The organism is Cedecea sp., assembly GCF_036500665.1.
Taxonomy (GTDB): Bacteria; Pseudomonadota; Gammaproteobacteria; order Enterobacterales; family Enterobacteriaceae; genus Cedecea.
Genome location: NZ_DASYBS010000135.1, coordinates 1 through 57,671, shown reverse-complemented (window position 1 = coordinate 57,671; position 57,671 = coordinate 1). Strand labels below are relative to the sequence as shown.

At 55.5% G+C, this 57,671-nt stretch carries 54 protein-coding genes (1 of these 54 running past the window's edge); 23 read left to right on the top strand and 31 right to left on the bottom strand.

Going from position 1 to position 57,671, the window contains the following annotated elements; genetic code table 11:
- Positions 1-723, top strand: the 3' portion of a protein-coding gene (rdgC, locus tag VGM55_RS21580; protein ID WP_154185381.1) for a recombination-associated protein RdgC. Its footprint begins 189 nt before the window's first position; 723 of the gene's 912 nt are visible here — the last part of the coding sequence; its start codon lies off the left edge, out of view; the stop codon is at positions 721-723.
- A 58-nt stretch (positions 724-781) separates the two neighbouring features.
- Here rdgC and ppnP read toward each other — a convergent pair whose 3' ends face one another.
- The 4 genes from ppnP to aroL form a co-directional block, all read right to left on the bottom strand.
- The gene (gene ppnP, locus VGM55_RS21575; protein ID WP_126357348.1) at positions 782-1,075 is read right to left on the bottom strand and encodes a pyrimidine/purine nucleoside phosphorylase; all 294 of its coding nucleotides are present in this window, start codon (positions 1,073-1,075) and stop codon (positions 782-784) included.
- 82 nt (positions 1,076-1,157) lie between these two features.
- Positions 1,158-1,835, bottom strand: a complete 678-nt coding sequence (locus VGM55_RS21570) for an AroM family protein (protein ID WP_154185382.1) — start codon at positions 1,833-1,835, stop codon at positions 1,158-1,160.
- Between the two features lie 256 nt (positions 1,836-2,091).
- Positions 2,092-2,283 (bottom strand): YaiA family protein, encoded by a 192-nt coding sequence (locus VGM55_RS21565; RefSeq protein ID WP_154185383.1) that lies wholly within the window; start codon positions 2,281-2,283, stop codon positions 2,092-2,094.
- A gap of 40 nt (positions 2,284-2,323) precedes the next feature.
- The gene (gene aroL / locus VGM55_RS21560) at positions 2,324-2,848 is read right to left on the bottom strand and encodes a shikimate kinase AroL (protein ID WP_331636645.1); all 525 of its coding nucleotides are present in this window, start codon (positions 2,846-2,848) and stop codon (positions 2,324-2,326) included.
- Between the two features lie 349 nt (positions 2,849-3,197).
- Between aroL and VGM55_RS21555 the strand changes: the two genes are divergently transcribed.
- On the top strand, positions 3,198-3,923 hold the full coding sequence (locus VGM55_RS21555) for a DUF2076 domain-containing protein (protein ID WP_154185385.1): 726 nt from the start codon (positions 3,198-3,200) through the stop codon (positions 3,921-3,923).
- Here the strand turns inward: VGM55_RS21555 and VGM55_RS21550 are convergent.
- Positions 3,920-4,381 carry a YaiI/YqxD family protein gene (locus tag VGM55_RS21550; RefSeq protein ID WP_154185386.1) on the bottom strand — a complete coding sequence of 154 codons (462 nt, stop codon included), beginning with the start codon at positions 4,379-4,381 and terminating at the stop codon, positions 3,920-3,922. The genes VGM55_RS21555 and VGM55_RS21550 overlap by 4 nt on opposite strands.
- Positions 4,382-4,552: 171 nt before the next feature.
- Between VGM55_RS21550 and proC the strand changes: the two genes are divergently transcribed.
- Complete coding sequence (gene proC, locus VGM55_RS21545) at positions 4,553-5,362, top strand: pyrroline-5-carboxylate reductase (protein ID WP_154185387.1); 810 nt, start codon at positions 4,553-4,555, stop codon at positions 5,360-5,362.
- Positions 5,363-5,482: 120 nt separating this feature from the next.
- Here the strand turns inward: proC and VGM55_RS21540 are convergent, their stop codons facing one another.
- The 4 genes from VGM55_RS21540 to VGM55_RS21525 all read right to left on the bottom strand — a co-directional run bounded on the left by VGM55_RS21540 (position 5,483) and on the right by VGM55_RS21525 (position 9,161).
- Positions 5,483-5,794 (bottom strand): PsiF family protein, encoded by a 312-nt coding sequence (locus tag VGM55_RS21540; protein ID WP_331636644.1) that lies wholly within the window; start codon positions 5,792-5,794, stop codon positions 5,483-5,485.
- Between the two features lie 102 nt (positions 5,795-5,896).
- Complete coding sequence (phoA, locus tag VGM55_RS21535; protein WP_331636643.1) at positions 5,897-7,312, bottom strand: alkaline phosphatase; 1,416 nt, start codon at positions 7,310-7,312, stop codon at positions 5,897-5,899.
- A 93-nt stretch (positions 7,313-7,405) separates the two neighbouring features.
- Entirely contained in the window at positions 7,406-7,666 is a 261-nt protein-coding gene (iraP, locus tag VGM55_RS21530; protein WP_154185389.1) for an anti-adapter protein IraP, read from the bottom strand.
- 283 nt (positions 7,667-7,949) lie between these two features.
- On the bottom strand, positions 7,950-9,161 hold the full coding sequence (locus VGM55_RS21525; protein WP_154185473.1) for a multidrug efflux MFS transporter: 1,212 nt from the start codon (positions 9,159-9,161) through the stop codon (positions 7,950-7,952).
- A gap of 231 nt (positions 9,162-9,392) precedes the next feature.
- On the opposite strand from VGM55_RS21525, the gene ddlA reads away from it, so the two are divergent.
- Positions 9,393-10,493, top strand: coding sequence for a D-alanine--D-alanine ligase (gene ddlA, locus VGM55_RS21520; RefSeq protein WP_154185390.1), 1,101 nt, complete (start codon positions 9,393-9,395; stop codon positions 10,491-10,493).
- A gap of 3 nt (positions 10,494-10,496) precedes the next feature.
- On the opposite strand, the gene VGM55_RS21515 is transcribed toward ddlA, so the two are convergent.
- Positions 10,497-10,709, bottom strand: a complete 213-nt coding sequence (locus tag VGM55_RS21515) for a DUF2754 family protein (protein ID WP_154185391.1) — start codon at positions 10,707-10,709, stop codon at positions 10,497-10,499.
- 272 nt (positions 10,710-10,981) lie between these two features.
- Here VGM55_RS21515 and VGM55_RS21510 point away from each other — a divergent pair, with 272 nt between their 5' ends.
- Positions 10,982-11,317 carry a DUF2755 family protein gene (locus tag VGM55_RS21510; protein ID WP_154185474.1) on the top strand — a complete coding sequence of 112 codons (336 nt, stop codon included), beginning with the start codon at positions 10,982-10,984 and terminating at the stop codon, positions 11,315-11,317.
- A 40-nt stretch (positions 11,318-11,357) separates the two neighbouring features.
- Here VGM55_RS21510 and VGM55_RS21505 read toward each other — a convergent pair whose 3' ends face one another.
- Both VGM55_RS21505 and VGM55_RS21500 read right to left on the bottom strand, forming a co-directional pair.
- Complete coding sequence (locus VGM55_RS21505) at positions 11,358-12,440, bottom strand: DUF1615 domain-containing protein (RefSeq protein WP_331636650.1); 1,083 nt, start codon at positions 12,438-12,440, stop codon at positions 11,358-11,360.
- 31 nt (positions 12,441-12,471) lie between these two features.
- Positions 12,472-13,365 (bottom strand): LysR substrate-binding domain-containing protein, encoded by an 894-nt coding sequence (locus tag VGM55_RS21500; protein ID WP_331636642.1) that lies wholly within the window; start codon positions 13,363-13,365, stop codon positions 12,472-12,474.
- Positions 13,366-13,466: 101 nt separating this feature from the next.
- Between VGM55_RS21500 and VGM55_RS21495 the strand changes: the two genes are divergently transcribed.
- From VGM55_RS21495 to VGM55_RS21480, 4 genes are all read left to right on the top strand, one after another.
- Positions 13,467-14,051 carry a nuclear transport factor 2 family protein gene (locus VGM55_RS21495; RefSeq protein WP_331636641.1) on the top strand — a complete coding sequence of 195 codons (585 nt, stop codon included), beginning with the start codon at positions 13,467-13,469 and terminating at the stop codon, positions 14,049-14,051.
- A gap of 86 nt (positions 14,052-14,137) precedes the next feature.
- Complete coding sequence (locus tag VGM55_RS21490) at positions 14,138-14,593, top strand: MarR family transcriptional regulator (RefSeq protein ID WP_154185395.1); 456 nt, start codon at positions 14,138-14,140, stop codon at positions 14,591-14,593.
- A 25-nt stretch (positions 14,594-14,618) separates the two neighbouring features.
- The gene (locus VGM55_RS21485; RefSeq protein ID WP_331636639.1) at positions 14,619-15,797 is read left to right on the top strand and encodes an HlyD family efflux transporter periplasmic adaptor subunit; all 1,179 of its coding nucleotides are present in this window, start codon (positions 14,619-14,621) and stop codon (positions 15,795-15,797) included.
- A gap of 10 nt (positions 15,798-15,807) precedes the next feature.
- Positions 15,808-17,343 (top strand): DHA2 family efflux MFS transporter permease subunit, encoded by a 1,536-nt coding sequence (locus tag VGM55_RS21480; protein WP_154185397.1) that lies wholly within the window; start codon positions 15,808-15,810, stop codon positions 17,341-17,343.
- Between the two features lie 218 nt (positions 17,344-17,561).
- Here VGM55_RS21480 and sbmA read toward each other — a convergent pair whose 3' ends face one another.
- From sbmA to lpxP, 3 genes are all read right to left on the bottom strand, one after another.
- On the bottom strand, positions 17,562-18,779 hold the full coding sequence (gene sbmA / locus VGM55_RS21475) for a peptide antibiotic transporter SbmA (RefSeq protein ID WP_331636638.1): 1,218 nt from the start codon (positions 18,777-18,779) through the stop codon (positions 17,562-17,564).
- Between the two features lie 110 nt (positions 18,780-18,889).
- Positions 18,890-19,414 carry an isochorismatase family protein gene (locus VGM55_RS21470; protein ID WP_154185399.1) on the bottom strand — a complete coding sequence of 175 codons (525 nt, stop codon included), beginning with the start codon at positions 19,412-19,414 and terminating at the stop codon, positions 18,890-18,892.
- A 51-nt stretch (positions 19,415-19,465) separates the two neighbouring features.
- Positions 19,466-20,392, bottom strand: coding sequence for a kdo(2)-lipid IV(A) palmitoleoyltransferase (gene lpxP, locus VGM55_RS21465; protein WP_154185401.1), 927 nt, complete (start codon positions 20,390-20,392; stop codon positions 19,466-19,468).
- Positions 20,393-20,838: 446 nt separating this feature from the next.
- Between lpxP and ampH the strand changes: the two genes are divergently transcribed.
- Positions 20,839-21,969, top strand: a complete 1,131-nt coding sequence (gene ampH, locus VGM55_RS21460; protein WP_154185475.1) for a D-alanyl-D-alanine-carboxypeptidase/endopeptidase AmpH — start codon at positions 20,839-20,841, stop codon at positions 21,967-21,969.
- 22 nt (positions 21,970-21,991) lie between these two features.
- Here ampH and VGM55_RS21455 read toward each other — a convergent pair whose 3' ends face one another.
- From VGM55_RS21455 to pheP, 4 genes are all read right to left on the bottom strand, one after another.
- Positions 21,992-23,014 carry a sensor domain-containing diguanylate cyclase gene (locus tag VGM55_RS21455; protein ID WP_331636636.1) on the bottom strand — a complete coding sequence of 341 codons (1,023 nt, stop codon included), beginning with the start codon at positions 23,012-23,014 and terminating at the stop codon, positions 21,992-21,994.
- Positions 23,015-23,146: 132 nt separating this feature from the next.
- Positions 23,147-24,049 (bottom strand): EamA family transporter, encoded by a 903-nt coding sequence (locus VGM55_RS21450; protein WP_331636635.1) that lies wholly within the window; start codon positions 24,047-24,049, stop codon positions 23,147-23,149.
- A 106-nt stretch (positions 24,050-24,155) separates the two neighbouring features.
- On the bottom strand, positions 24,156-25,691 hold the full coding sequence (locus tag VGM55_RS21445; RefSeq protein ID WP_331636634.1) for a methyl-accepting chemotaxis protein: 1,536 nt from the start codon (positions 25,689-25,691) through the stop codon (positions 24,156-24,158).
- 316 nt (positions 25,692-26,007) lie between these two features.
- Positions 26,008-27,402, bottom strand: a complete 1,395-nt coding sequence (pheP, locus tag VGM55_RS21440; RefSeq protein WP_331636633.1) for a phenylalanine transporter — start codon at positions 27,400-27,402, stop codon at positions 26,008-26,010.
- Positions 27,403-27,668: 266 nt separating this feature from the next.
- Between pheP and VGM55_RS21435 the strand changes: the two genes are divergently transcribed.
- From VGM55_RS21435 to VGM55_RS21415, 5 genes are read left to right on the top strand one after another with little or no spacing between them, the layout of a single operon-like run.
- Entirely contained in the window at positions 27,669-29,378 is a 1,710-nt protein-coding gene (locus VGM55_RS21435; protein WP_414648302.1) for an ABC transporter substrate-binding protein, read from the top strand.
- A 52-nt stretch (positions 29,379-29,430) separates the two neighbouring features.
- Positions 29,431-30,390 carry an ABC transporter permease gene (locus VGM55_RS21430; protein WP_331636630.1) on the top strand — a complete coding sequence of 320 codons (960 nt, stop codon included), beginning with the start codon at positions 29,431-29,433 and terminating at the stop codon, positions 30,388-30,390.
- Complete coding sequence (gene opp4C / locus VGM55_RS21425; RefSeq protein WP_331636629.1) at positions 30,390-31,337, top strand: oligopeptide ABC transporter permease; 948 nt, start codon at positions 30,390-30,392, stop codon at positions 31,335-31,337. The genes VGM55_RS21430 and opp4C overlap by 1 nt, the downstream gene beginning before the upstream one ends.
- On the top strand, positions 31,334-32,314 hold the full coding sequence (locus VGM55_RS21420; RefSeq protein WP_331636628.1) for an ABC transporter ATP-binding protein: 981 nt from the start codon (positions 31,334-31,336) through the stop codon (positions 32,312-32,314). Before opp4C ends, VGM55_RS21420 begins: the two co-directional genes overlap by 4 nt.
- Positions 32,311-33,276, top strand: a complete 966-nt coding sequence (locus VGM55_RS21415) for an oligopeptide/dipeptide ABC transporter ATP-binding protein (protein WP_331636627.1) — start codon at positions 32,311-32,313, stop codon at positions 33,274-33,276. The genes VGM55_RS21420 and VGM55_RS21415 overlap by 4 nt, the downstream gene beginning before the upstream one ends.
- A gap of 46 nt (positions 33,277-33,322) precedes the next feature.
- On the opposite strand, the gene VGM55_RS21410 is transcribed toward VGM55_RS21415, so the two are convergent.
- The 7 genes from VGM55_RS21410 to VGM55_RS21380 form a co-directional block, all read right to left on the bottom strand.
- The gene (locus VGM55_RS21410; RefSeq protein ID WP_154185413.1) at positions 33,323-33,766 is read right to left on the bottom strand and encodes a Shiga toxin A subunit; all 444 of its coding nucleotides are present in this window, start codon (positions 33,764-33,766) and stop codon (positions 33,323-33,325) included.
- Positions 33,763-34,131, bottom strand: a complete 369-nt coding sequence (locus VGM55_RS21405; protein ID WP_331636626.1) for a tlde1 domain-containing protein — start codon at positions 34,129-34,131, stop codon at positions 33,763-33,765. The genes VGM55_RS21410 and VGM55_RS21405 overlap by 4 nt, the downstream gene beginning before the upstream one ends.
- Before the next feature lie 47 nt (positions 34,132-34,178).
- Positions 34,179-34,658 (bottom strand): Hcp family type VI secretion system effector, encoded by a 480-nt coding sequence (locus VGM55_RS21400; protein WP_331636625.1) that lies wholly within the window; start codon positions 34,656-34,658, stop codon positions 34,179-34,181.
- A 157-nt stretch (positions 34,659-34,815) separates the two neighbouring features.
- Positions 34,816-36,423 (bottom strand): cyclic peptide export ABC transporter, encoded by a 1,608-nt coding sequence (locus tag VGM55_RS21395; protein WP_331636624.1) that lies wholly within the window; start codon positions 36,421-36,423, stop codon positions 34,816-34,818.
- Between the two features lie 33 nt (positions 36,424-36,456).
- Complete coding sequence (gene fhuB, locus VGM55_RS21390; protein ID WP_331636623.1) at positions 36,457-38,454, bottom strand: Fe(3+)-hydroxamate ABC transporter permease FhuB; 1,998 nt, start codon at positions 38,452-38,454, stop codon at positions 36,457-36,459.
- Entirely contained in the window at positions 38,447-39,307 is an 861-nt protein-coding gene (locus VGM55_RS21385) for an ABC transporter substrate-binding protein (RefSeq protein WP_331636622.1), read from the bottom strand. The genes fhuB and VGM55_RS21385 overlap by 8 nt, the downstream gene beginning before the upstream one ends.
- 4 nt (positions 39,308-39,311) lie before the next feature.
- A complete protein-coding gene (locus VGM55_RS21380; RefSeq protein ID WP_331636649.1) occupies positions 39,312-41,414 on the bottom strand; it encodes a TonB-dependent siderophore receptor in 2,103 nt (700 codons plus the stop codon).
- 210 nt (positions 41,415-41,624) lie between these two features.
- On the opposite strand from VGM55_RS21380, the gene VGM55_RS21375 reads away from it, so the two are divergent.
- The 3 genes from VGM55_RS21375 to dcuR all read left to right on the top strand — a co-directional run bounded on the left by VGM55_RS21375 (position 41,625) and on the right by dcuR (position 44,792).
- Positions 41,625-42,389: a helix-turn-helix transcriptional regulator gene (locus VGM55_RS21375; RefSeq protein WP_331636621.1), complete on the top strand. Its 765-nt coding sequence runs from the start codon at positions 41,625-41,627 to the stop codon at positions 42,387-42,389.
- Between the two features lie 64 nt (positions 42,390-42,453).
- Positions 42,454-44,076 (top strand): sensor histidine kinase, encoded by a 1,623-nt coding sequence (locus VGM55_RS21370; protein WP_331636620.1) that lies wholly within the window; start codon positions 42,454-42,456, stop codon positions 44,074-44,076.
- Entirely contained in the window at positions 44,073-44,792 is a 720-nt protein-coding gene (gene dcuR, locus VGM55_RS21365; RefSeq protein WP_331636619.1) for a two-component system response regulator DcuR, read from the top strand. The genes VGM55_RS21370 and dcuR overlap by 4 nt, the downstream gene beginning before the upstream one ends.
- On the opposite strand, the gene VGM55_RS21360 is transcribed toward dcuR, so the two are convergent.
- On the bottom strand, positions 44,773-45,741 hold the full coding sequence (locus VGM55_RS21360) for an FAD:protein FMN transferase (RefSeq protein ID WP_331636618.1): 969 nt from the start codon (positions 45,739-45,741) through the stop codon (positions 44,773-44,775). The genes dcuR and VGM55_RS21360 overlap by 20 nt on opposite strands.
- 177 nt (positions 45,742-45,918) lie before the next feature.
- Positions 45,919-48,699 (bottom strand): flavocytochrome c, encoded by a 2,781-nt coding sequence (locus VGM55_RS21355; protein WP_331636617.1) that lies wholly within the window; start codon positions 48,697-48,699, stop codon positions 45,919-45,921.
- Between the two features lie 619 nt (positions 48,700-49,318).
- Here VGM55_RS21355 and VGM55_RS21350 point away from each other — a divergent pair.
- The 5 genes from VGM55_RS21350 (at position 49,319) to VGM55_RS21330 (ending at position 55,311) form a co-directional block, all read left to right on the top strand.
- Positions 49,319-50,830, top strand: a complete 1,512-nt coding sequence (locus tag VGM55_RS21350) for a DASS family sodium-coupled anion symporter (RefSeq protein ID WP_045781484.1) — start codon at positions 49,319-49,321, stop codon at positions 50,828-50,830.
- Positions 50,831-50,885: 55 nt separating this feature from the next.
- Complete coding sequence (gene fumA, locus VGM55_RS21345) at positions 50,886-52,535, top strand: class I fumarate hydratase FumA (protein ID WP_331636616.1); 1,650 nt, start codon at positions 50,886-50,888, stop codon at positions 52,533-52,535.
- A 261-nt stretch (positions 52,536-52,796) separates the two neighbouring features.
- A complete protein-coding gene (locus VGM55_RS21340) occupies positions 52,797-54,104 on the top strand; it encodes a sensor histidine kinase (RefSeq protein ID WP_331636615.1) in 1,308 nt (435 codons plus the stop codon).
- Positions 54,104-54,721 (top strand): response regulator transcription factor, encoded by a 618-nt coding sequence (locus tag VGM55_RS21335; RefSeq protein WP_331636614.1) that lies wholly within the window; start codon positions 54,104-54,106, stop codon positions 54,719-54,721. Before VGM55_RS21340 ends, VGM55_RS21335 begins: the two co-directional genes overlap by 1 nt.
- A gap of 92 nt (positions 54,722-54,813) precedes the next feature.
- Positions 54,814-55,311 (top strand): GlcG/HbpS family heme-binding protein, encoded by a 498-nt coding sequence (locus VGM55_RS21330; protein ID WP_154188622.1) that lies wholly within the window; start codon positions 54,814-54,816, stop codon positions 55,309-55,311.
- A 38-nt stretch (positions 55,312-55,349) separates the two neighbouring features.
- On the opposite strand, the gene zinT is transcribed toward VGM55_RS21330, so the two are convergent.
- The 3 genes from zinT to VGM55_RS21315 form a co-directional block, all read right to left on the bottom strand.
- Positions 55,350-55,994: a metal-binding protein ZinT gene (zinT, locus tag VGM55_RS21325; protein WP_331636613.1), complete on the bottom strand. Its 645-nt coding sequence runs from the start codon at positions 55,992-55,994 to the stop codon at positions 55,350-55,352.
- A 171-nt stretch (positions 55,995-56,165) separates the two neighbouring features.
- Positions 56,166-57,158 carry a VirK/YbjX family protein gene (locus VGM55_RS21320; RefSeq protein ID WP_331636612.1) on the bottom strand — a complete coding sequence of 331 codons (993 nt, stop codon included), beginning with the start codon at positions 57,156-57,158 and terminating at the stop codon, positions 56,166-56,168.
- A 350-nt stretch (positions 57,159-57,508) separates the two neighbouring features.
- Positions 57,509-57,671, bottom strand: a 163-nt coding sequence (locus VGM55_RS21315; protein WP_331636648.1) for an autotransporter outer membrane beta-barrel domain-containing protein, incomplete at its 5' end; no start/stop codon positions are given.

Genomic DNA, 57,671 nt, shown 5'->3' with positions numbered 1-57,671 from the left:
ATTGTGATTTGCGCCCGTAAAGAAGAAAAAATTCTGCCGGCTCCGGTCATCAAACAGGCTCTCGAAGCCAAAATCAATAAGCTGGAAGCGGAACAGGCCCGCAAGCTGAAAAAGACCGAGAAAGACGCCCTGAAAGACGAAGTCCTGCACTCCCTGCTGCCGCGTGCTTTCAGCCGTTTTAGCCAGACGATGATGTGGATAGACACCGTTAACGGTCTGATCATGGTCGACTGCGCCAGCGCCAAAAAAGCGGAAGATACGCTGGCACTGCTGCGTAAAAGTCTGGGTTCACTGCCTGTCGTGCCGCTGGCACTGGAAAATCCAATCGAGCTGACGCTGACCGAATGGGTTCGCTCAGGTGATGTCCCGGCGGGCTTTGCGCTGATGGATGAAGCCGAACTCAAAGCCATTCTTGAAGGTGGCGGCGTGATCCGCTGTAAACAGCAGGAACTGGTATGTGATGAAATCGCGGCGCATATCGAAACCGGCAAAGTAGTCACCAGGCTGGCGCTGGACTGGCAAGAGCGTATTCAGTTTGTTCTGGCTGACGATGGCTCCGTCAAACGCCTGAAATTTGCCGATACCCTACGTGAGCAAAACGACGATATTGACCGGGAAGACTTTGGTCAGCGTTTCGATGCCGATTTTATTCTGATGACCGGCGAACTGGCGGCGTTGATTACAAACCTGGTGGAAGCGTTGGGCGGCGAAGCACAGCGTTAAGACCGGACGTTGCCATAAGATATAGCCCCCCATCGCAAGATGAGGGGCTAAAATTGGGTTACTTATCTGCCAGATAACGGCAAAGGTAGGACGTTGGCTCCGCAACCTGCAGGTGAAATTCGCTGTGGCCCGGCACGTTAAACACTTCGCCAGCGGCATAGGTTTTCCACTCGGTTTCACCCGGCAGCAGTACGTGTAATGCACCACTCACGACGGTCATTTCTTCCGGTTGGGCGGTCCCGAAGGTGTATTCCCCCTCCTCCATCACACCAACGCTGGCACGGCCAGTGCTGCTACTGGTAAAACCGATGGATTTTACTTTACCGGAGAAGTACTCGTTACTCTGAAGCATGGACAGGCCCTTTATAGAAATTAGTGAAAAAACCACTATAGAGGTGAACTCTCAGGGCTGTCACGCAAATTGTTAAATCCATTCAGATAAGCAGTTCTGCCGCCAATCTGGCTACCAGCACATTGGATAAAAGCACCGGCACATCAAGCTGCTTTTGCAGAAAATCACGGTGTTTTTGATGGTAACCGAGGCAGTCCAGAACAAGAACATCCGCCCCCTCTGCCATTAGCTTTCTTCCTGCCTCCAGCAGATCGGCCTCGCTACCGTGTACGGGATTGGCGAGAGCATAAAGCGGCGGGTGAGTGAGTTTGCGCCACTTCAGCTCCTGAAACTTAATCAGTTCGGCGACCGGCAGAATGATCCCCACCTGATGGCCATCAACAATTGAGGCCACCAGCGGCGGAATGATGCGCTCCGGCTCCAGAAGAATAGCGTTACGGGCTTTCAACCCGATAAGTGGCATGGTACTCATTAGCAGAATGACTTCGTAACCTTCGTTGTCCAGTTGCTCAATAATCCCCTGCATCGCAATAGAGATTTTGTCGCGCCCGACCGAAGTAATGGTGTTGTCCGCCAGCAAAGTGAGCAGAGACTCTTCACCGGGTGACGGAGAAAACCGGCGGTGAACCTCGTCTGAAGAAAGGTTACCCAGCAGGCTTACCTGCGAGATTTGTTGTTCAGAGATATGTTCGGTTAAAAATGGCAAAACCTCACTCACAGACACTTTGCCGACGGTGAGAATGGCTACAGTTGGTCTCATGCTTCGCTCCGCTATTACTCAGTCACCGCCCTCTTAGCTGCACTGCTCCACGTCCGCTATGAAATAACTCCGCCGGGGTCGATCGTTTTTTGCTCGCCATAATCCGCAGCATACAACCAGAGCGATATCGAAATCCTTAACGAAACATCAACTACTGAGCAACATCTTTAATTAGATATATTTTAGGTAAATTAAAGGGATAAAAGTTTTTCTTATGAAAGACGAAGCACCGGCGGCACAGGCCTGCCGGTGGCGTTCAGGATTTCTGAGGGTCTTCATAACGCCGTTTTGCATCAAGGGCTTCCTGGCGGGTTTCATGCTCGCTAATCAGCGTGTCCTGATGGGGATGATCTGCCCGCAGCTGATACCAGGTTACGGCAGAACCTGGTACACCTTTCTGCACTTCGACAAGCCTTGCTTCTCGGGGATAAGGAGGTTGGGTCGCCATCGCTCGTCCTTATTTCTGGTGGATGAGCAGTAAGTATAGGCTAACTGGCGCGGGCCATTTGCAATGCGCTGAGGATAGCTTCCACCACCGCATCCGGGGGACGAGTGGCATCAACAATATGACGGGCAACCTGGCGGTACAACCCTTCGCGGGCGGCAAGCACATCGACGATTTCATCGGTGACACCTTTGCCCGTCAGGGTTGGACGCTGTCCTTCTTCCGGCGAGGCAGTCAGCCGCGAAGCCAGAATCTGTGCCGGAGCGTGCAACCAAATGGCGATGCCGTTCTCCTGCATAAATTGGCGGTTGCTTTCCGCCAGCACCATACCGCCGCCGGTTGCTACGACGGTCGCCGGGACCGTCACGCACTGAAGTGCATCGGACTCACGTGCGCGGAACCCTGCCCATCCCTCTTCCGCCACAATATCCGCAACGCTCTTGCCGGTGCTGGTCAGCAGAAAGCTATCGGTATCGACAAATGCATAACCCAGCGTTCTCGCCAGTGCCTGACCGACGGTCGTCTTACCACAGCCGCGAGCGCCGACTAAGAATAGGGGTTGAGTCATCAGAGATAATCCTCGGAAGTGCTGGCCTCAGGCCAGTAGGGACAAATGCAAAAACAGAGAGCGATAATACCATCAAACTAGTACATGAGATAGTGTAAACTTATGGTTACATTCATTATCGTTAAAGCGATAAATCCAGTAACAGCAGCCTTAACCGGCCATTAACAAGTGTAAACTAAATCAACCACTCGCTAACAGCGCCACAATACTTTAAACGCCAGGCCAATGACAACCCTTAATCTGAGATTCAGTAACACATTTATGGTTAGCTTTACGATTAAGGCGTTTAACCCACGCTGAAGATGATCAAGACTCCTTTTAAGACTTCATCATGACAGAGGTATGAACCATGCAATCTGAAGAGCAGCGTCTTATCGACGGGCTTTTTGACCGTCTGAAACAGGCCGAGAGCCAAAGTTCCACTCGCGATGCGGCCGCAGAACAGCGGATTGCGCAACACCTCAGCCAGCAGCCGGGGGCCGCTTACTACATGGCCCAGACTATCCTTATCCAGGAAGCGGCCATAAAGCAGCTGAACGGTAAAATTCAGGAGCGGGAAGCGAAAGTCACCGAGCTTGAGCAAAAATCTCGCCAGCAGCAAAGCAGCGGCGGTTTTCTGGCCGGTTTGTTCGGCGGCGGCAGTAATAACAACTCTCGCGGTTCCGATCCGATTCCGGGCAGCCAGAACTACGGAGCGTCAGCGGCACCGGGCTACGGCGCAGCCCCACAGGGCGGCTACGGTGCGCCCCAGGCGGCACCTGCCAGCGCGCCGCGTGCCGGAGGCGGTTTCCTGTCTGGTGCGCTGCAAACCGCAGCGGGCGTTGCAGGAGGCGTTGTGGTGGCAGAAATGCTGACCAGTATGTTCCACCACAGCCAGCCGGATGAGATCGTCAATATCATCAACGAGCCAGCACCGAGCTTCGACAACAGCTCGTTTGACTCCGTCAACGACTACAGCCAGGCTGACGATCGCCAGTTCCTGAACCAGGATTGGCAGTCGCAGGATAACGGTAGCTTCGGAAACGACGACTTTGGCGGCGACGATTACGGCGACGACGACGACAGTTTTATTTAAGCCTTCTGCGCCCGCGCGACCATCAGCAGCCATTTTTCCAGCTCATTGGCAAACTGCTGGCGGTCGCGCTGGCTCAGGCTGTCCGGCCCGCCGGTTTGAACACCGCTGGCGCGCAGGGTATCCATAAAGTCGCGCATCGTCAGGCGTTCACGAATGGTTGCGGGCGTATAAAGCTCACCCCGAGGATTCAGCGCAATAGCCCCTTTCTCCAGTACATCGGCTGCCAGGGGAATATCAGCCGTGACCACCAGATCGTTTTTCTCACAGCGCCGAACAATTTCGTTGTCTGCAACATCAAACCCTGAGGCAACCTGCAAACTGCGAATAAAGCGCGACGGCGGCGTTTTAAGCCCCTGATTTGCCACCAGCGTTACCATCACCTGAGCACGTTCAGCCGCACGAAAAAGGACTTCTTTTATGACCTTCGGACACGCATCGGCATCCACCCAAATTTGCATTATGGCTCCTGATTGTCGGCGGGAATGATGGCGATTTTGCCGTGCTTTTGCAGAATGGCAAAATTTATCTGCGCCCGCGGCGCCGTTTAAGCGCAAACATAGCCTAAGTGCCGGAAAGCGCGTTAAGCTATCACCATAAGATAACGAAACAAATAACCATGGAGTAACGCTATGGATAAGAAAATTGGCTTTATTGGCTGCGGCAATATGGGGAAGGCTATCCTCGGCGGCCTGATTTCCAGCGGCCTGGTGCCGGCTGGCAATATCTGGGTCTATACCCCATCACCGGATAAGGTTCAGGCATTGTGCGATGAATATGGCATTAACCCGGCGCAGAGTGCCCAGGACGTCGCGCAGATAGCCGACATCGTCTTCGGTGCCGTCAAGCCGAACATCATGCTGAAGGTACTCAGTGAAGTTAATTCCGACCTGAATAAAGACACCGTGATCATCTCCATTGCCGCAGGCATTACCCTGGAAACCCTCGCGAAAGTGCTCGGCCACGACCGTAAGATTATCCGCGCAATGCCAAATACCCCGGCGCTGGTCAACGCTGGTATGACGTCGGTAACGCCAAACGCGCTGGTAACCGCTGAAGATATCGCCGATGCGGTGAGCATTTTCCGCAGCTTTGGTCAGGCGGAAGTGGTAAGCGAAGCGATGATCCACCCGGTGGTTGGCGTTAGCGGCTCTGCTCCGGCGTATGTATTTATGTTTATCGAAGCCATGGCGGATGCCGCGGTGCTGGGCGGTATGCCGCGCAAACAGGCCTATCAGTTTGCCGCTCAGGCGGTGATGGGCTCCGCGAAGATGGTGCTGGAAACCGGTACCCATCCAGGCGAGCTGAAAGATATGGTCTGCTCCCCGGGCGGTACCACCATTGAGGCGGTAAAAGTGCTGGAAGAGAAAGGGTTCCGCGCCGCAGTGATGGAAGCGATGGTGAAATGTATGGCGAAGTCGGAGCTGCTTGGGAAGTCCTGATTTTGGAATAACCCCTAACCCTCTCTCCTGTGGGGAGGGGGGACTGAATCGAGCACTCATCTTCGATTTTCCCCCTCTCCCTTCCAGGGCGAGGGCCGGGGTGAAGGTCATTTAAACGGCTTATTTTTTCTTAAGACAGTTGCTCATAAAGGTTTTTCTGGCGTCGCCCTTCAGCGATTGCTTCGCGGCATCCGCATTACAGTCTTTCATCTTTTGTTGCTGTGGCGTCAGGGTTTTTCCGGCAGCTGCCGGTGCTTCCCCTTTCAGGCAACTGCTCATATAGCTCTTACGCTGATCCCCTTTCAGAGACTGCAAGGCCGCCTCCTGATTACAGGTCGTCATACGCTGCTGCTGCGGCGTCATCGTTTTCTCAGCCGCCGTTGCAGACCCAACCAGCCCTACCAGTAACACCGCTAATAATGAAAATTTCATACCTTATTCCTTTTTTATAGTGACGCTTAAAGCCTGGCCTAAGGCAAAAAAAATGCGACGTTTCCGCCGCATTTTTTTCTCACCGTTTGACCAGAGGGCCCTTTACTCCAGCGCCATTGCCGCTTTCATGGTGTAGAACAGGTCAGTCTGGTCAGTCAGCCCGACGACGTTTGCCGCATGGGGACCATAGGCCGCCACGCGCAATTGGGTGCCGGTATGTTCCTGGGATTCCCCCTCAGAGTTCCCATAGCTGATGACCATCACCGCGCCGTCTTTGGTGTTCAGCGCCTGAGTCAGACCCGGTGCTTTGGTGTCCGGCGCCACAATCTGACTGGAGTGAGCATGATCCGCGGTGACGATAACCAGGGTGTTTCCGTCCTTACGGGCAAACGCCAGCGCTTTCTGTACGGCTTCATCAAGATCGACCGTCTCGCCAATCTGGCCACACGGGTTAGCGGCATGATCCTGTTTATCAATAGAAGCGCCTTCTACCTGCAGGAAGAAGCCTTTCTCGTTGCCTTTAAGCAGGTCGATAGCTTTTTCTGTCATCTGCGCCAGGGTCGGCACGCTGGCATCGCGTTTTGGATTTGGCGTACAGGTCACCGCCGGCTGGTCAATATTGCCGTGGTAGGTCGCCTTCGGGCCTTCCCAGCGTACCGGCATATTGCCGCCCGCAAACATGCCAATCAGCGGTTTCTGCTGGTTGGCGACGGTCACACCCGCAAGACCTGCCGCGTTGTCTACCCACTGGTAGCCGCGGGCATCCGCCTGCTCGCGCAGCGTTTTACCGTTCCATTCTCCGGCTTTCGCCACTTCACTAAACGTCTTTGCCCCGCCGCCAAGCGTGACGTCAGCTCGGGTATTCAGCAGTTGCTCGGTAATAGAGCCTTTACCGCCATTTTCCAGCGCGTTGGTGGAACACTTTTCACTGGTCGCGCTCGGGCCATAGCATTTACGGCCAGTAACATGAGAAACCAACGCTGCAGGCGTCGCGTCCTGAATTTCAGCAGTGGATACGTTTCCGGTCGCCTTACCGGCTGCCTTCGCCAGCTCAAGGATAGTCACGTGATCTTTCCCGTCGACATCGACACCCAGCGCGCCGTTATAGGTTTTTACTCCGGTGCTCCACGCCGTCGCGGAGGCTGCCGAATCGGTTACGTAATCCGGCTTTTTCGTTTTCTTATCGAGGGAATAATGGGTGTATTGCCCGGTCAGCGGCAAAGCATCAATACCCCGGAAGAAACCGCCGGCTCCTTCGGCATAGTTTCTGGCGGCGGTAATTTCCGAGTCACCCATTCCGTCCCCAATCAGCAGAATAATGTTTTGCGCCGTCTTATTGTTTAAAGAGGCGCGAATCGCTTCTGTTTGATCGCCAGTAATACGGCGGGCACCGCCAGGCTGAGTTAAATCCCCCTGTGCAGCACGATTTTCCAGAGATGAGGTCGTTTCTTGTGATTGTGATGGGGTGCTGACGAACAGCAAAGGCAGCAGGCTGGCGATAATTACGCTCTGTTTCACTTTATTTTCTCCATGTAGTAACTACTGAATATAAATAAAAACAGAGCGAGTATAAAAATGACTTATGACACTAATATGACAAAGAAATTTGATTCAACTACGAGGATGGATAAGCAATTTTTTTAAATATTGACGGAGTAATTCAGTATCCTGGACTGGCACGACAGTCTTTGGGGTGGCATCTTCTAATGCCCCTTCAATACTGGCGACCAGCGCCGTGCGTTCCCCTTGTTCAAGCCTTCTCAGCAACGCAGTCACAACTATTTCCAGCGCTTCTACCTGAGCAACTAACTCTTTCGACTCTTCTTCTTTTTCCGCGAGTTTAACCAATAACTCTGCAATAAGATTTTTCATTTTCTCAGTCCCTGCGGGGTTAAGACATGACGTTAACACTCAGATCCACCTGAGAGCAATATGCCGTGTTAAATATGTGCGTAATAGCAAATAACGGTGATATTAAAACGATTCAGTCTGATAATAATCCCGACAGCGAATCTTTCGCACCACAAAAAAAGAATAATGGAATATTATTCGCTAACGATCCTGCTGTCGGCCCAAAGAAAAATAAGTAGAAATCAATCTTCATATTTCACTCACTAATATAGCCGACGAGCTGAAAAGACTCTCCCCCTAAAATTTAGGTATCACGCGTCTGCTGCCTGGCGTTTTTCCACCTGAAGGCGACCGCAAGCTGCCAGACATTAAGCAGCACAACCAGTGCGGTAGCAGCAAAAACGTAACGAAAACCGACCATTGCGGATACACCCGCCCCCATCAACGGCCCGGCCACATTCCCCAGATACATAAACGACTGGTTATAACCAAAGATACGTCCGGTGACCTGATCACTGCAGTATTTCAACAACAGCGTTTGCACCGCTGGCAGCATTGCACCATCGGCGAAGCCCAGCATAAAACGCAATATGCCCAGCTGCACCGGAGAGGTCACAAAGGACATTGCCAGGAATAACACCACCGCGCAGCACAGCGTCGCCATCAAAATACGTTCGGTGCCAATGCGGTCGCCCAGTTTGCCAAGTTTTGGCGCAGCAAACAGCGCGGAAATCCCCGGCAAGGCGGCGATAAACCCGCTCATAAAAGCGATGTTAAGGCTGTCCGGGGAAAGCTGTTTAATAAACAGCGCCAGGATAGGCCCAATCGAGCCGTTGCAGAGCTGAATCACCAGCGTGGTAATAAACAGGCTTAAAATAAGCCAGGGATAAGGCAGCGTGGCAAACACCTCTTTTCCGGTCAGGCGTTCATCCTTGCTGATTTTAGGCCGTGCGCCCTCTTTAATCAGCAACAGCGTCACCAAAAAGCTGACCATCAACAATCCGGCAGTGGCAAAGAAGACCGGCCTTAACCCCAAATGATCCGCCATAAAACCGCCCAACAGCGGGCCAACAATCACGCCGCTGATTTGCCCGGTAGACAGCGTGCTGATAGCCCAGCCGCTGCGCTCACGCGGAACCTGCGAAGCAATCAGCGCCATGGCATTGGGGATATAGCCTGAGGTTAAGCCCATCACCGCACGCAGCAGGAAGAGCTGCCAGACGTTGGTGGCAAAAGCCTGTAGCAGGATCGCCACCGCCATGCCGAAGGAGGCGCGAAGCAGCATCAGCTTGCGTCCCTTGCGGTCGGCCAGGCTGCCCCACATAGGTGAGACTATCGCCGACACTAAAAAGGTCACGCTGAAGGTCAGTCCTGACCAGAGGGATAACGCTTCGTGGGAGGTGACGCCGAGTTGCTCAACGTAGAGCGGAAGAAAGGGCAAAATCTGGCTGATCGCAAGGCCGGTAAAGAAGCAGCCAAACCAGACAGAAATGAGGTTAACCTTCCAGGACTCCATAGCGCGCTTTTTCAAAGGGGATGCAACCAGAACAGAACGATTTCTGGAAAGCTTATCACACTAATGAATATTGCCGTCAGCGCTCAGGGCCTGCCATTACGATATCGACATGATTGCTTACTAAAGCACATATCCTGCCCCACCGTGCCTGATGATGCAGGAACCACATGAATCCCCGTAATGAGCGTGCTATGTTGTCCGCCTTCGTAAAGTTTATGGGTGGATTAAGGCATGGCAAAACTGCGGGTTGGTATCGTGTTTGGTGGAAAATCGGCAGAACACGAGGTGTCGCTGCAGTCGGCAAAAAATATCGTCGACGCCATTGATAAGTCGAAATTTGATGTAGTGCTGCTGGGTATTGATAAACAGGGCCAGTGGCATATCAACGATGCGTCCAGCTACCTGCTGAACGCCAATAATCCGGCGCTTATCGCCCTGAATCGCTCCGAGAAAAACGTCGCGCTGATTCCGGGTCAGACTGAACACCAGCTGATTGAAACCAGCACCGCGGAACAGCTCTCCCAGATAGACGTGATTTTCCCTATCGTGCACGGCACCTTAGGTGAGGATGGCTCCCTGCAAGGTATGCTGCGCGTGGCCAACCTGCCGTTCGTCGGTTCAGGCGTACTGGGTTCCGCGGTCAGCATGGATAAAGACGTCGCCAAGCGCCTGCTGCGCGACGCGGGTCTGAACGTGGCGCCATTCATTACGCTCACGCGCGCAAACCGTGCAAAAATCAGCTTCGCCGACGTGGAAAAACAGCTCGGTCTGCCGCTGTTTGTTAAGCCAGCCAACCAGGGCTCCTCCGTCGGCGTCAGCAAAGCCAACAACGAAGAGCAGTACCACGCCGCGGTAGCGTTAGCCTTTGAGTTTGATCATAAAGTCGTGGTGGAAACCGGTATTAAAGGGCGTGAAATCGAGTGTGCCGTACTGGGGAATGACTACCCACAGGCCAGCACCTGCGGTGAGATTGTGGTCAATAGCGAGTTCTATTCCTACGACACCAAATACATTGATGAGCAGGCTGCACAGGTGGTCGTTCCGGCAGCGCTTGAGGCTGACATTAATGACAAGATACGCAAAATTGCCGTTCGCGCTTACCAGGCGCTGGAGTGCAGCGGCATGGCCCGTGTCGACGTATTCCTGACGGAAAACAACGACGTGATCATCAACGAGATCAACACGCTGCCGGGCTTTACCAATATCAGCATGTATCCAAAACTGTGGCAGGCCAGCGGGCTTGGTTACCAGGAGCTTATTACCCGCCTGATTGAGCTTGCCCTGGAACGCCACCAGCAGGATTGCGCGCTAAAAAGCTCAATCACCGCGTAGCGCTTAAGGCTCCGCCGTTTCCGGCTCTTCGCGGGGGCGGCGGATAATAAAGCCTGCAAGCCAAAAGCCAATGACCCACGTCACCAGCCCCACCGCATAATTTTGCCACCCCTGGGTTTCCAGCCCCATCAGGCCAACCACGCCGTTAAGAATAAAAATCAGCCCTATCGCCACCGCATAGTAATGCCAGTCACGACGCATCTTCAGGGTTAACATAGCCGCCTCACGTAATCAGAAATAAACCTGCCGGCATTGTCGCACATCAGCGGCAGGGAAACGCGCTGTTGCCGCAGGCTCAGCTAGCATAATGTTAATAAAATTTCCGTTAAGTTACAAAAATGTGAAGTTAAGCAAAAAACGCAAAACCAGGAGGATTCTGCCCCACAAATTACCAGCAATCTGATATTGACAACGCTTATGACCTGCCAAAATCCGCGCTATGGGGAGTCACACGTTTGATTCGCATTGCGATTATACGGGAGGTTATGATGGCGGATATTACTTTGTCGAAAGCTGTTATTCCGGCGACGCGGGTGATAACAACAAAAACAGAAGGGTCTGTGCCGGGCAACATTGCTTATGCGCTGTTCGTGCTGTTTTGTTTTTGGGTGGCCACCCAAATGCTAAACCTCATCGTTCAGGCTCCCGGCGTGCTGGAATACCTTGCTCAAAGCAACGACGCCAGCCGCCCGCGCATAGAGATGGGGCTGGCGGTTAGCACCGTGTTTGGGCTTATCCCTTTCCTGCTGGGCGCGCTAACAATGGGTATCGTCGCCCTGACGCTACGCTTGCGCCACCGCCGTCACTCCGCCTGGTTTTACTGAACCCAAAGGCGGCAGTCTTCAGACTCCCGCCCGCTACGGCCTAACGCTGCATACAGCTCGCCCGTCTATCGTCTACCCGTTTAGCAAACCAGGCCGTGGTCAAATTGCGGGTAATTTTCGGGCTTTCAAGCGTAATGCCGGGCAGCACCTCTTTAGGCAACGGCTGACCTGCCTTTTTCTCCGCTAGCGCAAAGACCTGCTTGTAGAGGGTCGTTTTCTCAAACCCAATGCTGTCGCCTTTTTGCAGCGCCCGACGAATTTCGCTGTCGCTCATATCCAGCTGCTTTGACAGCTTGCGCACCGCCATCTCGGTACTGCTCGGCTTGTCGCTGGTATAGAGGATCAGATCGCCATCCAGCGCCAGCTTCGTGCCCGTCGCGCGGCTGACCGCGCTCTGGAAGGCGGCGTTTCGGCTGGCGTACCAGCCGGCGTTATAGTCAGCAAAGCGATAAAGCGGTTTGGTGTAGTTGGCCGGATAATTCAGCAAGTGATAAGTGCCAAACCACAGCCCACCTCTGCGGGTAAACACTTCCTGGCGAACCGTTCCGTCCATTTTCCACGGGTAGCCGTCGGTGTGCTTCTCGGCAAAGGCGACGCTAACCTGCATAGTGCCGCCGGTTCGCACCGGGTTAAAGCTGCCAAACAGCTTCTGCCCCATCGGCACCATCGTCAAAAAATCATCAAAAATGGCGCTGAGCTGCCCTTCGGTTTTGACGTTATCCAGCCTTTCGCTGTAGCTCTTGCCGTTAGGGGAATTAATGCGCAGCGCGGTATGCACCAGCAGCGGTGGAATGTGCATTTTCTCGGCGCGGCGGTCTATCTCTTTCCCGGCGATTTTATTCAACCCCGGCACCGCCGGGTCAGCCTGCAGATTGGACTCCTGTAACGCCACGGCCAGTACGGAACAGATGTTCTCTTCGTTCGGCTCAAGGTTTTGGCTTTTTAAGGTCGTCAGCAGGTCTTTTGCCAGGCCCGCCCTATCCTTTACCCCTTCCGGGATTTTCCGCCGGGCAACGGTTTCGATATCTATTGGCTTAGCTGCCGCGGTCGTAGTAGAGGCCGGCGTGCTGCCTTTGGTTGTACACCCAGTCAATACCAACAAGGCTCCCAGAGAGAGCGCCATCAATCCATGCTGCCTGTTCAATAAGTCATCCTCATGACGTTTCGTTGTGATTATTTTTCAGGGCCAGACGAACCCAGGCCTTCACGGCCCCCTGAGTTTCATCGCGACGGCTTAACAATAGCAATTCAGCCGTCAGTCGCCGATCGGAAATTGGCTGATAAACCAGGTGCGGGATAGCCATGTGGGTAAAAGAATGCGGCAGCAGCGCAATGCCAAAACCGGAGGCCACCATTGCCAGCGCGCCAAGCGTGCTGGATGCCTGATACAGCGGAGCGGGCGCTTCACCACCCCACAGTTCCCGAACCTGCTCCAGGGCTTCGTCGCCCTCGCCGGCGGCGAACTGAATATGAGGAACCTGCGCCAGCATCTCAAGTGTGATCCGCTTTTCGGCCGCCAGCGGGCTGCCTTCGGCCACCGCAACCATCATCGGCCATTCCGCAATTTTTACCGCCTCAATATCTTCGGCAAGCTCGCCCATCAGCGGCGTGTAAGCCACGTCGATTATCCGCTGCCTGAGCGCCTCACCCAGCGCGCGCGGGGACATTTCCTGAAGCTGAAGCTCCACCTTCGGCAGAAGCTGGTGAAAAGCGCGAACGTCATTCATTAAGCACCCGGAAATCACTGCGTTGCCGGCAAAGCCAATCCTCACCACGCCGGTTTCCCCACGTAGCGCCCTCTGAACGATATTTTTACCGTGCTCGGCCTGTTCAAGCGTTCGCCTCGCTTCAGGCAGCAGCAATCTTCCTGCTTCCGTTAGTTCGACCTTACGGCTGGTACGCGTAAACAGCGGCCCACCCACTTCGTCTTCCAGCGTACGAATCTGCATACTTAGCGCGGGCTGGACAATGTGCAGCAGCGCTGCGGCCTGCCCAAAATGACCGGTTTCGGCCAGCGTGACGAAGTAGCGAAGGTGTCTCAATTCCATGCACGCACCATCAATATTAATGATTAAACCATCATATCAATATATTTCATTTATCAATAACGCGCTGCAACAATGGCTCTTCATCTTCGCAGGAGACGTATATGAACAGTGACTATTTGCGGGACCGCCTCGCCATCAACGACTTAATCAACGGCTGGATGCACCGGGATCTTGCCCAGTGGGACAAGCTATCTGTTCTCTTCCACCCGGAAGGCACTATCGAAGTTACCTGGTTTGAGGGCCTTGCCAGCGAATTTATCAAAGGCTCTATGCGGATGGGCAAGTCCGACATCAGTACCAAACACCTGATTGGCACGCCGGTGGTCAGCTTCAATAGCGCGCAAGACAAGGCGATTTCTGAAACCAACGCCATGATTATTGGCCAAAACCACAGGCTGGAAATAGGCGCCACCTGCCATAACCGTTTTTATGACATGCTGGAAAAACGCCAGGGCATCTGGCGAATCCTGCGCCGCCAGGTGGTTTACGATTTTGGCTCGTTCGACTTCCCGTTTGGCCCTGTGAACATAGATAAAGAGGCGACAAAACGCTACCCGGCAGCCTACGCGCCCCTCGCCTATTTGCTGGAAAAATCAGGCTTTCCTGTACAGCGCGTGTTTGCAACTCAGGGCTCAGACCTCGAAATAGCGATGAAAAAAGAGGCCCAATCCTGGCTGGCCGACTGACAAAACGTGCTCTCATCCTGACATAACGTTGACAATTAGATGCCTGGTCAGTAATTTCATTTGTAACTACTGACCAGGCAAATACCATGAGTAAGACTACGGGTACTCCCTCTTCTAAACTGCACCTTGGCCTGCTGATTCACCTGTCGAACCAGTTCAAAGACCAGCTCATTACCCAGTACTTTTCGCCGATGGGCATTACCGGTGCGCAATTTAAAGTATTGATAAGTATCTATAAGGGCTTTAACAGCCCGGTAGAAGTCAGCAAAAACCTGGTGATGGATACCGGCGCCATGAGCCGCATGCTTGAACGAATGGTGAAGCGAGATCTGATCGTGCGAAACGTGAATCCCGAAGATAAACGCCAGGTGATTCTGGCGCTGACTGAGAAAGGGCAACAGCTATGCGAGAGCTTCCAGAATGAAGCCCTTGCATCGATCATCGGCACGCTCACCGAGCGCCTGACGCCCGAAGAATCAAAGCAGCTTAACGAACTGCTTATCAAAATGCTGCCGGACGAGATAACCGAGCGCCACCTTTAAGTTTCTGACTAAGGCCACATTAAAAATGCAAACCGCTACCGAGCAGGTTGAACGCGCGCCGAACAAGCGCAAGCGTAACTTCGCCGTCCTTCTTATCGTTCTGCTGCTTATCGCCGCAGGCTGCCTGGCATGGTACATGCTTTACGCACGTTATTACGAAACAACCGACGACGCCTATGTCAACGGCAACCAGGTCACGCTAACCCCACAAATCGGCGGTACCGTAACGCAGGTCAGCGTCGATGAAGGCGACTATGTCGAAAAAGGCCAGCCGCTGGTGCAGCTTGACCCAAGCGATACCGAAATTGCGCTTCAGCAGGCGGAAGCCAACCTTGCAAACACCGTACGCCAGGTACGCGGGCTTTATAGCACCGCGGATAACTACCGGGCCCAGGTTGCCGCGAAGCAGGTTGCGCTGCAAACCGCGCAAAGCGACTACGCTCGTCGCCAGAAAATCTTTGCCACCGGCGCCATTGCCGCTGAAGACTTGTCCCACTACCGCGATGCGGTCACCAGCGCGCAGAGCGACCTCGCCGCCGCCCAGCAGGCATTGCGCACTAACCTCGCGATGGTCGATGACACGGTTATCGACAGCCATCCGGAAATTAAAAGTGCCGTTGCCACCGTGCGCCAGCGTTTCCTCGACAATGCGCGCAGCACCATCGTCGCGCCGGTGAGTGGATTTGTCGCTAAGCGTGCCGTTCAGCTGGGAATGCGCGTCGACTCCGGCACCACGCTGCTGGCGATTGTGCCGCTGGACCAGGTATGGGTCGATGCCAACTTTAAAGAGAGCCAGATGCAGGATATGCGTCTCGGGCAGAAGGTTACACTGACCGCCGATTTATACGGCGACGACGTGGAGTACCAGGGCACCATTGAAAGCCTCGGCATCGGGACCGGCAGCGCCTTCTCGCTGTTACCGGCCCAGAACGCCAGCGGCAACTGGATCAAAATCGTTCAGCGCCTGCCGGTACGTATCACGCTTGACCCGCATGATATGCAGAAGCACCCGCTTCGTGTTGGGCTGTCGATGTTCGCTCGCGTGGATATTCGCAATGCTGACGGTCACCTGCTGCCGCAAAAAACCGTCACCACACCGCGGTTTACTACCGACGTTTACCAGAATGCACTGGATGAAGCCGACAAGCTGGTCACGAAAATCCTTCATGACAACAGCCAGTCGGTAGCGTCAGGCACCCGCTAAGAGAGACGTTATGCAAGATAAGGCGGCGTTTACGCCTCCCAGCCTGCTGCTGGCGACTATCGCGCTGTCGCTGGCCACCTTTATGCAGGTGCTGGACTCCACCATCGCTAACGTGGCGCTGCCGACGATTGCCGGTAACCTCGGCGTCAGCGCCGATCAGGGCACCTGGGTTATCACTTCGTTCGCAGTGTGTAACGCCATTGCCCTGCCGCTGACCGGCTGGTTTACCCGCAGGTTTGGACAGCTCAAGCTGTTCGTCGGCTCGGTGGCGCTGTTCACCCTCACCTCGTTCTTGTGCGGCTTTGCCCACAGCATGACCGAGCTGATTATCTTCCGCGCGCTGCAGGGCTTTTTCGCCGGGCCGATGTTCCCGATGTGCCAGACGTTGCTGCTGATTATCTTCCCATCCAGCAAGCGAAGTATGGCGCTGGCGCTGCTGTCGATGGTAACGGTTGTCGCGCCGATTGTCGGGCCAATTACCGGCGGCTGGATCACCGATAACTATTCGTGGCCGTGGATCTTCTACATCAACGTGCCGATCGGGATCTTTGCTGCCATCGTGGTATGGACGCAGCTGCGCGAACGTGAAGAGACAACGACCATCGCCCCTATCGACTACATCGGCATCGCGCTGCTGGTGCTTGGCGTCGGGCTGCTTCAGGTGGTGCTGGATAAGGGGAACGACCTCGACTGGTTCTCCTCGCCGGAGATAATCACCATGTCGGTGATTTCAGCCGTTGCGCTGGTATCGTTTGTTATCTGGGAGTTGGGGGAGCGCCATCCGATAGTGAACCTGCGCCTGTTCGCCGACCGTAACTTTGCCATCGGTACGCTGTCGCTGACGCTGGGGTATGCGGCGTTCTTCGCCATCAACATTATTCTGCCGCAGTGGTTGCAAACCCAGATGGGCTATACCGCTATTTGGGCCGGTCTTGCCGCCGCGCCGATGGGTGTACTGCCGCTGCTGCTGACGCCGATTGTCGGGCGCTACGCCAACAGAGTAGACATGCGCCTGCTGGCTACGCTGTCGTTCCTGACGATGGGCGCTTCGTGCCTGCTGCGCGCGCAGTTTAATACCAATGTGGATTTCCGCACTATCGCCGAAGTCCAGCTGTTTATGGGGATTGGCGTGGCGTTCTTCTTTATGCCGATAACCACCATTGTGCTGTCGAATCTGAACGGTGTTGAGGTGGCAGAAGGTTCCGGCCTGGCAACCTTCTTCCGCGTGCTGGGCGGGTCATTTGCTTCTTCGCTGACCACCTGGATTTGGTCACGTCGCGAGGTTTACCACCACGCTAACCTGACGGAGAGCGTGTCGGCTTATAGTCCTTCAGCGGTGGACTATCTGCATAAGATGGGCGGCGCTACGCAGCAGCACCTCGCGGTAGTGGATAAAACCATTGAGCAACAGGCCTATATGATGTCGACCATCGACTACTTCTGGCTGCTGGGCTGGGGCTTTATGGCGCTGATTGTAGTGATTTGGTTTGCCCGACCGCCGTTTACCCGCTCCGGAGCACCGTCAGCACCTTCCGCGGGGCACTAATCCGACGGCTTAGCAAAAAGGGATGGCATTGCGCCATCCCTATGCGGTTGCTGACGAAGAGGGAAAAAGCGTGGTTTTTCCCTCTTCGTGGTTATCAGCCGAAAATCAATGAATTGATTTTCCTAATTTTTTAACAAGCTGTCTGGTATTTCTTCTATCCCCAGAGTTTGTCACCCGCCTGAAAGGGATGGCATTGCGCCATCCCTTTTCTTTTTGCCTTAGACGGCTTCTTCGGTGCCCGGCACCGGCACATCCTGCAGCGTTCGCTCGAAGCTGCGCAGACGTTTGTAGATAGACATCAATTCAACCAGCGTGGTCCAGGAACTGATTAGATACTGGAACGAGCCGCGTACCTGGCCAAAGGCGTTGGTTATCTGCTGCATCAGGCCCAGGGTAATCGCACCTGCGGCGATCGAAGGGAACAGCAGGAACAGGCCAAACACATTGTCTATCTGGAGGTAAAGAATGCGCACGATATTGAAATAGGTGTAGTGGAAATAGAGGCGGAAGTAGTTATGTCGAACGTCGCCAAACAGCGCTTTTACCGTTGGCGGAGTAGCGCGACTGGCGTCGTCTTCCCCGTAAACCAGCTCTTTACGGTAGGCGGCCTCCACTTTCTGGTTATTAAACTGCAGCCCCGGCAGCTTTATCCCGACCGCCGCCAGCAGGCCGGTTCCCATCAGCGACCAGATAATCGCCGCAATCACCAGGCCATAAGGCACCGCGCCAACAATCGGCAATTCCTTAACGTGCGGTGACAGCGCCACCAGAATAGGCAGGAAAGCAATCAGCGTCATTACCGACTGCAGCAGGCTCACGCCCATATCCTCAAGCGTCGAGGCAAAGCGCATGGTGTCTTCCTGCACACGCTGGGCCGCCCCTTCGATATGGCGCAGCTTCTGCCAGTTTTCCATGTAGTAGTCGTTCATCGCGGTACGCCAGCGGAATACGTAGTGGCTAATAAAGAAGCTATTCAGCACGCCGACGGTGACATAAATCAGCGCAATCCCAAGGAACACGCCGGTTTCGCTATAGAAGCGTTGCAATGGGACTTTATTCGGGGAGGCTAACGCGGTTTGTATAAGGTCAAAGAACGGGGCATACCAGGCGTTAATCGCCACGCCCAGCTCAACCATAAACCAGGTCACAAAGACGATCAGCGACGAGCCAAGAATCGACCAGCGCTGCCACGGATGCGGGCTTATCAACGCCCACACCCCGGCAAACACGCCAACACAAACGGCATAAAAAGCATAGAAAACAAAGGCTTTAAGAGTCCAAAAACGGGCTGCACTAATGGGTACTTGCTGGCTGGCTCCCACTAGATTTTCTAGCCACAGGCCGCCGCCGAACTGCCAGAATATGACTGCGAGTAGTCCCCATATTGCCGCCGAAATAAAAAACAGCTTCGGCGACGGGAAGAAAGATTTAAACATTACAGCACTCCTGATACGACTTTTTGTTGTTATATCTGCCGGTTATAGCGAACGTTCTACGATAATGCTTGCAGAATGTTGTATCAAGGAGTGAGAGGGGCTTACAGAATTTATCGCCAGCCGTCGAGAATGGACGCGGTCGTTTTCACTTCCAGGGTGTTGCCCGGAATCGACAGGTTGGCCCAAACCTCATTGTGCTGTTGAATAAGCGCCTCAGCGCTCACCGACGAGCGGTCAGCCGTGGTGTGGGCATCGCTGGCAACCGTAATGGCATAGCCCCGGCTTACGCCATTTTTGACGGTGGTATCCACGCAGTAATCCGTGGCGCAGCCGCACACTACCAGCGCATTGATTTCATTTTTTTTTAACAAAGGATCCAGCGTCGTACGGTAGAAAGCATCGCAGGCCGTTTTGGTCACATACAGCGCCCCTGCCGGACGATGCAGTTCGGGAATAATGTCGAACGCTTCGCTGCCTGGCTGCAGTTCCGCTTCGTTGTGCTGGATAAAAATCACTTTTTCCGCCGCATCAATAAGTTGATTAATTCTGGCGGCGGTTTGCTCGCGAGCACGGCGGGGGGACGCTAAAACGCCGTTTTGCATATCAATAACCATGACAACGCGGGCTGCAGGCATGCTGACTCTCCTTATATAAGAAAGAAAAAGCGTAGCACGCCTGCCTGAGGATTAAATCGTGTAAAGACCGGCATGGCCGAACGGCCGGGTCTTAAAACGGCGATGCAGCCACAGATACTGCTCCGGCGCGCGCATGATTTCATGCTCAATTTTACGGTTCACATAGGCTGCGGCAGCCTGTTCATCTTCGGCCGGGTAATCACAAAACTCGGGCTCAATAACCAGTTGATATCCGGAGCCAGCGGGCTTGCGGATCAAAACCGTCGTCAGAATGGCGGGTTTTGCCAGGCGAGCAATGGTAAAGGTGCCGTTGGTTGTCGCGGCCTCTTGAACGGCAAAGAATGGCGCAAAGGAGCTGCCTTTCGGGCCGTAGTCCTGGTCAGGCGCAAACCATACCGCTTCGCCTGACTTCAGCGCTTTCACCATCCCTTTCAGGTTACGGCGATCCAGCATCGCTTTATTTGAGCGCGAGCGCCCGCGGGTCTGCACGTACTCCATCGCTTTATTATTGTGCGGGCGGTACATCGCCATCATTGGGCGACACAGCCCCATCACGCGCCCGCCCAGCTCAAGCGACATAAAATGCACGCCAATGACCATCACCCCTTTGCCTTTGTCGCAGGCGGCGGTGATGTGTTCAAGACCACGCACTTCAAACCATTTACGCACCCTGGCGTCTGACCAGAACCAGGCCATGCCGGTTTCAATCAGGCCCATACCGAGTGAACCAAAGTTTTTACTGACGATGATTTCGACCTGCTCTTCGCTGTAGTGCGGGAAACAAAGGTGCAGGTTCTGGCGAGCGATGGTGACGCGGCGCTTAAGAAAACGCATGGAAAAACGCCCAATGAGATCGCCCATCTTCATCAATACCGGATAGGGAAGCTGAACCCACAGCCACAGCACAGCCAGCCCAAACCAGGTCAGCCAATAGCGAGGATGTAAAAGGCATTTATAAAACAACGGTTTTTTTGACATGTTTACTTCTTTTCTTTATGCGAGGGGGAGGTTGTGTATCGCATAAAGAACTCAATCAGTAGCGGTACGCCTGGGGCTAGTACTAAGATGCCGGGGATGGAAAATAGTTTCAGTGAAGCACTAAATTACCCGTAGGATAATACGCACTTTTTGTCAAAGCAGCGTAAGGAAATTGTCAGTTTTTTTATCCTTTCAGAGCTTTCATTGCGGCCCGTAAGTTTTACACCCAAGACCGATGAATAAATACACAAAATGTGTATCATTAAGCGTCAGATGACAAACTTTTGTACCGCCACCCGGTGATGTAACGCACGGTTACGCTTTTCATTAACGAATCGCGTAATTGACGCTTTGCATAAGCGCGCAGACTAGTATAAATACCTGCTATACCGCTTTATTTTTTGAACTGGATTTTTGCGTTGAAAACTCGTCTCCCTCGTCTTCTTATGCTGGCTGCAGCCCTGCTGCCGGTACTTAGTTTTGCACAACCGTCACCGGCACCAGAATTTGCCTCTGACGTTGTCGATCGCTATGCCAACCATATTTATTACGGCAGCGGTGCGACCGGCATGGCTATTGTGGTGATTGATGGCAATCAGCGAGTGTTTCGCAGCTTCGGCGATACCCGACCGGGGAATAACGTTCGTCCACAGCTGGATTCTGTTATCCGCATCGCCTCACTGACCAAGCTAATGACCAGCGAAATGTTGGTAAAAATGCTCGACCAGGGAAAAGTTCAGCTCAACGATCCGCTCAGCAAATATGCGCCGCCAGGCGCGCGCGTGCCGACCTTTAACGGCCAGCCAATTACGCTGATTAATCTGGCAACCCACACCAGTTCTCTGCCACGTGAACAGCCCGGCGGGGCGGCACACCGCACGGTATTTACCTGGCCGACTCGCGATCAACGCTGGAACTGGCTCTCACAGGCCACGCTGAAAGCCGCACCGGGTACCGTTGCCGCCTATTCGAACCTTGCATTTGACCTGCTGGCCGACGCGCTGTCACGCGCAAGCGGCAGGCCGTACGCCGACCTGTTCGATGAGCAGATTGCCCGCCCGCTGGGCATGAAAGACACCACCTTCACCCCCTCGCCCGATCAATGCAAGCGCCTGATGATCGCTGAAAAAGGAGCCAGTCCTTGCGACAACACGCTGGCGGCGGTTGGCAGCGGCGGCGTCTATTCCACGCCGGGCGATATGATGCGCTGGATGCAGCAATTCCTCTCTTCCGACTTCCATCGCCGCAATAACCAGGCAGACAGGATGCAAACCCTGATTTATCAGCGCAGCCAGCTGCATAAGGTCATTGGGATGGACGTGCCGGGGAAAGCCGATGCGCTGGGCATGGGCTGGGTATGGCTGTCACCAAAAGACGGCCGTCCGGGTATTATTCAGAAGACCGGCGGCGGCGGCGGCTTCATCACCTATATGGCGATGGTGCCGCAAAATAACGTCGGTGTTTTTGTCGTGGTCACCCGCTCACCGCTGACCCGCTTCGTCAATATGAGCGACGGTGTGAATGATTTAGTCACCGAGTTAAGCGGCAATGCAACGCCGGTAATACCGGCTTCATAAGGCTTGCTCGCGGCGTGGAGTATTAGCTCACCGCCGCGCCGTTTTTACGCCGCTTTTTGTCGACGTACATGAGGGTATCCGCCTCACGCAGCGCATCATCTGGCGTTGTGGTGGCCGGGTTAATGGCGATAGCGCCAATACTTGGCCCGGCATAGTCAATGACGCAGGATTTCAGCTGATATTCCCCGCTAAGCAGCGCTGACAGTCTGACGCGAAAAGCGGCTGCCGCCCGCAGGGCTTCACCATATTCAGCGGGCCCGGCACCCGCGACAATAAACTCATCTCCGCCAACCCGACCCAATACCTCGTCTCCCCTCACGCCCTCTTCAAGCCGTTTACCGATAGCGCAAAGGAAATCGTCCCCGGTTTCATGACCGTGGATGTCGTTTATCTGTTTAAACCCATCCAGGTCGGCAAACGCCACCAGCACATAGCGGGCGTCGTCTTTGGCACGAGCGAATAAGCGAGGAAGCTGTTCGAAGACCGCACGGCGATTAGGTAGCCCGGTGAGGTCATCGGTATAGCTGGCGGTAGTCAGCGCGGTGTTTGCCAGCTGGAGTTTCTTCATCAGCTGCTCATTCTGAATCTGCTGAGCAATCAGCTGTGAGAACAGCTGCAATACCTGTTCACTGTGATCGGTCAGTACACGCTGCTCAGAGCTGGCGGCACACAGCGTACCGTAGAGCGAGCCATCGGCGAGGGTCACCGGTGTACTGACGTAGGTCACGATACCTAGCGCCTTTGCCGCTTCAGAGTCACCCCATACGCTTGCCACATCGCAGGTATAGCGACGGCCTTCGTCCAACGCGCGTTTACACAGCGTGTCTTCCCACGGTACGGAGAGTCCTTCCGGGATATTCATCGCCTTCGTATTGCGGGAAAAAACAATATGCTGCTGGCTGCCCTCAGGGTCAATACGGGTCAGATAGGTGGATTCCATATTGGTCACCAGCTCAAGCATTTCCAGCAACTGTCTGACCAAACCTTCCAGGGTATATTCGGCGTCTAAGGCGGTGGAGATACGCTCAATTAGATTATCAATCATCACACTGAAATACCTTTATCGGTGGTGCAGACTTACGCCCGGAGGGCACTTTTTACCCTATCATAACGGTAACTTCTACCCCCCAAAATATGATATTTCTGCCGGTAATTAAACCTTGCAAAATGTAGCGCTTTAGCGCGAATGCAGCTTACCTCGGGAATCCAAAGAGATAAGCACCACGGAAGAGATAATCAGCAGCGACCCCAGCCAGTCCGGCAGCGTAAAGCTGACGCCCAGCAACAGCACCGACAGCAGCGCGCTGCTTAACGGCTCTGCACAGCTGAGAATACTGGCCTTTGGCCCACCGATTATTTGCGCGCCGGTCAGATAGAGGCTGAAGGTAATGGCCGTGCCCACAACGACGAGGTAGAAGAAGGCCAGCAAGGTACCGCCGGAAGCGGTAAAGCGACCAATCTGGCTGGCATAAAACGGCAGCAGCGCGACACCGCCCAGCAGCATACTCCAGCCCACCACCGGTAACGTGCCATAGCGAGCAATCAGCTTCGAGGGGTAGGTCGTGTAGAACGCAGCGGCAAACGCAGAAGCAATGCCCCAGAATAACGCGCTGCCGGAAATCGTAATCGACGCCGGATTACCGTGAGTTACCAGCACAAACGTCCCGATTAGCGAGGTGCCAATCGCGGCATAGACCAGTTTTCCGGAACGTTTTTTACGCACAAAGGCAAACCAGGCCACGATAAGGGTTGGCGAGAGGAATTGGAGAACCGTTGCGGTTGCGGCGTTGGACTGCTCGATGGTCAGCAGGAAGGTCAGCTGCACCGTTAGCGCACCGCAAAGGGTAAAAATCAGCAGAGAAATCAGGTCATCACGCTGCCTAAACACGGCAAAGATCTTATCCCCGTGCATGAACGATAGCATCAGCAGGATCAGGCCGGAAAACAGCAGCCGCAGCATGGTTAGCGACGCCGAGGAAATATGGCTCTGCTCCATAATGTATTGCGCGCACACCCCGGAGCTTCCCCACAGTACCGCCGCAAACAGCACATACAGCATTCCTTTCCGACTAACGCTCATTACCCAACCCTTTTAAACAACCGCTTTATTTAGGTCAGCATGATAACGCAAATCCTCAAGGATAAGATGCCAGACATCGCTATCGACGGCGTCCGGCATAGCAAAATTAACTGCCGTAAACGTTGATCGCGCTGGTTAAACGCCGCGCACGGTGATTAATATTTTCGACAACCGCGCCTGCCTGTATCACCATATCAGCATTGTTCTGCGTCATGGTGCTAATCCGCTCCACCGAATGGTTAATCAGCCCGAGCGCGCTGGTTTGCTCGCGGGTCGCATCGCCAATCTCTCTTATCAGCCCTGCCATCCTGACTATCTCTTCCGCCATTTCACTGATGTGCTTTTCCGCGCTTTTCACTTCGGCAACGCCCGAGCTGACGCTGGCTGCGTTACGATCGATCAGCGTTTTGATTTCTTTCGCCGCCGAGGCGGAATGCTGCGCAAGGTTACGGACTTCAGCGGCCACCACCGCAAAACCCCGCCCGGAAACGCCCGCTCTCGCCGCCTCCACCGCCGCATTAAGCGCGAGGATATTGGTCTGGAAAGCAATTTTGTCGATAACGCTGATGATCTCGACGATATGCTCGCTGGCCTCTGCCATCGACTCCATCATCGTCAGTGTGCGTTTCATCATTTGCTCGCCTTCAAGCGCGTTCTGACTTGCCCTGTCTGCCATCTGCGATGTTTGCGCGGCGGAGTCCGCCGTTTGTTCGACCGCGCCGGAGATCTCCTCAATGGCCGCCGCCGTCTGCTGCAACTGGGCGTAGGTTTCATCGGTGCGTTCGCTCATCGCCCTGCTGCTGCTTGCCAGCTGCTGGCTAATCCCGCCAATACCGCTAACCTGCCCGCCAACATCATCCACCAACGAGCGTAGATTCAGCCCAGACTGATTCACCAGTCGCATCATCAGGCCAATCTCATCCACCCGGTTAAACTGAATCAGCCCGGTCCTTTGCCCGGAAACGATCTTTTGCATTTGCCGGACGATGGTTTTTACCGGCCTGATAATTTGCTGCTGGAGAAAGCTCCCCATCGCGGCAAGCAGCAAAACGGTCAGCGCCGCCTGCCAGCCACTGTTCAAATGCGCCAGCGGCATCACGCCAACGGCCAGCGCTAACACGACCAGCGCCCCGAAGAGCCGTTGAGACAATGAAAGGCGCTGAAAGAGCGACAGCACGCTTTTCCAGCCGCGACGGATAACCAGCCCTTTAAAGAAGCGCAGATGCCCGGCACGTTTCTCTCTGACGGCGCGATATAGCGCTTCGCTTGCCGTCACTTCCTCTCGCTCCGGCACCGTCCGTACCGAAATATACCCGGTCAGTTCACCGCCGTGGTAAACCGGGGTCACGTTCGCGCGGACCCAGTAAAAATCACCATTTTTCCGGCGATTTTTAACCATCCCCGTCCAGCTGTCTCCCTGCTGTAAAGTGGCCCACATATCGGCAAACGCCTCGGGCGGCATGTCGGGATGGCGAATAAGATTATGCGCCTCGCCCATTAACTCTTGTTCGGTAAAACCACAGGCTTTAATAAAAGCAGAATTGGCGTAAGTAATATGGCTGTGAATATCGGTGGTCGACATCAAAGCCTCTCCGTCCCTGAGAAGATGCTCCTGCTGCGTAACAGGGTTGTTAACTCTCATATAAATCCCAAGCTGTAAAAGAGAAGAGTGCCAGCGAACGTGGCAAAAGGTATGCGATGTTTTTATTTATTGGCGCGATGCGCTGCAGTGTGCGGCGATATATTCTGCCGAATTATCGAAAGAAGAAAGGACTATTTTATAAAGGCAATAATGAGTAGCAACTTGTCATTAACTTAACAATTATTTGTAAAAGCGCTGTAGTTTATTTTGTTATGGCAGAAAGATTCTATTTCCCAAAGGCAAATTAAGCGGTATTTAAAAATTTAAGATAAATAACGCCAACCCTATTAAAAACAGTTGGCGTTATTTTTGGACTTTAGCTGGCCTTGCGACGCAGCAGCTTAAAGGCGACAAACAGGAACACTATCCAGGCCGGCAGCAGCATCGCAGACAGACGCATGCCGTCGATGGTGCACATCAGCCCCAGCACCATCATCATAAAGGCAATACACAGATAGTTGCCAAACGGGTAAAGCAGCGCCTTGAAGCTGGTTTCATGCCCCTGGCTGCGCATTGCCCGACGGAACTTAATGTGCGCCAGCGAGATCATGATCCAGTTCAGCAGCAGCGTCGCCACCACCAGCGCCATCAGCAGGCCAAAGGCCTCATGCGGCAGCAGGTAGTTTAAAACCACAACCAGCGAAGTAATGGCGCCGGACAGCAGCAGTGAATTCACCGGCACCCCGCCACGGCTGACCTTCGCCAGGAACTTTGGCGCATTGCGCTGCACCGACAGCCCGAACAGCATGCGGCTGTTGGAATACACGCCGCTGTTATAGACCGACAGCGAAGCCACCAGAATCACAAAGTTGAGCGCAGAAGCGACGACGTTGCTGTTCAGCTCGTGGAAAATCATCACGAACGGGCTGCTGTCGGACTTAATTTCCAGCCACGGGTAGAGCGAAAGCAGCACCACCAGCGAGCCGATATAAAACAGCAGAATACGGTAAACCACCTGGTTAACCGCCTTCGGGATGGTGGTTTGCGGCGAGCGAGCTTCCGCCGCCGTAATGCCGATAAGCTCCAGCCCGCCGAACGAGAACATAATAACTGCCAGCGACAGAATCAGCCCGTGCCAGCCCGTCGCGAGGAAGCCGCCGTGCTGCCAGAGGTTACTGACGCTCGCGCGTTCACCGCCGTGGCCGGAGGCCAGCAGCCAGATACCGAAGCCAATCATGCCGACAATCGCCAGCACCTTAATGAGCGCAAACCAGAACTCCATCTCACCGTACAGGCGCACGTTCACCAGGTTGGCAGCGTTAATCACCACAAAGAACAGCGCAACCCACGTCCAGGTCGGCACGTCCGGGAACCAGTACTGCATATAAATGCCGCCGGCGGTCAGCTCGGCCATGCCGACCAGCACGAACATCACCCAGTAGTTCCAGCCGGACAGGAAGCCGGCAAACGGCCCCCAGTATTTATAAGCAAAATGGGAAAACGAACCAGAAACCGGCTCTTCAACCACCATTTCACCGAGCTGACGCATGATCAGAAACGCAATGATCCCTGCCACGCCGTAGCCCAGCAATACGGCAGGCCCCGCCATTTGGATCGCCGGGCCAATGCCGAGAAAAAGTCCGGTGCCAATAGCGCCGCCAAGCGCAATCAGCTGAATATGGCGGTTCTGCAAGCCACGCTGTAATTGATGGCCATCCTCCGGCCCCGCAGTCTGGCCCTGTGGCTCAGACGCGACTGACGTGTTTTTCACGCCCTGCTCCTTTATGATTTGTCAAAGGGGCACCTTTTAACACCTGGAGCCTGGAGTGGCAAGGAATGGTTACACTTCGAAAATAACCCTACGGGCGTGTTATGCAGGCTGCCGCGCGAGGATCTGCTTCAGCGCAATCCATTCTGCTGCTACGAGCGAAGGAACAAATCGCTATAAGCCATAGCGTTTCGTTGTTAGACAGTGACAATTCCGGCTTTTATCTTTCGTCATGATTTGTAAATTTTACAGCAAATAATCTTGAGGGAATGCTATTGGCCAGGTTACTTGACGCATTAAAAACAAAACCCACGCGCTTTCGCCTGGCATTACAGGCAACCTTGATTAGCAGCGTGGTGGCTTTCTCCGGTGCGGCGACCGCCGATGACATCTTAAAAGAAGGCATCACGCCCGCCACCGACGCGAGCCAGATCCCTGCCACCGCCAAGCTTCGCAAAGACACGGTTGTAGCCGGGATCTCTGAGCCACAGGGGATTTTTAACCCTTACTTCTTCGTTAACGGCTGGGATGAAAACGTCACCAACGTCATTTTCTCGCGCCTGATTGACTGGGACAGCCACGGTAATCTGGTACCGGGCCTCGCCGAAAGCTGGAAGGTCAGCCCGGACGGCAAGGTCTACACAATCAAGCTGCGCCCTAACCTGACTTTTAGCGACGGCTCTCCACTGACAGCCGAAGACGTCGCCTTCACGCTCACCGTGCTGTATGACCCGAAATATGACGGCGATACCGACATTACGCTGGCCAACATTGCAGGTGGTGCAGATTACAAAGCCGGTAAAGCCGACAGCGTCAGTGGCCTGAAGGTTATTGACCCGCTTACGCTGCAGGTCACCACCACCCAACCGGGCGCAACCACACTTGGCAAGATTGGCGGCCCGGTGCTGTCGAAAGCTTACTACGGTAAAGGCTACCAGCGCGGCAACCTGGATTATCTGCGCACCCTGCACGGCAAACCTCTGGGCAACGGCCCGTATGTTTACGATAAGTACATTCCGGGCCAGGAAATTCGCTTCCACGCTAACACCCATTTCTACCGCGGTACGTCGCCAACGCCGCGCTTTATCTACCGCGTGACTAACCCGTCCACCAACTTCCAGCTGTTCCAGACCGGCGAGACGGATTACGACGCCTTTACCTCACGCCCTGACGATATCGAGCAGCTGAAACTGCTGGGCTTCGCTAATATCAACCTGTATGGATCCAGCGACTACAGCAAGGTTGAATTCAACGTTCACCGCCCGGCGCTGCAGGACGTAAAAGTCCGCCAGGCGCTGATCTACGGCCTGGATCGCCAGAAGCTGATCGACGTGGTTTACCAGGGCTACGGCACGGTCGCCAACGAACCGATCTCGCCGATCTCCTGGGCTTATAACGCGGAAGGCGTAAACCCGTATAAATACGATCAGGCACAGGCGAAAAAGCTGCTGGATGAAGCAGGCTGGAAGCCAGGCCCGGACGGCATCCGCGTGAAGGACGGCAAGCGTCTGGAGCTGACGCTGCTGGTCAGCAAAAAAGTGCTGAACGACGCGCTGATCCCTATCGCCAAAGAGAACTGGCAGCAAATCGGCGTGCTGCTGAAGCCACAGGTCGTCGACTTCAACGCCCTGATGGCGCAGCGCAAAGCGGGCAACTACGATCTGGCTTCCTTCAGCACCAGCACGCTGAACGATCCGCACGACGGCGTATGGGATTACTACAGCACCGAAGCCAAAGAGTCCGGCTATAACAATCCGCAGGTGGATAAGCTGATAAACGAAGGCAACGCCACGCTCGACGAAGAGAAACGTAAGGCTATCTATCACGAGCTGTATAAGGTGCTGGCCGCAGATCCACCGGCGATTCTGCTCGGCAACCGCAAGATCCTGTCCGCCAGCAGCGCCCGCGTCACCGGCTTTAAGCCTGATATTTACAACGGCCTGACCGGCAGCTTGCCGGATGTGAAAATCGTTAAGTAACGCAGTAAACCTCGCCGCCGCCCTTTTTCGGGGCAGCGGCAGTGAGAACGTAATGAAAAACTTTATCCTGCGCCGCTTGCTGCAAACCCTGCCGATGCTGCTGCTTGCCTCATTGATCATCTTTATGCTGTTCGCGAAAACGCCCGGCGACTTTATCGACGGTAACATTACGCTGACCGCCGCCCGCGCCGCCGAACTGAAAGCGATTTACGGCCTCGACCAGCCGCTGCTGACCCGCTATCTCCACTGGCTTGGGCAGCTCATGACCGGTGACTTAGGCTTCTCCCTGCAGTATCAGATCCCGGTCAGCCAGCTGCTGAACCAGTACATCTGGAACTCTTTCCTGCTGGCCGCCATCGCGCTGGTGTTCTACTGGGGCATTGGCCTTACGGTAGGCATTGTCTCGGCCATGAAGCCCAACTCGCTGTTTGACCACCTGGTGAGCGTGCTGGTGTTCGCCGCCATGTCTTTCCCGACCTTTTTCCTCTGCCTGCTGCTGATCAAGTGGTTCGCGGTGGATCTGCACTGGCTGCCGGTCGGCGGCATGGCCAATACCGGCAGCGACGCGACCGGCTGGGCCTACGTCGTGCAGGTTGCCGCCCATCTTGTGCTGCCGGTGCTTGCGCTGGTGATGCTGCAGGCGGGCAGCCTGACGCGCTATTTCCGCGCCAGCATGCTGGACGTGGTGAAGATGGACTTTATTCGCACCGCCCGGGCCAAAGGGCTGCGTGAGCGCACCGTTATCCTCAAGCACGCCCTACGCAACGCACTGCTGCCGATCATCACTCTGTTGGGCTTTGAGCTACCGGGGCTGTTCTCCGGTGCGATCATTACCGAAAAAGTCTTTAACTGGCCGGGCGCGGGCCACATTCAAATTGATTCACTCGCCGCCCGTGATTACCCGGTGCTGATGGGCTTCACGCTGTTTCTGGCGGTGCTGACGATCCTCGGCAACCTGATTGCCGATGTGCTTTACGCGTGGGCCGACCCGCGCATTCGCGTGAGGGCGTAATGTTAAGTTCACTGTTTTCCACCAACCGCCGCCTGCGCAAGGCGGAAATCCCGGCGCTGGCGCAGGCTACACCGTCGCCATGGCGTCAAGCCTGGCAGGCGCTGAGGCGCAACCGTCTGGCGATGTTCTGTCTGATTTTGCTGATGGTGATGGCGGTATGGTGCGCGTTTGGGCCGCTCTGGTCGCCGTGGAAAGACGACGCCACCGACGCGCTGATGATCAACAAACCGCCGGGCGAAATACACTGGCTGGGCACCGACTTCCTCGGGCGCGATGTCTATACCCGCCTGCTGCTGGCCGGGCGCATCTCGTTAATCATCGGCCTGCTGACCATGCTGCTTTCGGTCACCCTTGGCTACCTGCTCGGCGCGGTTTCGGGTTATCTCGGCGGCTGGACCGACAAACTGATTATGCGCCTGGCAGATCTGGTGATGACCATTCCCAGCCTGCCGCTGCTGATCGTCGCGGGCGCGATGCTGTCGGAGCTCGACTTCTCGCCGGACTCGCGCATTTACATGGTGGTTATCATGCTGAGCCTGCTGGAGTGGCCGAAGCTGGCGCGCCTGGTGCGCGGGCAAATACTTTCTCTGCGCGAACGCGACTTTATGCTGGCGACACGCGTTTTGGGCCTTTCTGCCCGCCGCCGCCTGTTCGGCCACCTGCTGCCGAACACCATTCCCATTCTGGTGGTGATGGCGACGATGGCGGTGGCAAACGCCATTCTGATGGAGTCGGCGCTGAGCTATCTTGGCCTCGGCGTCGTGCCGCCCACGCCTTCGTGGGGCAACATGATGGACAGCGCCAACAGCCTGATCGACTTCCAGCGCCGCCCATGGCTGTGGATGCCGCCAGGAATAGCCATTTTTATCACCGTGATCGCGATTAACGTGCTGGGCGATGGCCTGCGCGATGCGCTGGATCCGAAAATGAAGCGAGGCGCGAAATGAACGAAGCGCTGATTGAGTTTAATAACCTCTCCCTCTCCTTTGCCGGAGAACAGGGCCGCGTGCGCGCCGTGCAGGACGTGTCGTTTACCGTTCGCGCCGGGCAAACCGTTGGCGTCGTCGGCGAGTCCGGCTGTGGTAAAAGCGTGACCGCCATGTCGCTAATGGGCTTACTCCCTCCACAGGCCGCGCGGATTGACGGCGGCGAGATCCTCTTTCAGGGGAAAAACCTGCTGGGGCTTAAGCCTGCGCAAATGGCAGATTTACGCGGCAACGAGCTGGCGATGATTTTCCAGGAGCCGATGACCGCCCTGAATCCGGTGCTGACCATCGGCGATCAGCTGTGCGAACCGCTGATCCGTCATCGCGGGGAAACGCCGAAAGCCGCCTGGCACCTGGCGACACAAATGCTGACCGACGTCGGGCTGGCGCGAGCGGAGAGCCTGATGGCTAGCTATCCGCATCAGCTTTCCGGCGGCATGTTGCAGCGGGTGATGATCGCCATGGCGCTTAGCTGCCGGCCAAAACTGCTGATTGCCGATGAGCCCACCACGGCGCTGGACGTGACCGTTCAGGCCCAGATCCTCCGCCTGCTGCGGGATCAGGCACGCCAGCACCACATGGCGCTGATGCTGATCACCCACGATCTCGGCGTTATCGCCCAAATGGCGGAACACGTCGTGGTGATGTACGCCGGGCGCATCGTCGAGCAGGGGTCAACGGCTGACGTGCTCCGCCATCCGTTACACCCGTATACCAAAGGGCTGATCGCTTCCCGACCTGTGCCCGGCGAGCGCCGCCGCAGGCTCTATTCGATCCCCGGCCAGGTGCCCGATTTAGCCGCCCTGCCGCCTTACTGCGCTTTTACCGATCGCTGCGAGCGCGCCACAGAACGCTGCCGCCAGGGCATTCCGGCGCTGCTCGGCCAGCGGCGACAGGCGGCCTGTTTCTACAGTGAGTTAGCGGAGTCCGTATCGTGAACAATCAGTACGTTATTGAAGTCGAAGGACTCAAAAAACACTTCCCGCTGCGCGACGGGCTGTTTGGCCAGCAAACCGGCGAGCTGCGCGCGGTCGACGGCGTCAGCTTTAACATTCGCCAGGGCACGATTTTCGGCCTGGTAGGCGAGTCCGGCAGCGGGAAAACCACCGTCGGGCGCACCCTGCTCGGCCTGTATGACAAAACCGCCGGCAGCGTGAAGTATCGCGGCAAAGAGCTGAGCGAGCTGAGCGCCAAAGAGTCGCGGGCGCTGCGGCCTAAAATTCAGCTCGTCTTTCAGGATCCTTATAGTTCGCTAAACCCGCGCATCCGCGTAGGAGACGCCATTGGCGAAGCGATGCTGGAGCACAAGCTTTGTACCCGCGCCGAACTGCGGGACAAAGTGCTGGAAGTGATGAAGATTTGCGGCCTGGCGCCGCAGCATTACAACCGCTTCCCGCATGAGTTTTCCGGCGGCCAGCGCCAGCGCATTGGCATCGCACGCGCGCTGATCCTTAACCCCGATTTTATTATTGCGGACGAACCCATTTCGGCGCTCGACGTCTCCATTCAGGCGCAGATCATCAACCTGTTTTCCGATCTGCGTGACGAACGCGGCGTAACGTTTCTGTTTATCTCGCACGATCTCGGCGTGGTGGAACACCTGTGCGATGACGTAGCGGTCATGTACCTTGGGCAACTGGTGGAAACCGCCAGCCGCGACGTGCTATTCAGCCAGCCTCTGCACCCGTATACCCAGGCGTTGCTGGCCGCGGTTCCGACGCTGGATCCAAACAGCGAGCCGGTAGCCGCTATTCAGGGCGAAATCCCCGATCCGTCTCGCCCGCCTTCCGGCTGCCGCTTCTCCTCGCGCTGCCCTTTAGTCACCGACCGCTGCCGCCAGGAAGTCCCCGCGCTGCGGGAAGTGGGCGACACTCACCGCGTCGCGTGCCATTTGGTTTAATTAATGAGTCATGGGCTGCTCACAGGAGACAGCCCATTATTTATAGTTAGAAGTCACGCTTAACAATTATGTATCCGTTGAACCTAACGGAACATTCATTATCATTGACCAGTGCGGAAGCAAGGAAAACATTGTGTTGCCTGTTTGTATTTTCAAAAGTGAATTTAACGATTAGATTTCGAGCATTACTTTCTGAGTAAACATTAATATAGTCTTTTACAGAAAGCCACATATTAGGATTTTGCTTTTCATCTATAATGGCAAATTGCTCAACCAGCTGATGAGAAACTGGCTCATTCATAACTAACTCTGTTTTAGTTTTATCACGCAGAACGGTACTAATATCAATTTTCATCTCCTTATCCATAGCATTCAGCATACTTATGCCAACTGAGGATTGTGGGACTATGCAAGGATTACTTTTCACGACTGCGACGGCATTGCTGGTTGCAATGGTGACAAGAGCCGTAACCATCCATACAGCTTTCATCTTACCAGCACCTCTTTGTCACCACTTTCCCATATAGCTCTCCGATATGCTGGCGCAGCCACAATACAACCATTTGAGGCCTCTCCGGGGTTTGCAATACTATCGCCATGGATTAAAAAACCATTACGCCCACACATATTATTTGTGTCATAGGGCTGGAGTCTGAGCGTAAATCTTCCTGCAACTTTATGGGTAAAAGGGACACCGACTATTCGATATTTCCCTCTGGGCAAAGGTCCTTTATTTACAACACATTCATGCCGACTATCATTTTTATAGCCTGGAGCGCCTGCATATAGGGCATAGAACATAAATATGCCATTCCTGTAGAAACTATTTTTATTTACATCATATAGCCAGGTCATTTCTCAGTTCCTTGAAAATGAACACTATTATATAATACATTTATAAATTATGATTTTTCCTTCCATGTGTCACTGTGCTGAATGTTTCCATCACAGTATTTCCAGGTAATTTTCTCATAACGAAAACTCACCGATTCAAGGTGGTTCATATTTTCGACGGATTTAATATTGTGCATAATGGGGTTAATACCAACAATTTTTACATTTTCTAATAACATGTTGAAGTATTCTTCTTCTTGCCCCGAGTAGTTAATTTTATACCACTTTATCTCCACAGACTTTAACGTCTGTCCGCTGGATACGGCTTTATAAAGGTAAGGACTGGATGAATCAAACTCCTTTTCAATTTCAAGAACGCTATGAACTCGAGTTCCTGTAAGCTTACCTGTTTGGTTGTCCGTGGGAATATTCAATCCATGTGTAAAACTAATAACCTCAATGCTCCCCTCTCTATCTTGTACATCGACAGACCCTTTAATATCGGCCCCACCATCATCTTTAAGCCATAAGTAGGCAGGAATTGCCATGTTGAAATCTCCTTTTCAATAAAGATAAAAAATAAATCCCAGCCGAATAATATCTCCTCCTGGATTTTATCACCACCTCGCAGGATCACATTTATGAACTAAAGATCGAGCGGCTATTTGTATAACCGCCAGTCCATTAAAAAATATATTACGGTAATTACCTGACTAGATTATCTGCTACCACTTTCCCGGACTCCAGCTTAATTAACCTGTCCGCCAGCGGAAAATATCGGTCGTCGTGGGTAATGGCGAGCACCGTTTTTCCCTCCGCTTTTAACATCGGCAGCAGCACTTTATAGAACACCTCTTTAAAGCCGGGATCCTGATCCGCAGCCCATTCATCAAACAGATAAAAAGGCCGGTTCTCCAGCCAGGCCTGCAGCAGCGCGAGGCGTTTACGCTGCCCCTGAGAAAGCGCGGTGGTTGAGAAATGCCCGTCGCGGAAGGTGACTTTGTGGTCGAGCTTCAACAGGTGCAGCAGCTTTTCAACCTGGCCCGCCGTGCGCTCGTGGACGTTATCCACGTCATCAAACAGGAAGAAATCATTGAACACTACAGCGAAGTGCTGGCGGTAGATTTCACGCTGTTCCGCCGTAACCGGCATGCCGTTAAGCCTGATTTCACCGCTGTCCGGCGGGTAGAGGCCAACCAGCAAATTCGCCAGCGTGGTTTTCCCGCTGCCGTTGCCGCCCACCAAAAAGATCAGCTCGCCCTTGGTAAAGCGAAGATCAAGCGGCCCGAGGGTAAAACGTTCGCCCTCTTCGCCCTGATACTCGTAGCGAATGTCCGTCAGCTCAAGGCTGTCGAAATGGGGCGGCCTTTTCAGCGGCAGCAGCTTCTCCTGCGGCAGATCGGCTTTAAGCTGGGCGATTCGCTGGAGCGCGATGCGGGCGCTGGTCAGCGTTGGTAAGGCCGAGAGCACGCCCTCTACCGGCACAATCATGTACAGAAAAATCATCGTGTAGCCGGTCATCACCGCCGTGCTAAGCGCCAGGGACTCCCGCAGCCAATAAAGCACCACGCCGATAAACGCGAAGAACAGCACGCTGCCCCAGCTCTTCGCCAGGCCATAAAACACATACCCGCGAGTGCGTTCGAGGCGAACCGCCTCGATGTTCTCGCTCAGCGGCCCGTCGACGAAATGCCGCCTGCGCGGCGGATTCAGGCGAAACTCACGCCCGCCGTCGAACAGTTTCTTACACTGGGCAATCAGCGTATCTTCCCGCTGCCGCGAGCTACGCAGCAGCCCCAGCGCTTTGCCGTGGGCGGCTCGATAGCCCATTGCGCCCAGACCAAGCACCAGCAGCGCCAGCAGCAATACCTGCCACGACAGCGTGCCGAGGTAGATCAGGCAGCCGACAATCGCCGCACCGTAGATAAGCAGCCCCGGTAGGCTGACAAAAAAGACCACCAGCGTGTCGAGATCCTGCGTAAGTATAGAAACGGCCTTAGCCATGCCGGTTTTCTCCAACTGGGACCAGGCAGTTTCACTGACGTGGTTCACCACGTCTTTACGCAGTGTGGCCTTCACTTTTTGCCCGAGCCACATAAACAGCGTTTCGGCCAGTACGCGAGTGCTCAGCATTAACGCGGCCAACAGCACAAACTTCAGCGCCACGTCGGCCAGCCCGTCGGGCGGCAGCGTCAGGCTATGGTTGATCACCGCCAGCAGCGAGGCGTTGCTTAACCCACTGACCACGCTGGCGAACGCCGCCAGCACCAGCCAGCCGCCCACCAGGCGGAACAGCATCATTAACAGAGACATTGTTGCTTCCTTTTCGACATTACTCTCCCGGCGCTATTGTTGATGTGTATGCGCCCGGCTCCGGATCAGCGGCCATACCAGCAGCGGTACGCCAACCAGCGACGCCACCAGCCCCACGGGCAGCTGACGCGGATAAAGAAAATTACGGCCCATCCAGTCTGCCAGCACCATAATCAGCGCGGACAGCAGCGCGGCGGTGAACAGCTGCGCCATAGGTCGTTTCGCGCCGGCTTTTCGCGCCAGATGCGGCCCCAGCAGCCCGACAAACGACACCGGCCCGACGATCAGCGTGGCAAGCCCGGTCATCAAGGCGGCCAGCGCCAGCACGCTAATCCTCGCTCTGGCGACATTCACGCCCAGCGAGCCGCTCACCTGCCCAAGCGGCAGCAGCAGCAGCCAGCGTTTGCACAGCGGAGAAACCGCCAGCAGCAGCAACATGGCGAAGAACACGCCGATGGCGATGCCGTTATTGACGTAGTAAGTGCTGCCGGTCATCAGTTGCAGCAGCATCGAGCTGGCCTGGCGGTTATTGAGCATCACGATGCTGGCAATGGCCTGAAACAGCGCGTTCAGCGCCAGCCCGTTCAGCAGCACCCGCTGCGGGTTAAAGGCGCTCTGGCGGCTGCTCCACAGCGTTATCAGCAGGCTAATTAATGCCCCGGCGGCGCTGCTGAGGATCATCAGCCCTGTCCCGCCCGCCGGGAATAGCAGCAGAAATGCCGTCACGCCCATCGCTGCCCCGCCGCCGATGCCGAGGATCTCCGGGCTTGCCAGCGGGTTGCCGCTAACGCGCTGCATCAATACGCCCGCGGCCGCCAGCAAAGCTCCGGCGCTTAACGCCGCCAGCAGGCGCGGCAGGCGCATCGGCAGCAGAGCGTGTTGTTCTGCAAGGGTCGTCCAGTGCCAGCCGTGCAGCCCTTGCCCGACAAACAGCGACAGCACAATAGCCACCAGCAGCAGCACAAAAGCAGTGCCCGCCGGGAAGCGCACGCCACACGCCTCGCCTTCGTAGGCGGAGGGCGTGGTGTCCAGCACCTGATGCCGGGCTTTGCCCGCAAGCAGGATCAACAGCGGCCCCCCGGTCAGGGCCGTTAACATGCCCACCGGCAGCAGTTGCCCGTCCAGCAGCGTGATACGGCTGACGCACAGATCGGTGAACCACAGCAAACCGGCACCGATAAGCAGCGAATGGCAGAGCATTTGCCGCGTGGTGCGTGCCCCACCTAACCTGGCCAGGTGCGGGGCGGCGAGGCCGATAAAACCAATCACCCCGACGCTATTAATGATTAGAGCGCTCATCACCAACGCCAGCGCCATCGCCGCCGAACGGATCAACAGCGGAGAAGCGCCTAAGCTGTTCACCATCGCCTCCGGCAGCCTGAGCAGCGCCAGCGGGCGAAGCAACAGCAGCAATGCCAGCAAGCACAGCCCCAGCCAGGGCAGGATCGTCGTCACGCCGCCCCAGTCCTGCTGCGCCAGCGAGCCGCCGCCCCACATCAGCACCGATAGCAGAAAACGGTCGTTGATCACCGCCATGATCATGGTCAGCGAACCACACCACAGATTGACCAGCATCCCGGCCTGAATCATCACCAGCGGCGACAGGCGCTGCCGCCAGGAAAGCAGCAACACCAGCAGCAAAGCGGCAACTTCCCCGGTAATGACTACGCCGGTGCGGGCCGTCAGCAACGTGGCCGGGAACCACATCGAAGCCACGCCTAACGCCAGCGTCGCGCCGGAGGTCATGCCGAGGGTAATCGGCTCCGCCAGCGCATTGCGCAGCGCGCGCTGCATCAGCCAGCCGCAAAGCGCCAGCCCCGCGCCGCCGAGCCACGCCATCACCTGCTGCGGGAACCACATGGAATGCAGGATCACCGCCTGCGCATCCGGCATCTGCGAGCTGAACAGCACGTTCAGGCCGTGAACAAGCCCGCCGTGCTGCGCCACGCTTTGCAGCGCCATAATCAGGCTTGCCGCCCAGAGCGCGGCTATCAGCAGCCAGGAAGCCGTCGTTTTTCCCGTCTCAGCCACGTTGCCACCCCGTCACAATCTGCCCCAATGCCTCGGCGATGCGCGTGGCCGTCACCAGCGCGCCGCCTGAATTGAATTTTTGCGCAGGGAAAGCCAATTGAGGCTGAGACGTCAGCGGCAGGCGCTGCCACAGCAATGAACTTTGCCAGCGTTGGATCAGCGGCCATTGCCCGTCCTCCGGCAATAGAATCAGCCCGGCATTGTCTGCGCCGATGCGCGTTAACTCGACCATCGCTTCGCCCTGGGAATTAACGCCGCCCTGCCAGGCATTACTGAAACCACAGCGGGCCAGCACATCTCCGGCGAGGCTGCCTGCGCCGTACAGCCGCATATGCAGCGCGTCTATCGGCGTGGCGATAAACAGCGGGCGTTGATAAGCCGCGGCAGACTCTCGGGCATGAAGCGAAGCCTGCTCAAAAGCAGCCGTAACCTCCCGAGCCTGTACTTCGAGATGAAGTACAGCAGCCAGCTTACCGAGGGAGATCTGCCATTCGGCGAGGCTGCCGGTTGGCAGGGTAAGCGTCGGCGCGATGCGCTCCAGCTGGGGCTTGAGCAGCATATGGCCTGGCGTGATCGCAATAAGATCGGGCTTCAGCGCGTACAGCGTTTCGAGGTTCGGCTGAAACAGCAGGCCAATATCCACCACGCTGGCGGGCAGTTCCGGCGTGCCAATCAGCTTGCGGTACCAGTCGGGAGCGGAAACTGACTGCGGCGTGACGCCTAGCGCCAGAATCAGCTCGGTCAGCCCCCAGTCAAGTACCGCCAGGCGCTGCGGAGGCCCGGAAACGGCACCAGCCGCCCCGATAAACGGAGCGGCCAGCGCAAAGGTCAGTAAACGTCTGCGGGAGAGCATTCGCTTACCACTGGTAGCTTAACGTGGCCACGTACTGACGCTTAACCGCGAACTCGCAGCCGTTGTTCTGGCAGGCGGCGAGGTAGGTTTTGTTGGTCAGGTTGGCGGCGTTAAGAGCGACCTGCCACTGGCGATACTGCCAGCCGATGCGGGCGTCATAGACCGTGGCGCCCGGCACCTGCAGCGAGTTATCGGTGGTGGCGTAACTTGGGCCGACATAACGCACGCCGCCGCCGACGGAGAAGCCATCCAGCGGGCCGCTGAATGCGTACTGGCTCCAGAGTTTAGCCAGGTTGCGTGAGATTCCCGTTGGGTGTTTGCCTTCGCTGCCGTCGTTCGCCTTCATCACTTCCGGGTCGGTCAGCGAGTAAGACGCAAGGATCTGCCAGGCAGGCGTGACGTTCACCTTGCCTTCCAGCTCGATCCCACGCGAGCGGATCTCCCCGGTCTGCACGCTGTAGTTCACATGATCGGGATCCGGCGTGGCGACGTTAGTCTGGCGCAGATCGAACAGCGCCAGGGTAAACAGCGCGTCCATCCCGACCGGATCGTATTTCAGCCCGACTTCGGTCTGCTTGCCTTTGGTTGGCTTAAACGCATTACCGTTAAAGTCGGTGCCGGCGCTTGGCACAAACGAGGTCGAGTAGCTGATGTACGGTGCAATGCCGTTATCAAAGTGGTACAGCAGCCCCGCGCGGCCGGTTGTCGCGTAGTCGTTGCGCGTCTGGTGAGTGTCGTTCAACAGGTTGGTGGCTTTGGTTTGCGCGCTGTCGTAGCGCCCCGCCAGGCTCATCACCCAGTTATTCAGCGCCAGCTGATCCTGCAGATAAAGCCCCGTTTGATCCATCGTAGAATGGCTGTTGCTGGTAAACGCAGGCACTTCAACCAGCGGACTGTAGTCCGGGTGGAGGTAATTCAGCGGCGAAGCGTCGCCGTAGCCCGCCTGGCTGCGCACCGAGGAGTGCATCACATCCACGCCCAGCAGCGCAGTGTGCGACACCGGGCCGGTATCAAAGCGGAACTCGCCCTGGTTATCTGCTGCAAAGTTACTCATCGTCTCGGTGAGATTCATGGAGTAACGGTCAACCTGCGGCTGGGTCGGGTAAGTCCCGAACGGATAGACCATGCGGTAATCGGCACTGCTGCTGATGTAGCGCACGTTCTGGCGCAGCGTGACGTTATCGTTCAGCTCGCTGCGGAACTGATAGCCGATGCTGCCCTGTCTGCGGGTGTAGGTATCAAAGCCCGGCTGGCCGCCGTAGAAGTGGGTGCCGATGTTACCGTTCGGGTTGTTCACCAGCGTGCCCTTCATCGGCAGCATATTGTAGAAGCCGGTATCAGGATCCTGGCGCAGCTGCGCCAGCAGCGTCAGGCTGGTGCGGTCGTTTGGCTGCCAGGTGACGGACGGAGCAATGTCGTAGTGCTGGTAACGGGTGTGATCGACCTGCGTTTTGGTGTCGAAGAAGGTACCCGCCACGCGGCCCAGCCACTCTTTGCTGTCGGTCAGCGGGCCGGTCACGTCAAAGCCGGTGCCGAACTGGCTGTTATTCCCGGCGCTGACGTAAACCTGGCCGCCCGGCTGGGCCTGAGGTGTTTTGCTGACAAGGTTCACCACGCCACCGGGGTTCGCCTGGCCGTAAAGCACGGAAGCAGGCCCTTTGACCACTTCAATACGGGAGAGCAGGAACGGATCCCACGCCGGGCGGCTCCACCAGGCTTCACGCGGCAAACGCAGGCCGTCCAGGTATTCGTCGGCTTCAAAGCCGCGCACCATGATGGTATCAAAGCGGGTATCCGGGCCAGCATCTTCCGACGAGACGCCCGCGACGTAGCGCAGCGTCTGGGGAATATTTTTTGCCGCCATCGCCGCAATCTGCGCCTGGGTCACCACCGAAATACTCTGCGGCGTGCGGCTAATCAGCGAGCTGGACTTGGTGCCCGCCACCGCCTCATGCGCCACCACGCTGGTTTCATCTTCCTGGCCGGAAGAAGAAGGTGCCGTGGCCGTAACGACCATCGTGCTGTCCTGTGCCGCCGGTTTGTCTGCTGCATGGGCAAAGCCCGCGCACGCCGCAAAGACCGCACAACTTAACGCCTTCAAAGGCATGTTCCCGTTTACCCATCCGCCCTGTTTCATATCGACCGTATCATGTTATAAGAAGAGGATCGAAATGATAATTATTCACCTTTAAAAGAGAAGAGCACCCGTGGCAGAATAGCGCGATCGGATGGGGAGATATCGCAAAGCGGACAGAGATTGTCTTAACGCGCTACTGCATCATGAAATGGCGAGAATCGGACGAACGGCAGGCAACAAATGATAAAGCAATTCACACAGCAGAGTCCGCAGGAAGCGTTTCTGGAAGTACGAGAACTCCATTATAGCGCAGGAAGCCAGGAACCGTTTCACGCCCACGAACAGGGCCAGCTGATTTACCCGGTCAGCGGCGTGGCGAAGATCCGCAGCGAGCAAAATGTCTGGGTCGTCGCCCCCGGCCACGCGCTCTGGCTGCCGGGGCGCCTGCCGCACGGCCTGGAGGCCATCGGTAAAGTGGTGACCCACAACCTGTACATGACGCCGGAGGCCTCAAACGCATTCAGCCGCCACAGCCGCAGCCTGGCCGTTACGCCGCTGTTTCAGTCCGTGACCGTCGCCGGCCTTGAAAAGCCCGCCGACCCGCAGCGAAGCCAGTTATTGCATGATCTGCTGCACAACGAGCTTCTGCGCTTGCAGGACATCGCTCTGTGCCACATCACCCTGCCCCACGACAGACGTATTCGCCAGCTTTGCGATGCGCTATGCAGCGACCTTTCTCAGCGGGAAACCCTGGCCTGGTGGGGCAAACAGGTAGGCGCGAGCGAAAGAACGCTGGCCAGGCTGTTCCGGGAAGAAACCCAGCTCAGCTTTACCGAATGGCGGCAGCAAATGCACCTGGTGGAAGCCGTCTGCCACCTCGCGCGCGGCACCACCATCAGCAATCTCTCCAGCACGCTCGGCTACGCCAGCAGCAGCGCGTTTATCGCTATGTTCCGGAAAAAACTGGGCGTTTCCCCGCAGAGGTATATTGGCCGCTATCTCTGACACGGCTTTTACAATCCGGTTCCATCGGCGATAATCAGCGTTTGCGCCCCGGACCGGAACAACCATGAGCGACACAAAGCCCCCGCAAACGACGGCCAAGCGCCCGATGAAACTCAGCACCTCGGTGACGCTGATGCTGTGCGCCGTTATCGGCTCGGTGCTGCTTGTGGTTTACGCCCTGTATTTTATCCAGATCAGCAACGCCACCCGCAGCGGCCTGAAAGACACCGCGCTGGCGGTGGCGAGAACCCTGGCCGACGATCCAACGATCAAATACGGCCTGACGCAGCCCCACAGCAAAGACATCATCCCGCCCGTAGCCTCACGCGTGCAGGATCGTAACGACCTGCTGTTCGTGGTGGTGACCGACATGAACGGCATTCGCTACTCGCACCCCAAACCCGGCAATATCGGCTCGCATTTTATCGGCGACGACATTTTCCCGGCGCTGGAGGGCAAAGAGAATGTTTCTATCAACCACGGCGTGCTGGCGGAAGCCCTGCGCGTTTTTACGCCGGTCTATAACGAGCAGCATAAGCAGATAGGCGTGGTCGCCATCGGCATTTCGCTCAGCAAAGTGGATGAGCAGATCAGCAAAAGCCGCTGGAGCGTACTCTGGACGGTGTTATTTAGCGCCCTGTTCGGCTCACTCGGCACCTGGGTGCTGGTGCGGGTACTGAAACGCATTCTGTTCGGCTTCGAGCCGTATGAAATTTCCGCCCTGTTCGAGCAGCGCCAGGCGATGCTGCAGTCCGTCAAAGAGGGTATTATCGCCGTCGACCGCGAAGGCCGGGTGACGCTCATCAATCACGCGGCGCGCAAGCTGCTGCTCTCCCCGGATGATTTCCGCCTCGGCAAAACCGTGCCGCCGGGGCCGCTGGTGGCAACGCTGTGCGAAGTGCTTCATACCGGCACGCCGATTCAGGACAGGCAAATCATCAGCTATGGTCGCCTGGTCTTGTGTAATGCGGTGCCAATTCGTATAAATAATCAGGTGATCGGCGCCATCAGTACCTTCCGCGACAAGACTGAAATCAATTTGTTGACCCAGCGTGTAGACGGCATGGTGAATTATGTCGACGCGCTGCGCGAGCGCTCACACGAATTTATGAATAAGCTGCACGTCATTCTTGGCCTGCTGCAGCTTAAACATTACGACAAGCTAGAAGAGTACATTCTGCAAACCGCCAGCAATTACCAGACGGAAATTGGCACGCTGCAGAGCAAAATTAAGTCGCCGGTCATTGCCGGGTTCCTGATAGGCAAGATTAACCGCGCGCGGGAAGCGGGCCACCATCTGGCGCTTGCCGATGAATGCCAACTGCCGGACAACCCGAACGAGCTTCAGGTGATGGCGCTGATTACCGCGCTGGGCAACCTGATAGAGAACGCGCTGGACGCAATGGCAGGCCAGGCTGATGGCGAGGTGGGCGTACTGCTGCACTATCAGAACGGCGTGCTGAGCGTTGAGGTCAGCGACGACGGGCCGGGCATCGATCCGGACCATATTCAGTCTATTTTTGACAAAGGCTACTCCACCAAAGGCGAGCAGCGTGGCGTAGGCCTGTTCCTCGCCCGGCAGCAGATTGAGCGGCTTGGCGGCAGTATTCAGGTGGAGTCAGAACCCGGCGTCTTCACCCAATTCTTTGTGCAGTTACCCTGGGATAGTGAAAGGAACAATGCGTGATTAATGTCTTAATTGTTGATGATGATGCGATGGTCGCGGAGCTTAACCGCGCCTACGTCAGCCAAATCCCGGGCTTTAGCTGCTGCGGTTCCGCCTCCACGCTGAAACAGGCGCGGGAGATGGTCAGCAACCCGGAGTTAAAAATAGATCTAATTCTGCTGGATGTGTATATGCAGCAGGATAACGGCCTGGATCTGCTGCCTACGCTGCGTGAAGCGGGGAAAACCATCGACGTGATCGTTATCTCGTCGGCGGCCGACGCGGCAACCATCCAGAAGTCGATGCACTACGGCGTGGTCGATTACCTGATTAAACCGTTCCAGTTCCCGCGCTTTGAAGAGGCGCTAACCAACTGGCGCGAAAAGAAAAACCTGATGGGCACCCATAAGTATTATGAGCAGGCTGACGTCGACCGTCTGCTGCACGGTGGATCGCCGGTGGTGGCGGACGCCAAGCGCCTGCCGAAGGGGCTGACGCCGCAAACGCTGCGCACCATCTGCCAGTGGATCGACACGCACCCGACGGAAGAGTTCTCCACCGACGAGCTGGCGGCGGCGGTGAATATCTCTCGCGTGTCATGCCGTAAGTATCTGATCTGGCTCGCGCAGATTAATATTCTGTTCACCAGCATTCACTACGGCATGACCGGCCGCCCGGTTTACCGCTACCGCCTGCAGGTTGAGCAGCTTGGCCTGCTTAAGCAGTACTGCCAGTAATCAGTTGGTAATCGTCAGCCAGTAACGTGAAGCGGAACTGGCTGGCGGAAGAGAGAATAATCTCCCGCCGTTTGGTCACAAAAATCGCCTCGATATCGGGGCGATTAGCCAGCACGGCACAGCCTTTCTCCACGCCTATCCCATAAATCAACGTGGTCCAGATATCGCCGTCTATGGAGTCGGTGGAAACGATCGTCACGCTATCAAGATCGTTGTCCAGCGGGTAGCCGGTGTGCGGATCGAGAATATGGTGATAGCGTTTGCCGTCCAGTTCGAAATAGCGCTCATAGACACCGGACGTCACCACCGATTTATTCGCCACCTCAATCACCCCCAGCATCTCATCCGGGCCGCTAAACGGCTTTTTCAGCCCGATGGACCAGCCGCCTTCCGGCGAACCCAGAGTTTGTACGTTGCCGCCGAGGTTAATCAGCCCCTGCTCCACGCCCTGGCGCTTCAGGAAGTCACGTACGCGGTCGGCGATATAGCCCTTGGCTATCGCGCCCAGATCGATTTCCATGCCGGCATGCGCCAGATAAACGCTGCCTTCGGCTTCGTCCAGCACCACCTGATGCGGCTGCGTGCGCGGCAGCAGCGCGGCAATATCCTGCTCCGGCGGGACGCTGTCGCCCTTGAAGCCAATCTTCCAGCGTTTCACCAGCGGGCCGATGGCCAGATTAAAGATGCTGTCGGGAAACAGGCTGGCGGCTTTCGCACACTTAATAAGCTCAAACACCGGGCGGCTGACGGCGACCGGATGTTTGCCCGCGGCGTGATTGATGCTCATCACCTGGGATTCGGCCCGGTTAACGGTCAGGAGGTCTTCGTATTGTTTGATCAGGCGGAACACCTGAGAGGCGAGAGTTTCGTTATGTTCGAACAGTTTGAGGAGGATGGGCGAGCCCATTAAAACGGCGGAGTAGCCATAAACGCCTTCGGGTTGTGACATAGCGGCTCCTCTTAAGAAGCAAAAAACGGGTCAATAAGTCTATACCAACAGGCGTAATCGTTGCTGACAGTTTGACCCAGGACTGTGCGGAAAAACCGGAGCGTACACGCAGTACGTGAGGATTTTGAGCACAGCCCGGGGCCAAAATGGCAAATAAGATAGCCTGTAGAGAGACTTTTAGCGTTTTGCCCAGCTTGCCGCCTGATGGCCCGCCTGAGTACCAAAGATAATAATATCCGCCACCGCGTTACCGCCGATGCGGTTACCACCGTGAATACCGCCGGCCACCTCACCCGCGGCGAACGCGCCTGGAATAACCTGGTGCTGTTTATCCAGCACTTCGGTTTCGGCGTTGATGGTTACGCCGCCCATGGTGTGGTGCACCCCTGGGGCAATACGGATGGCGTGGAACGGACCATCTTTAATCGGATTACGCAGCGCGGTTTTGCGGCCAAACTCTTCGTCGTACTGATTTTCCACGAAGCCGTTGTAACGCTCAAGCGTTGCCAGGAACGTGTGGTAATCCATGCCCAGTTTTTCCGCCAGCTCGCGTGGACCTTCAGCGCTGACCACAAAGCCTTTGGCGATGTACTCGTCAGCCGCTTTGTTTTTAGTGCGAACGTTCTCGTCGAACACGATATACGCGTATTTTTCCGGCAGCGCGATAATCTGCGCCGACACTTTATCGCGGGTTTCCATTTCGTTAAAGAAGCGACTGCCTTTCTGGTTCACCAGGATGGCACCGCCGCCGCGAATAGACTCGGAAATCAGGTAAGACGTGGTTTGTTCAACGGTTGGGTGAATCTGGATTTCGCCCATATCCACGGTACCGGCGCCCAGTTTTTCCAGCAGCGCGATACCGCCGCCGGTTGCGCCTTTGTGGTTAGTGGTGACAAAGCCTTCCAGATCCGGGCGGTATTTCACCACCATCGAACTGTTGGCGCTGAAGCCGCCGGTCGCCACGATCACGCTTTTCGCGTGGATGGTCAGCGCTTCGTTTTCGTCCGTCAGCAGCGCCACGCCGCTGACCGCGCCCTGCTCAAACAGGATTTCCGTTACCGCCGTTTCCATCAGCACGTCGATGCTGCGTTTGTTGATGTTACGCAGCAGGCCGCTTATCAGGTAGCCGCCAACCGCCGATCCGTCGCGAGGGCGGTGGGTACGGTCAATGCTCATCCCGCCGGTGGTGGTGATGTCGTTCAGCATGATGCCGCGATCCGCCAGCCACTCAATCGCCTGCGGGGCGTTTTCCACAAAGCGGTGCAGCAGCTCAGGGTTGTTTTTGTTGTAGCCGCCCTTCAGGGTTTCGGCGTAGAACAGCTCTTTGCTGTCGTGAATACCTTTTACGCGCTGGAAGCGGGTTTCCGCCGCGTTCATCCCGGCTGAAGCCTTAACGGTGTTCCCGCCGATGGACGGCATTTTCTCAACGATCAGCACGCTGGCACCTTCGTCATGCGCCTGAATCGCCGCCGCCAGACCGGCACCGCCGCTGCCCACGACCACAACGTCGTAGCTCTGCGGGGCGCTAACGCCGCCGCTTTCTTCAAACGCCTGCTGTTTGCTGGATTTCACCATCGCTTTAGAAACGGCTTTTTTCACCGCTTCGCTCTGGGACGTCGCGCCGGAAATGGCGTCCACAAACGGCGAGTTGGCGGTCAGAATGCGGGTACGAATTTCTTCGAAGTTAGTGATGAATTCAACGTCGTCCTGCGGGCCAGAAGCCAGCGCAATATCGGCGATGCGATCGCTATCAAGGCTGACGTTGATCACCAGCTGGTTGACGTCATCGCTAACGGTTTCTTCGAAAATACCCGGTTTGAACTTAGAGGCGCCGCCCATGCTCATGTCGCGGATCATCGCCTCGACCAGCGAGAAGCGCCACAGCGGCTCAGGAATGGTCAGCGCTTCGCGTTGGGTGCTGTCGATAAACAGATCCAGCACGTCACCGTTGGCGATGCGGTCGGTCCAGTCCGGGTAGGCGATGCAGGCGCGGCCCACGGCCACCAGGTCATACCCGTGTTCCAGCGCGGTTTCCACGTCGGAAGCATTGACGATACCGCCCACGCCCATCACCGGGATCTGCGCCAGCGCGTCTGAACGCATTTCGCAGTATTTATTGATAAGCGGCGTTGGATCAGTGGTGTCGTTAATCGACGGACGCAGCGAGTAGCCCAGGGAGAAGTGCAGGTAGTCCAGACCGCGCGCGGCCAGTTTTTCCAGCAGGTACATGGTGTCGTCAAAGCGAATCCCCGGGACTTCAAGCTCTTCCGGGGAGAAGCGATAGCCGATGATGAACGCGTCGTCGGCGTACTGGCGTACCATCTGATGAGTGATATCCAGCACGGCGAGCGGGAACTTAGCGCGACTGTCGCGGCTGCCGCCCCATTCGTCATCGCGCTGGTTTGAGTTGGGGGAATAGAACTGCTGGATCAGGTAGGTATTCGCGCCGTGAATTTCCACGCCGTCGAAACCGGCCTGAATGGCACGACGAACGGCGTCACCGAATTTGCCCACCATGCCTGCCACTTCTTCTGTGGTCAGGGCATTCGGCGTGGCTGCGCCGTCACGTGGTGCGGCCAGCGCGCTTGGCGCAACCGGGGTACGGCCACCGATGAGTTTAGGGTCGACCATGCGGCCGCCGTGGTAAATCTGCAGCAGCGCTCTTGAGCCTTCAGCCTTAATCGCGGAGGCGATTTTCGCCAGACCGGCAATTTTCTCGTCGTTATCAATCCCGATAGCGCCCGGGAAAGCGAGGCCCAAATCGTCAATGAAGCAGCATTCCACCACGATGGTGCCGATGCTCCCGGCACGGACGCGGTAGTATTCCACCAGTTCTTCGGTCACGGTGCCATCAAAATACCCGGTACAGGTGGTCATCGGTGCCATAAGCAAACGATTTTTTAACGCCGTACCGTTAGGTAAAGTAAATGGGCTTAACATGTGTTTGTCGGTGTTCATAATGTCGACTCCAAACTTTTAAATTTAAAATTGAGAATTGGGTTGCTGGCACTATTTTCGTTTTTGGTTATTGGCCATTTTGCATACCCACAATATAAGACTATTTTTAGTTACTAAACCATTTACGTTAATTTAAAAACTATTAAAGAACCGTGATAACACAAATACCCACAACGTGTTATTAATTAAAATATAAAAGATCACAGCTTATTAAATTAATATAACATTTCAGTTACCTTCGCAGAGCACCACACAGACACGCCCCAGACCTTGCGCGAAGCGGAATCGAGTCAGCTAAAACCACTAAAAATGGACTGAGAGGCGCATTTTTAATGATCAAATTGATAACTTGTTTGCGTAAATACCCCTGCAAATATGCGAACTATTATTTTTTATAAAAGAATAAACAGAATGCTGTTTCTTGATCTCGATCAATTGTCATATACCCCGAAAGCGCAATATATAATTATCCAAAGAATTTAATTCACCGCTGATAAAAAGCGATGAATGGTTATTTCCGCCACAATCAGAAACCAACATTTAATTAATAAAGAAAGTTTAAAAACTAAAGTAAGCGGAAATAAAAACAGAATCCTTAACTCCTTATAACGGTGTCATTATGAGTGTAATAACCACCAATCTACCGCCGCTCAAAGAGAGCACTAAAAAAGCAGGCAGCAACAAACGTTGGCTGATGATGGCGCTGCCCATCATTGTGGCACTGTTGTTGATGCTGGTTCCGGTCCCGGACGGCCTGCCGCCGTACGCCTGGCACTTCTTTGCTGTCTTCGTCGGCGTCATCGTAGGGCTTATCTTCGAGCCGCTGCCGGGCGCCGTTATCGGCCTGACCGGGATCGTCGTCATTTCACTTGGCAGCCAGTGGCTGCTGTTCAGCCCGGAACAAATGGCCGACCCGAAATTCAAGCTGGCGGGTGCCTCCTTTAAATGGGCGGTCAGCGGCTTCGGTAACTCCACCGTCTGGCTTATCTTCGGCGCATTTATGTTTGCCGCCGGCTACGATAAAACCCAGTTTGGCCGTCGCCTGGCGCTGATTCTGGTGAAATACCTTGGCCGCCGCAGCCTGACGCTGGGCTACGCCATTGCCTTCGCCGACCTGCTGCTGGCGCCGTTTACCCCGTCCAACACCGCACGTAGCGGCGGGACCATCTACCCGATTATCGCTAACCTGCCGCCGCTGTACGGCTCTAAACCGAACGACCCGAGCGCACGTAAAATCGGTTCTTACCTGATGTGGGTGGCTATCACCGCCGCCTGTATCACCAGCTCAATGTTCCTCTCTGCCCTGGCCCCTAACCTGCTGGCGCTGGCGCTGGTGAAAAGCATCGTCGGGATCAACATCTCCTGGGGTATGTGGTTCCTCGCCTTCCTGCCGCTTGGCCTGCTGTTACTGCTGACCATGCCGCTGCTGGCTTACTGGCTCTATCCGCCTGAAGTGAAAGTGAACGACGAAGTGCCAAAATGGGCGAGCCGTGAACTGGAAAAACTGGGCAAGCTGTCCCGCAACGAAATCCTGCTGCTGGTGTTCGTCTGCTCCGCGCTGGTGATGTGGATCTTCGCGGCAAGCTGGATTGAGCCTGCGCTGGCCGCCCTGCTGGTTATCGTCCTGATGCTGTGGACCGGCGTCCTGAACTGGAACGACATCACCAATAACAAGGCGGCGTGGAATACCTTCGTCTGGTTCGCCACCCTGGTTGCCCTGGCCGATGGCCTGTCTTCTACCGGCTTCATCTCCTGGCTGGGTAAAGAAGGCGGCGCGCTGATGACCGGCATCGCCCCAGGCACCGCGACCATTGTCCTACTGCTGGCGTTCTACCTGCTGCACTACCTGTTTGCGAGCACCACCGCGCACACCACCGCGCTGCTGCCGGCGATGCTGACCATCGCCTCCACCATTCCGGGCATGAATATGGAAGTGTTCTGTCTGCTGATGGTGACCTCGCTGGGTATCATGGGCATCATCACCCCGTACGGCACCGGCCCAAGCCCTATCTACTACGGTAGCGGCTACCTGCCAACCAAAGACTACTGGCGCCTGGGCACCATCTTCGGCGGCCTGTTCCTGGTCGCGCTGCTGGTGATTGGTTATCCGTGGATGTCCCTGATGTTCTGATTTAAAGCCGCTGGAGGGCAACCTCCGGCGGTTTATTTTTATGGAGTAACGAGCTATGTCGAACAAACCTTTTGTTTACCAAAATCCCTTCCCGCTGGCGCATGACGACACCGAATATTACCTGTTAACCCGCGACCACGTTTCCGTAAGCGAATTTGAAGGCCAGTCCATTCTTAAAGTTGAGCCGCAGGCGCTGACCCTGCTGGCGCAGCAGGCGTTTCACGATGCGGCGTTTATGTTGCGCCCGGCGCACCAGCAGCAGGTGGCGAACATCCTGAGCGACCCGGAAGCCAGCGAGAACGACAAATACGTCGCGCTGCAGTTCCTGCGTAACTCCGAAATCTCGGCCAAAGGCATTCTGCCGACCTGCCAGGACACCGGCACCGCCATCATCATGGGCAAAAAAGGCCAGCGCGTCTGGACCGGCGGCGGCGATGAAGCGGCGCTGTCTCAAGGGGTGTACAACACCTATATCGAAGATAACCTGCGTTACTCTCAGAACGCCCCGCTGGATATGTACAAAGAGGTGAACACCGGCACCAACCTGCCAGCGCAAATTGATCTCTACAGCGTGGACGGCGACGAATACAAATTCCTGTGCGTCGCCAAAGGCGGCGGCTCCGCCAACAAAACTTATCTCTACCAGGAAACCAAAGCGCTGATCACCCCGGCGAAGCTGAAAAATTACCTGGTTGAGAAAATGCGTACCCTGGGCACCGCGGCCTGCCCACCGTACCACGTGGCGTTTGTGATTGGCGGCACCTCAGCAGAATCTACGTTAAAAACCGTGAAGCTGGCGTCTACCCACTACTACGACGGCCTGCCAACCGAAGGCAACGAGCACGGCCAGGCATTCCGCGACGTGCAGCTTGAGCAAGAGCTGCTGGAAGAAGCGCAGAAGCTCGGCCTGGGCGCACAGTTCGGCGGTAAATACTTCGCCCACGACATCCGCGTCGTTCGCCTGCCGCGTCACGGCGCATCCTGCCCGATCGGCATGGGCGTCTCCTGCTCTGCGGACCGCAACATCAAGGCCAAAATCAACAAAGACGGCATCTGGATTGAGAAGCTGGAAAGCAACCCGGGTAAATACATCCCGGAAGAGCTGCGTCAGGCCGGCGAAGGTGAAGCGGTGAAAGTGAACCTCAACCGCCCGATGAACGAGATCCTCGCTCAGCTGTCCGGGTTCCCTGTTTCCACCCGCCTGTCGCTCAGCGGCACCATCATCGTGGCGCGTGACATCGCCCACGCGAAGCTGAAAGAGCGTCTCGATAACGGCGAAGCGCTGCCGCAGTACGTGAAAGATCACCCGATCTACTACGCTGGCCCGGCCAAAACCCCAGAGGGTTACGCTTCCGGCTCCTTAGGCCCAACCACCGCAGGCCGCATGGACTCCTACGTGGATCAGCTGCAGGCCAACGGCGGCAGCATGGTAATGCTGGCCAAAGGTAACCGCAGTCAGCAGGTGACGGACGCCTGCCACAAACACGGTGGGTTCTACCTCGGCAGCATCGGCGGCCCGGCAGCGGTGCTGGCGCAGAACAGCATCAAGAGCCTTGAACTGGTGGAATACCCTGAGCTGGGTATGGAAGCCATCTGGAAAATTGAGGTGGAAGACTTCCCGGCGTTTATCCTGGTGGATGACAAAGGCAACGACTTCTTCCAGCAGATCCAGAACAAACAGTGCGCAGGCTGTAACAAACACTGAGTTTTCTAAAAGCTGAACTGAGGCGGGCGCTGCGGTGCCCGCTTTGGTTCTGTGGCAAATGGGCAAAAACGTGGTTTTCGCCCATTTGGGGCACACCAAAGAACACTATTCATTGTTTTTAATAGGACACTAACCCGCTATCTGAGAACAATGAGCTCTGCACGTCATCTTGCGGGCGCACAAGCGCCCGCTTTTTTTTGCCTAAAAGTTACTCCATACTGAAGCCCACATTTTCAGCCGTCGCCGACCAAAGGACTTCGCATGTTAAGGATAATCAGCTGGCTATTGCTCACGCTGCTTAGCTGCGCAGGGCTTGGCGCCTGGTTTTTACAGCAGCAATACCAAGACAAATCCGCCGACTTCCGCATTCTTTACCGCGAAATTACGGTCAAGCTGTCCCAGCACGATGCCATTATCCCTCTGCTGCCGGTCAGCCAGGATGCCGGTGAAGTACAAAAGATCCTGCCGCAGATTGTCCTGTGGCGGCGGCATAACAACCTGGAACCTCGCCTGCCCGTCGTACCTGAAGACCATGGCCGCTACTGGCTGAACCGCCCTAACCTTGCGCTACTGATAGATTTAAAGACGCTGCTTGACACGCTCGGTGAAAAAAAGACCTTTAAGCATCTCGCCATCAGTTGGAATGCCACGATACTTTACGAGCAGGGCAATGCCAACGCGGGCTACTGGCAGTGGGACAAAATGGTTGCCAGCCCTACGCAGCCGTTTTTAGTCTCAGCAAGCGACAGCCCGGAATGGGCGGAACTACCCTGGTGGCTGATTGTTTCTCCGGCGCTATTCTGGGCGCTGACGTTCTATTTACTGACGCAATATCAGGCGAACAAACGCCGTCGGGACATTGCCGACCTGCGCGCCCGCTACGCCGAACTCACGCGACTCAATACCATGGGGGAGCTGGCGGCCGGCATGGTGCATGAGTTGAATCAGCCGCTGACCGCCATTATGAGCTATAACCAGGCGGCAGTGCGCCTGATAATGCAGGGCAACCTGACTCAGGTTTCCGGACTGCTGGATGCCTCGGTAGTGCAGATAAAGCGAATTAATGCCCTGCTTAGCCAGTTCCGACAGAAACTAACCCGCGAGCAGGCAGAATACCAGCCGGTGGATCTCCCGAGGCTTTGGCTGCGTGTCTGTAAGCTGCTGGATAACGAGCTGCAGGCAGAAAAAATTCGTGCAACCGCGCATTTTGCCGACTCGCTGCCGCCGCTGTTTGCTCCCCCGCTGTGGGTGGAGCAAATCCTGCATAATATCGTCAACAACGCGGTGCAGGCGCAAACCGGCGGCTCTGGCTGGATCCATCTGCAGGCCAGCGCTGAAAATAACGGCATTGTATTAATGCTAACCGACGGTGGTCCGGGGTTATCGCCCGAAGCGCTTGAGCACGTTTTCATCCCGTTCTTTACTACTCGCGCCAGAGGGATTGGGCTTGGGATGGCGCTCACCGACACGCTTGTTCAACGCCTGAATGGCACCATCGAGGCCAGCAATATTCCCGGGCGCGGCGCCTGTTTCAGACTCTGGTTTCCACTCAACAGCGAGGAGAAATAATGGATCAGTGCATTTGGCTTATTGATGACGATGCGGCGATCCGCGACTCGCTGAAGCTCCTGCTCTCAACGGTTGGCTGGCAAACTCATACCTTTGACAGCGCCCAGGCTTTTCAACAGCACGCAGGCGACCTTAGTCAGTTGGCAGGTTGCATGCTGCTCGATATCCGCATGCCGGGCAAAACCGGGCTAACGCTGCTGGATGAATGGATGCAACAGGGGCTGGCGTTATCGGTAATCATCATGACCGGGCACGGCAACATCGACCTGTGCCGCCGGGCGTTTAAAAACGGGGCCTTTGAGTTTCTGACCAAACCGATTGATGCCGACCTGCTGTTTGAAGTAGTCGGGGCCGCGATGGAGCAACAAAAAACGCGCCTTGAGGAAAAACAAAAATGGCTGCCGCTGCAGGCGAAACTCGCCACCCTGACCGCTCGCGAAAAGGAGATGCTTGAGCAGCTGATTCAGGGCTACTCCAGCAAGGAAATTGCCCAGCAGTGCTCGCTTTCTCCACGCACGGTCGAGGCACACCGCGCCAATATTTTCACCAAACTGGAAGTGAACTCGCTGCCTAAACTGCTGAAAACCTACGGCGATATCGCCAAAGAGGCTAAGTAAAACTACCTGGAAAGTTAGGTGTTCGCGCCAATTTTCCGCCCGCGCCTCGTTTCATAGTATTGCCCCATAACGAACAACTCTGGAGCAACATCATGAAACGTCTTCTGTTAAGCGCCCTACTGCTGGGCAGCGTAGTCTCTACCGCCAGCGCGGCAACCGGCGTGCTGAGCCAGAAAAACCTCTCCCTCGATCTGGCTGATAAGCTGGCGCAGAGCGCGCTCCAGGTTTGCGCCAAAGATAACTATAACGTCGCGGTGACCGTGGTTGACCGATCCGGCACGCCACTGGTCATGAAGCGAATGGATAATGCCGGGCCGCACACCGTTGAAGCCAGCCGGATGAAAGCCTGGACCTCGCTGACCACCAAAAACCCAACCGATAACGTGATGAAAGGCTCCCAGTCCAACGCGGGCGCGGCCAATATGCGCGATATTCCGGGCTTCCTGCTGCTGGGGGGCGGCGTGCCGGTGAAAGCGGGTGAACAGGTGATTGGCGCAGTCGGCGTAGGCGGCGCACCGGGCGGGCATCTGGACCAGGCCTGTGCGCTTGAAGCGCTGAAAACGGTCGAGAACGAACTGAAGGCCGGGTAAAAATCGCGGGCGGCGAATGTGCCGCCCGTTTTGCATTTCTAGTGATGCAGCATCTCGTCGACAACCTGAGCTTTGGTCATGTTGTACGGGTAATACGTTGGCCAGTTATCCATCTCTTTCAGCAAGGCATCCTGAGATTCGCTGCCCATAAAGATATGGAAATGCTGCGACTGACGCGGGGCGATGATGTGGTCGCTGAACTGTACGAATTTTGGCGCTTTTGACTGAGCGTCTTTGCACTCAAACAGGTAGCGGACGCCCTTCTTTACCGAGCTGTAGGTCAGGATTTTATGGCCAGCGTAGTCGTAGCGGCAGGTTTGCACCTGTTTGCCAACGTGGAACTCAATAACATTATTTTCAATTCCGATCGTCTCAACGTTTGTCGCATAACCTTTTTTATAATACGCCCCGTACGCCTCCGGGCTTTTACCACTCATTTTGGCTTTTTTCTCCAGCACAGGATCCAAATCGCCGCTTAACAGATATGGATTGACCGACTGCCAGATGCCGTCCCAGTCAGATAAAGACCGGTCTTTCACATTGGCATCATCAAAGATCCCTTCGCTGGCTTTCTGTTCGACCTCGGTCAGGGGCTTAACGTGATGGTGGCCATGGGCAAAGGCCTGTGTACCTGAGAGGAAAACCCCCATACCCAGAATAAAGGCCGATTTTCTCATTATCATAACGCTCTCCTTTGCGGTCCAATCGCAACAAAAGAAATGTTATAACATAACAAATATCAATTTAACAGAATGCAGCGCTACAGCCCTGCCTGGCAATAAACGGGGCTTTCAGCAAAAGGAAAGTGGTATTCCTGGCGTCCGGCAGGTGACGGAGAAGCACTCCCTCCATTATCAGGATAATGTCATTCGCATCTGCTCTGCGAGCTCATCCAGCAGGGCAAACCGGCGGCGGTACTCCGCTCGTTTTTTACTGGGTATGGCATCAAGTTCTTTGCGTGCAAGGTGCAGAGGCAATATATAGTAGCCCTCATTATTCAGGCGGCCCCCCTGGCTTTGCCAGAAATTATCATAGTCCGCATACATTTGAGCCGCCTGCCCCCGATAGCGTGCGTTGCGATAAATATGCACCTCATTGCCGACGGCCAGGATTTGCTCCGCCCGCATATGCCGGGCAAAATGACACACAGCATCCAGCACAATACGTTTCGGAAATAGCCCATAACAGGCTTTTGTTGCTGACTGGATAATTTCATGGGAGATATCGCCACTCGCTCCCTGCAACCCACCAATAAACAGCGTGCTTTTCCCCTGATACCGGCAGAGAGTATAAGTAATCTTTGCCAGTACCCGAGCCTGCACATCATGAATGACCATTGTGCAGTCTCCCTCTTTATCCAGATTCACCTCACTGGTCAGGGCGATATAAAAGTCATGACCTTCTTTGCCTTCAAGTGTTGCCAGACGCAAACCACGCGGTGATAGCCAGTCCATTCGCTGTTCATAAGACAGTCGGGCACTCATCGTCTGGTAGTGAAAAAGTAAAGCGTGAAGTGATTGCTTACGCGTGAATTTCAATGCCAGATAGGCGCGCTGCAGGCGTACAGGTAAGCGTGACTGGCAAATGAGAAGTCTCTGCAATTCGGGGAGACACACCAGCATATCCAACAGTTGCCAGGTGGACAGAGGAGCCTGTAAGCCACGCCATAAAAATTTGCGGCGATAGTTTGCTTTATTCCAGAAATCACCGGGTTGCCATTTCCCGCTCAGCAGAATAACAAATAGTTGCCACGCAGACTTAGGTGAGACATCCTGCAACGAGCTTTCAGTTATTTGAGCCATGCTCATCATCCTCAATAATAAAATATCGCGAATGTGAACAAGCAAAACATTAACGCCGTTATAAAAGACGAAAAGCTATATTACTCAATATCAACAGGCAATATTTTGTATATTAAATGATTAAAACTAAAATATTACCCTCCCGACTGATGCGAACACAGCACCATTGATTAAGAATATTCCCTCTCACTATCTGAACCGTGGCGGTGAGAATTAGAACAATCTGCGTCTCATTCAAGAGTAAAGTTTGGCACCTGTGCAAGCCTCTGGGGAGCACTATACCTTTTTATTTGCAGCTGATGTGGGCTTAAGATCGCGGTGGGTTGCTGTTTCTCTTGGTAAAAAACCGAGCGCGGGTTTACCCGCGCCCGGTCTACTTTTTCTACCGCACTGCGTTAGAAGCTGAAGCGATAGCCTCCGTTGATCTGCCGCTGGTTGAAGCGCTTGCCCGTAATACTGTCTGCTTCAAGGTAAAGCGTATGCGTATTGTTCAGGCTGGCACTTACCCCCAAACCATTGCTCCACGCGTTGCCTTTAAAGCTATGGGCTTCACGAGCG

Coding starts and splice junctions, on each gene's coding strand:
- VGM55_RS21435 (WP_414648302.1), top strand. CDS start 27,669: ATGCTATTGGCCAGGTTACTTGACGCATTAAAAACAAAACCCACGCGC.
- aroL (WP_331636645.1), bottom strand. CDS start 2,848: ATGACTCAACCCCTATTCTTAGTCGGCGCTCGCGGCTGTGGTAAGACG.
- VGM55_RS21420 (WP_331636628.1), top strand. CDS start 31,334: ATGAACGAAGCGCTGATTGAGTTTAATAACCTCTCCCTCTCCTTTGCC.
- VGM55_RS21375 (WP_331636621.1), top strand. CDS start 41,625: ATGATAAAGCAATTCACACAGCAGAGTCCGCAGGAAGCGTTTCTGGAA.
- VGM55_RS21330 (WP_154188622.1), top strand. CDS start 54,814: ATGAAACGTCTTCTGTTAAGCGCCCTACTGCTGGGCAGCGTAGTCTCT.
- opp4C (WP_331636629.1), top strand. CDS start 30,390: ATGTTAAGTTCACTGTTTTCCACCAACCGCCGCCTGCGCAAGGCGGAA.
- VGM55_RS21540 (WP_331636644.1), bottom strand. CDS start 5,794: ATGAAATTTTCATTATTAGCGGTGTTACTGGTAGGGCTGGTTGGGTCT.
- VGM55_RS21410 (WP_154185413.1), bottom strand. CDS start 33,766: ATGAAAGCTGTATGGATGGTTACGGCTCTTGTCACCATTGCAACCAGC.
- VGM55_RS21490 (WP_154185395.1), top strand. CDS start 14,138: ATGAGTAAGACTACGGGTACTCCCTCTTCTAAACTGCACCTTGGCCTG.
- VGM55_RS21380 (WP_331636649.1), bottom strand. CDS start 41,414: ATGCCTTTGAAGGCGTTAAGTTGTGCGGTCTTTGCGGCGTGCGCGGGC.
- VGM55_RS21510 (WP_154185474.1), top strand. CDS start 10,982: ATGGCGGATATTACTTTGTCGAAAGCTGTTATTCCGGCGACGCGGGTG.
- VGM55_RS21370 (WP_331636620.1), top strand. CDS start 42,454: ATGAGCGACACAAAGCCCCCGCAAACGACGGCCAAGCGCCCGATGAAA.
- ddlA (WP_154185390.1), top strand. CDS start 9,393: ATGGCAAAACTGCGGGTTGGTATCGTGTTTGGTGGAAAATCGGCAGAA.
- VGM55_RS21550 (WP_154185386.1), bottom strand. CDS start 4,381: ATGCAAATTTGGGTGGATGCCGATGCGTGTCCGAAGGTCATAAAAGAA.
- VGM55_RS21430 (WP_331636630.1), top strand. CDS start 29,431: ATGAAAAACTTTATCCTGCGCCGCTTGCTGCAAACCCTGCCGATGCTG.
- VGM55_RS21470 (WP_154185399.1), bottom strand. CDS start 19,414: ATGCCTGCAGCCCGCGTTGTCATGGTTATTGATATGCAAAACGGCGTT.
- ampH (WP_154185475.1), top strand. CDS start 20,839: ATGCTGGCTGCAGCCCTGCTGCCGGTACTTAGTTTTGCACAACCGTCA.
- VGM55_RS21485 (WP_331636639.1), top strand. CDS start 14,619: ATGCAAACCGCTACCGAGCAGGTTGAACGCGCGCCGAACAAGCGCAAG.
- VGM55_RS21340 (WP_331636615.1), top strand. CDS start 52,797: ATGTTAAGGATAATCAGCTGGCTATTGCTCACGCTGCTTAGCTGCGCA.
- VGM55_RS21385 (WP_331636622.1), bottom strand. CDS start 39,307: ATGCTCTCCCGCAGACGTTTACTGACCTTTGCGCTGGCCGCTCCGTTT.
- VGM55_RS21480 (WP_154185397.1), top strand. CDS start 15,808: ATGCAAGATAAGGCGGCGTTTACGCCTCCCAGCCTGCTGCTGGCGACT.
- VGM55_RS21555 (WP_154185385.1), top strand. CDS start 3,198: ATGCAATCTGAAGAGCAGCGTCTTATCGACGGGCTTTTTGACCGTCTG.
- VGM55_RS21525 (WP_154185473.1), bottom strand. CDS start 9,161: ATGGAGTCCTGGAAGGTTAACCTCATTTCTGTCTGGTTTGGCTGCTTC.
- VGM55_RS21495 (WP_331636641.1), top strand. CDS start 13,467: ATGAACAGTGACTATTTGCGGGACCGCCTCGCCATCAACGACTTAATC.
- VGM55_RS21335 (WP_331636614.1), top strand. CDS start 54,104: ATGGATCAGTGCATTTGGCTTATTGATGACGATGCGGCGATCCGCGAC.
- ppnP (WP_126357348.1), bottom strand. CDS start 1,075: ATGCTTCAGAGTAACGAGTACTTCTCCGGTAAAGTAAAATCCATCGGT.
- fumA (WP_331636616.1), top strand. CDS start 50,886: ATGTCGAACAAACCTTTTGTTTACCAAAATCCCTTCCCGCTGGCGCAT.
- VGM55_RS21395 (WP_331636624.1), bottom strand. CDS start 36,423: ATGTCTCTGTTAATGATGCTGTTCCGCCTGGTGGGCGGCTGGCTGGTG.
- VGM55_RS21350 (WP_045781484.1), top strand. CDS start 49,319: ATGAGTGTAATAACCACCAATCTACCGCCGCTCAAAGAGAGCACTAAA.
- VGM55_RS21405 (WP_331636626.1), bottom strand. CDS start 34,131: ATGACCTGGCTATATGATGTAAATAAAAATAGTTTCTACAGGAATGGC.
- proC (WP_154185387.1), top strand. CDS start 4,553: ATGGATAAGAAAATTGGCTTTATTGGCTGCGGCAATATGGGGAAGGCT.
- VGM55_RS21505 (WP_331636650.1), bottom strand. CDS start 12,440: ATGGCGCTCTCTCTGGGAGCCTTGTTGGTATTGACTGGGTGTACAACC.
- lpxP (WP_154185401.1), bottom strand. CDS start 20,392: ATGTCAAAAAAACCGTTGTTTTATAAATGCCTTTTACATCCTCGCTAT.
- VGM55_RS21515 (WP_154185391.1), bottom strand. CDS start 10,709: ATGTTAACCCTGAAGATGCGTCGTGACTGGCATTACTATGCGGTGGCG.
- zinT (WP_331636613.1), bottom strand. CDS start 55,994: ATGATAATGAGAAAATCGGCCTTTATTCTGGGTATGGGGGTTTTCCTC.
- VGM55_RS21355 (WP_331636617.1), bottom strand. CDS start 48,699: ATGAACACCGACAAACACATGTTAAGCCCATTTACTTTACCTAACGGT.
- VGM55_RS21445 (WP_331636634.1), bottom strand. CDS start 25,691: ATGAGAGTTAACAACCCTGTTACGCAGCAGGAGCATCTTCTCAGGGAC.
- VGM55_RS21450 (WP_331636635.1), bottom strand. CDS start 24,049: ATGAGCGTTAGTCGGAAAGGAATGCTGTATGTGCTGTTTGCGGCGGTA.
- iraP (WP_154185389.1), bottom strand. CDS start 7,666: ATGAAAAATCTTATTGCAGAGTTATTGGTTAAACTCGCGGAAAAAGAA.
- VGM55_RS21400 (WP_331636625.1), bottom strand. CDS start 34,658: ATGGCAATTCCTGCCTACTTATGGCTTAAAGATGATGGTGGGGCCGAT.
- VGM55_RS21360 (WP_331636618.1), bottom strand. CDS start 45,741: ATGTCACAACCCGAAGGCGTTTATGGCTACTCCGCCGTTTTAATGGGC.
- VGM55_RS21565 (WP_154185383.1), bottom strand. CDS start 2,283: ATGGCGACCCAACCTCCTTATCCCCGAGAAGCAAGGCTTGTCGAAGTG.
- VGM55_RS21455 (WP_331636636.1), bottom strand. CDS start 23,014: ATGATTGATAATCTAATTGAGCGTATCTCCACCGCCTTAGACGCCGAA.
- VGM55_RS21570 (WP_154185382.1), bottom strand. CDS start 1,835: ATGAGACCAACTGTAGCCATTCTCACCGTCGGCAAAGTGTCTGTGAGT.
- VGM55_RS21500 (WP_331636642.1), bottom strand. CDS start 13,365: ATGGAATTGAGACACCTTCGCTACTTCGTCACGCTGGCCGAAACCGGT.
- sbmA (WP_331636638.1), bottom strand. CDS start 18,779: ATGTTTAAATCTTTCTTCCCGTCGCCGAAGCTGTTTTTTATTTCGGCG.